The following is a 57,671-nucleotide window of genomic DNA, read 5'->3' as shown; positions in this document are numbered from 1 at the left end:
CCCCGTGCTCGTGGTCACCCTGTCGGGCAATGTGGAGGAACGGGTCCTGCTGCGCACGGCGCAGGAGCTGCGCGACGCGGTCGAGAGCATCCCCTCGGTGCTGGAGGCCAACCTGGCCGGCGAGCGCGAGGAGCTGGTCGAGGTGGTGATCGATCCGGTCCGCCTGGAGACCTACGGCCTGCAGGCGGCGGACGTGCTGGACATGGTGGCGCGCTCCAACAACCTGATCGCCGCCGGCTCGCTGGATACCGGCACCGGGCGGTTCCCGATCAAGGTCCCCGGCCTGTACGAGGACGTGCTCGACATCCTGGACCAGCCGCTGAAAAGCAACGGCGACGCCGTGGTGCGGATCCGCGACATCGGCACGGTCCAGCGCAGCTTCAAGGACCGCGAGACCTACGCCCGGCTCAACGGCCAGCCGGCCATCGCCCTGGAGGTCTCCAAGCGAGCCGGCGAGAACGTGATCGAGACGATCGAGTACGTCCGCGCCGTGGTCAACGAGGCCAAGTCCCAGCTGCCCGACGGCATCACGGTCACCTTCAGTCAGGACAAGTCGGACAACATCCGCCTGATGCTGAGCGACCTGCAGAACAACGTGATGAGCGCCATTCTGCTGGTGATGATCGTCATCGTCGGCGCCATGGGCATCCGCACCGCCGGTCTGGTCGGCATGGCGATCCCGGGCTCGTTCCTGCTGGGCATCCTGGTGCTGTCGTCGCTCGGCCTGACAATCAACATTGTCGTGCTGTTCAGCCTGATCCTGGCCGTCGGCATGATGGTCGACGGCGCCATCGTCGTGACCGAGTTCGCCGACCGCAAGATGGCCGAGGGCGTCGGCAAGCGGGACGCCTACCGCCAGGCCGGCCAGCGCATGGCCTGGCCGATCATCGCCTCCACCGCGACGACCCTGGCGGCGTTCTTCCCGCTGCTGTTCTGGCCCGGCGTGGTCGGCGAGTTCATGAAGTTCCTGCCGATCACCCTGCTGGCGACCCTGTCCGCCTCGCTGCTGATGGCGCTGATCTTCGTGCCGGCGCTGGGTGCGCAGATCGGCAAGGCCAGCGCGTCGAACGAGTCCGACCGCCGCCAGCTCGCCGCCGCCGAGACCGGCGACCTGAACGACCTCAAGGGGTTCACCGGCCTGTATCTGCGGGTGCTGAACGGCGCCCTGCGGATGCCCGGCGCCGTGCTCCTGCTGTCGATCGCCACCCTGATCGGCGTCCAGTACTATTACGCGACCCACGGCAACGGCATCGAGTTCTTTCCCGAGGTCGAGCCGGACCTCGCCCAGGTCTATGTCCACGCCCGGGGCAACCTGTCGGTGGAAGAGAAGCTCGACCTGGTTCTGCCGGTCGAGCGGGTGGTCATGGATGTCGGCGGCTTCAAGTCGCTCTATACCTATGTCGGCTCGGCCAAGCAGGGCGGCGGCGAGGAAGTGGCCGACGACGTGATCGGCAGCATCCAGATGGAGTTCGCCGACTGGCAGCAGCGTCCGCCGGCAAGCCAGATCCTGGCCGAGATCTCCGAACGCACCAAGGACATGGCCGGAATCATCGTCGAGCCGCGCGAGGAGGAAAGCGGCCCACCGACCGGCAAGCCGGTCCAGCTCCAGCTCCGCTCCCGCGACCGCGAGGCGCTGAACGAGGCGGCCGACACTACCCTGGCCAAGTTCCGCTCCATGGACGGGCTGAAGGACCTGGAGGACACCCGCGACGTCCCCGGCATCGAATGGGAGATCACGGTCGACCGGACCAAGGCGGCGCGCTACGCCGCCGACGTCTCCCTCGCCGGGCAGTACGTGCAGCTCGTCACAAAGGGCCTGAAGATCACCGACTACCGGCCGAACGACAGCGACGAGGAGATCGACATCGTCGTGCGCTATCCGGAGGCCTACCGCACACTGCAGCAGATCGACCGGATCCGCATCGAGACCGCCAAGGGGCTGGTGCCCATCACCAACTTCATGGAGCGCACGGCCGAGCCGAAGGTCGGCAAGATCCGCCGCGTCGACACCCGCGAGGCGATCACGGTGAGGGCCGATGTGCGCGACGGCATCCTGCCCAACAACAAGGTCATGGAACTGCGCGAGTGGCTCGACGGCGCTCCGCTGCCGGCCAACGTGGAGGCAACCTTCAAGGGCGAGGACGAGGAGCAGCAGGCCGCCCAGGCCTTCCTGGTGAAGGCGTTCGGGGTCGCCCTGTTCATCATGGCGATCATCCTGGTGACCCAGTTCAACAGCTTCTATTCGGCCTTCCTGATCCTGTCGGCGGTGATCATGTCGACCATCGGCGTGATCCTCGGGCTGATGATCACCGGCTCGCCGTTCGGCATCGTCATGACCGGCATCGGCGTCATCGCCCTGGCCGGCATCGTGGTGAACAACAACATCGTGCTGATCGACACCTTCGACACGATCCGCCCGAACTGCGTGGACACCCGCGACGCGATCCTGCGCACCGGCGCCCAGCGCCTGCGGCCGGTCATGCTGACCACGATCACCACGATCCTGGGCCTGATCCCGATGGTGATGCAGGTGAACATCGACTTCATCTCCCGCGCTGTGACGGTCGGCGCGCCGTCCACCCAGTGGTGGGTGGCGCTGGCCACCGCGATCGTCTACGGCCTCGCCTTCGCCACGGTGCTGACCCTCGTTGTCACCCCTTGCGCGCTGATGTTCCGCGACACCGCCGCGGCCGGCTGGCGTGGTTTCAAGGACCGGGTCGGCGGCCTGTTCAACCGCGGGCGCGGCTCCAAGTCGGAAGATGCCGGCGGCGGCAGCGGCGGCCCGGAACCCCAGGCGGCCGAGTAGCCGTCATCCCCCATCCCCGTCATCCCGGACGCGGCCGGACCTGATCCGGTCGCGTCCGGGATGACGAACATTAGCTATCGAAGGATTGGACGGCCTGACCGATACGACTGGCGGTGGTGAGCCAGCACATCGCGCCGAATATGCCGGCGATCCAGGGGAACCACGCGGGGAACAGGCAGATCGCCACGAAACACGCGATGGTCTCCGCCCCTTCCGTCAGGCCGCCGAGATAGAAGATCGACTTGCGCCCCCGCGCCTCGGTGGTCGACCTGCGCTTGGCGGCGATGATCGCGTAGGCGAGGAAGGACGCGCCGGTGCCGATGAAGCTGAAGATGAGGAAGGCGGCGAACACCGCCTCCTCCGGCCGTCCCAGAGCGACGCCGAAGACCACGGCGCTGTAGAAGATGAAATCCAGCACGATATCCAGGTAGCCGCCGAGATCGCTCGGTCCGGTCGCCCGGGCCACCGCCCCGTCCAGGCCGTCGGCGAGGCGGTTGGCGAGGATCAGCGCCAGGGCGATGTCGTAGCGCTGGAAGGCCAGCGCCGGAACGGCTGCGAGGCCGATCGCGAAGCCGGCGACGGTCACCGCATTGGCGGAGACCCCCGCCCCGGCGAGCCGCCGGCCGGCCGCGTTCAGCGGTGGATCGATGACCCGGCGCAGCGCCGCGTCGAACACGTCACTTCGCCGCCTTGGAGCGATCGGCGTCCGTCCCCGCCGAGGGCTCGGCGTCGCCCGGATTCTGGTGCGGCTGCTCGGACATCTCCTCGGCCGCCCGCAGCAGCTTGCGGTAGGTGTTCACCGACAGGGGGATGGTCGCGAGATAGACGATGAGCACGATGCCCAGCGAGAACCACGGCGCGCTGATCACCGCGGCGATCACCAGGCCGGCGCCGATGAGGGTCGGCAGCACCCAGCGCTGCGGCACCTTCATCTGCTTGAAGGAATAGGTCGGGATCTGGCTGACCATCAGCAGACCGATGGCGGTGATCCAGATCGCCACGAAGACCGGCGCGTCCTTCAGGCCGAGCTCGAACTGAAAGTCCAGGATCATCGGCAGCAGGGCGAGGCCCGCCCCGGCCGGCGCCGGAACGCCGGTGAAATAGTTATAGGCGAAAGCCGGCTTGTCGTCGTCCAGGCGCACATTGAACCGGGCAAGGCGCAGCACGCAGCAAGTGGCGTAGAACAGCACCGCCATCCAGCCGAAATTCTGCAGCTCGACCATCGACCACAGGAACACCACGAGGCCCGGCACCACGCCGAAGCAGAGGAAATCCGACAGGGAATCCAGCTCGGCGCCGAACTTGGACTGGGCGCGGAGCAGACGGGCCATGCGGCCGTCCAGCGCATCGAACACCGCCGCCAGCAGAATCATACCGACCGCGAACTCCCACCGCTCGGCCAAGGCGAAGCGCAGGCCCGACAGGCCGAAGCACAGGGCCATCACGGTGATGATGTTCGGCAGCAGCTTGTTGAAGGACAGGCCGCTGAAACGTTGACCTCTGCGCCGGCGCAGTCGGGTCATCGCACCGCCCCTTCCCGCGCCTTCTCGCCGCTGTCCAGGTCGGCGATCACCGTCTCGCCGGCAACACAGCGCTGGCCGAGCGCCACCAGCGGCGACACGTCCGGCGGCAGGTAGACGTCGACCCGGCTGCCGAAGCGGATCATGCCCATGCGCTCGCCCGCCAGCAGGGTCTGGCCCTCGCTGATCTTGCAGACGATGCGGCGGGCCACCAGCCCGGCGATCTGCACGAAGGCGGTGGGCCGGCCGTCCCGGGTTTCCATCGCCACGAGCTGGCGCTCGTTCTGCTCGCTCGCCTTGTCCAGCGAGGCATTCACGAAGGCACCGGGGACATAGGCGAGCTTGGTGATCCGGCCATCGACCGGGATGCGGTTCACGTGAACGTCGAAGACATTCATGAAGATGCAGACCCGCTGCACCTCGCCCTCGCCCATGGCCAGTTCCTTCGGCCAGGGGGCGGGGCCGACCGAGACGACGACCCCGTCGGCCGGGCTGATCACCAGCCCGTCGCGCACCGGCGTCACCCGGTTCGGGTCGCGGAAGAAGTACACGCACCACGCCGTCAGGATCAGGCCGGGGACCAGAAGCCAGTCGGCGATCAGCGCCAGGACGATCGTCGCCACGGCGAAAATCACGATGAACGGTCGCCCTTCCCGGGCGATCGGTACGAGGATTGAGTTCAGCACGGCTGTTTTCCGTCGATCAGTTCACCGTCGGCAGGCCAAAGACCTGCCCGGGAAAGATCAGATCCGGATCCTGGATCTGATCGCGATTGGCGTCATGGATCTGCACATAGCGCAGGCCCTCGCCGTACACACGGGTCGCAATGACCCAGAGATTGTTACCCGGCTGGATAACCACAAGCCTGTCGTTGGGCAAACCTTTCAGCGGGGCGGCCCGAACGAAGGGGAACGCGACCCGCGCCTGCACCTTGCCGCCGGGCTCGACCTTGTCGACCCGCAGGTTGTAGTTGCCCGGCGCCACCGGCTCCTTCGGCGTGAGCTGCCAGCGCCCATCGTCGTCGGCCTTGGCGCTGCCGGCGGACTTGTTGTCGATATAGACTTCCACATCGGCATTCGGCTCGGTCCGTCCGCCGAACACCACCTCGCCCTTGTCGTCGTACTCGATCACGTCGACCGACACGTCGCCGGCCTGGGCCACCTCGGCGGCCTCCGGCTGGTCGGCCGAAGACGGAGCCTTGGCCGGTTCCGGGAAGGCCTTGACCGTCGCCGACGGCGCCTGCGTGCCGCCGCTCTGTACGGTCGCCGCTGGCGGAGTCGCGGTCTCGGCCGCGGTCGGTGCGGTGTCGGTCTGAGCAGTCTCGGTCTGAACAGTCTCCGTCGCCGCCGTGTTGGTCCGGCTCGTCTCGGTCGCGGCCGTACGGGTTTCGGCCGGCTTGGTCTGATCCGGCGTCGTATCGGCGGTGCCGGACCCGGTCGACTTGGTGTCCGCCACGGCCGGCGGCGTCGTCTCCGGCGTCACCGGGCCCGCCGTCGGCGCCTGCAGCACCCGGGCGGCGCCGCCCTTGGCCTCGTCGCGCGGCATGACCATCGCCAGCGGCTGGCTCGGCTCGGTCGACGGCCGTCCCGCGATATCCTTGCCGCTCTCCGGCACCACCAGCACCACGGCCTCCTCGGACTCGGAATCCTGGGGCTCGCCGGACTGGCGCAGCGTCAGGGCGAACTGTCCCGGGCCGAGCTGGTGGTCGGGCAGGAAGACCCACTCTCCCCGCTCGTCGCTGGTGACCTTGCCGATCTCGCGGTCGCCGTCGAGGATGGTGACCTCGGCATTCGGCTTGGCCCGGCCGGCGATGACCGTGTTGCCGTCGGGGTCCACCCGCACGATGTCGAAGCTGGGCTTGCGCTTGGCCATGGCGGCCGCGGTCTCATCGGAGCGGTCGGCGCTGGCCGGCGGCTGCTTCGTCGCATCGCGCTTGGGCAGGACCGACCCGTAGTCGGCGGAACCGGTCGACGGCGCGGTCGAACTGCGCTGCTGGTTGCCCGTGGAGGGGGTTGCCGGCGCGCTGACGTTCGTCGCGGGCTCCTCCTCGTCGCCGGGAACCAGCCAAAAATTCAGGCCCAACGCCGTCAGGATCGCGACACCGCCCAGAACGCCCACTATTGCCGGCTTGGAAACCATTAGGCTGCAGCCCTTTTCGTTTCGCTCACATTAAACCTACCAGACGCGTCGTACAATCGCGGTACAGGAGATTGACCTTCCCGGCCGGCGGTGCGAAAGACGGCCCCATGAGCAAGTCATATCCCCAATCCATTTGCGTCTTCTGCGGATCATCTTCCAGGGTTGACGAGGTTTACAAGGCCGCCGCCACCGAAATCGGCGACCTCATCGGCGCCCGCGGCGACATGCTGATCTACGGCGGCGGACGGGTCGGCCTGATGGGTCTTGCCGCGGACGCCACCCTGGCGGCGGGCGGCAAGGTCGTCGGCGTGATCCCGAGCTTCCTGCAGCACCTGGAGATCGGCCACGCCGGTCTCAACGAGCTGGTCGTCACCGACAGCATGCACGAGCGCAAGCGCATCATGTACGAACGCGCCGACGCCTTCGTGATTCTGCCGGGCGGGCTCGGCACCCTGGACGAGACCATGGAGGTCCTGACCTGGTCCCAGCTCAAGCTTTCCGACAAGCCGGTGATCATCGTCGACGTCAACGGCTTCTGGCAGCCGCTGCTCGCCCTGATCGAGCACACGATCGGCGCCGGGTTCACCCGCGAGGAGAACCGCGGGCTCTATAAAGTCGTTGACAGTCCCGCGGGCGTCTTCGACGTCATCGGGAACTGGCATGCTCCGGAGGGCGACCTGAAGGCCAAGTGGCTGTAAAGGTGGCCTTGAACCGCGGCAAGCCGGTGATATTGTGCGGCCGACCTCACCGAAGTACCGACCCGTCAAACATGTGCAGGAGCGCCCAATGGCGAAGATCAAAGTAGCCAAGCCGATCGTCGAACTCGACGGCGATGAGATGACCCGGATCATCTGGCAGATGATCAAGGACAAGCTGATCTTCCCCTATCTCGACATCGACCTGAAGTACTACGACCTCGGCGTCGAAGCCCGTGACAAGACGGACGACCAGATCACCGTCGACTCCGCCAACGCCATCAAGGAATACGGCGTCGGCGTGAAGTGCGCGACCATCACCCCGGATGAGGGACGGGTCGAGGAGTTCGGCCTGAAGCAGATGTGGCGGTCGCCGAACGGTACGATCCGCAACATCCTGGGCGGTACCGTGTTCCGCCAGCCGATCATCTGCAAGAACGTCCCGCGCCTGGTGCCGGGCTGGACCCAGCCGATCGTCATCGGCCGTCACGCCTTCGGCGACCAGTACCGCGCCACCGACTTCCTGGTCGACGGCCCCGGCAAGCTGACCATCACCTTCCAGCCGGAGAACGGCGAGCCGATCACCCGCGAGGTCTACGACTTCCCGGGCAGCGGTGTGGCCATGGCCATGTACAACCTGGACGAGTCGATCCGCGGCTTCGCCCGGGCCTGCTTCAACTACGGCCTCGACCTCGGCTGGCCGGTCTACCTGTCGACCAAGAACACGATCCTCAAGGCCTATGACGGCCGCTTCAAGGACCTGTTCGAGGAGGTCTTCAACGCCGAGTTCAAGTCCAAGTTCGAGGCCAAGGGCATCGTCTACGAGCACCGTCTGATCGACGACATGGTCGCCTCGGCGCTGAAGTGGTCGGGCAACTTCGTGTGGGCCTGCAAGAACTACGACGGCGATGTGCAGTCCGACACCGTGGCCCAGGGCTTCGGTTCGCTCGGCCTGATGACCTCGGTGCTGATGACACCGGACGGCAAGACCGTCGAGGCCGAGGCCGCCCACGGCACGGTGACCCGTCACTACCGCCAGCACCAGCAGGGCAAGGAGACCTCGACCAACCCGATCGCGTCGATCTTCGCCTGGACCCGGGGCCTGTCCTTCCGCGCCAAGTTCGACGACACGCCGGAAGTGGCCGAGTTCGCCCAGAAGCTGGAGAAGGTCTGCATCGACACCGTGGAAAGCGGCGCGATGACCAAGGATCTGGCCCTGCTGATCAGCCCCGATCAGCCGTGGTTGACCACGCAGCAGTTCCTCGCCAAGCTGGACGAGAATTTGCAGAAGGCCATGAGCTGAGGACACAGATGTCGCCACGTTCACTGGTTGCTGCCGCCGCGGTCTTCGCGGCGGCACTCGTTTCTCTGAGCGCGGCGGCTACCGCGGAATGCGTACCCGGTGAATTCAAGGACGGGTGGCTCCTCGAGCAGGAAACCAAGGGGGGCCACACCGTCGACCGCCACGTCGCCAAGAGCGATGCCTGGCTGATCGACCGGCTCAACCGCGAACCGAAGATTTCCGCCGCCAGTTCCTTTCCAGACCGCGTCACCGCCCGCCAGGTGATCGGCCTCGCCCTGTCGCCGGACAAGACCGACCTCGACGACTGGGCGACCAAGGCCAAGGGCGGCGACGTCGCCGAGATCCGCATGGCCTTCGAGCAGCCGATCGGCCGGCTCGTGCAGCGGGGAACGGCGGCGGCGGTTCCGGCGCACGGTCTGCGGCTGTTCGTGATGGCCGACGGTACCGGGCGGTGCCACCTCCTCACAGCCTACCCGACCACGCACCAGTGATACCCGGCGGTTTCCGCCGGTGATCGAGCCGATGACCGGGCTGGCGCCGCTGCTGATCGCCGCCGTCGCCGGGGGCGCCCTGCTGGGCGGCCTCGCCAGCGGGCTCGCCGGCTTCGCCTTCGCCGCCACGACGCTCGGCATCTACACCCATATCGTCCCGGCGCCGCTGATCTCGCCCCTGATCGTCGCCTGCTCCCTGGCCGTACAGCTTCAGATCATGCCCATGCTCTGGCGCCGCCTGGACTGGCGCGCCGCCGTCCCCTTCGTCATCGGCGGGGTGATCGGCGTGCCGCTGGGCGTGTGGCTGCTGAGCCGGATGTCGCCGGATACCTTCCGCCTGTTCGCCGGCGTGGTGCTGATCGTCTACGCCACCAGCGCCCTGGCCAGCCGGCGGATGCCCTCCGTCAGGGTTGAGAACCGGGCGGTCGACGGTCTGATCGGCTGGGCCGGCGGCGTGCTCGGCGGGTTCGCCGGGCTTTCCGGCGTGGTGCCGACGATCTGGTGTTCCCTGCGGCGCTGGCCGAAGGACCGCCAGCGCAGCGTGTTCCAGCTCTTCAACACGGCCATGCATATCGCCACCCTGACCGGCTATGCGGCGGCGGGGCGGCTGACGCTCGAGGTCGGGCAACTCTTTCTCGTGGCCCTGCCCGCGGCCTGGCTCGGCGGCTGGCTCGGCTTCCGGGTCTATCGCCGCATCGACGACCAGGCATTCGCCCGTATCCTGTTGATTCTGCTCGGATTTTCGGGTATCACCATGGTCGTGCCGCATCTCGTTCGATGACCGCGACAATGGCGTCGGGAAATGTTAATTGCTGCACTGCAATATTAAAGAGTGAGCGCCGTATTGTCGGCTGCCGAGTGATAAAATTCATTGAACCGGATTTCAGCGATGACGCTCCCGACTTCGTCGAGCGAACGGATTGGCCGCCTGTTCCGTTACTGGACCGCGCTTCGCAGCAGTGGCGGCGTGCCCGGGATCGCGGCGTTCGACCCGCTCCAGGTGGCGGATCTGATGCCCAATCTCTGGATGGCCGGCTGGAAGGAAGACGTCGGCGACTTCGTCTACCGGGTCGCCGGAGACGCCATCCTGACAACCAACGGTCGGCCGATGCATCGACGCAGCCTGCACGAGATCTATCCCGAATGCCTCGCCGCCAACCTGCGCGACCGGTTCACGCGAATCTGCGCCGAGCCCTGCGCCTATCACTCCACCGGAACCGTCTATATCCGCATCGGCCGGTATGGTGTGGGGGAACGGCTGATCCTCCCGTTCCTGGACCGTGATGGCAGCGGCCCCGTCGTCCTCGGCTGCACCGACTACCGGGTGATTTCGAGTGCGGACCGGAGCGGCACCGTCCCCGGGGAAGACGATGTGGAAATCCGGCGATTTCTCACGCTGGACGGAGACCCGATAGCCAGCGAAGTGGCGAAGGTCACCTCCGGTTCCTTCTGAAACCTTCCTGATATTATACGTTAATTCAATTATTTAAGAGTATTTCTTAAGAGAGCAATTCATATGTTTGACAGTTTAAGACTCTTTTAAGCACATTTTATCGACATATAATGAAAGTTTTTAATTTGTTGGGATCCGAGATCGGCAGCACCCTTGGTTCCGTGATCCGAGGCAAACCGCCCAGTGGATGAGGGAAGCGCGATGTCGTTCCCGTTGTGCCGAGACCGCCGTATCGCTCAGTTCTTCGATTATTGGACCGGCCTGAGGGTCTCCGGCGGTATTCCCGACAATGCTGCGTTCGATCCGACCGAGATCGGCCCCCTGCTGCCCAGCATCTGGAAGCTGCACTGGGAGGACGAGACCCGCGATTTCGTCTACCGGCTGGCCGGTGAGGAGATCCTGGCGATGTTCACCACGCCGACGCGCCACAGGACCCTCGGCGAGGTGCACGATCGCGCGCTGTCGGAGACCTTGCGGAACCGCTACCAGGCGGTCTGCCGAACGCCCGTGGCGTTCTATTCGCGGGGACGGATCTACCGCCATCTCGACCGGTACGGCACCGGAGAACGGCTGGTCCTGCCGTTGATGGACGCCAAGGGTCGACCGCGGATCGTCATCGGCTGCACGGTCTATGCGGCCTCGCGCTGGCCCAACCCGTCCGCCCGCCCGCCCGCGCCGGAGGCGGATCTGGACGTGTTCACCTCGCTGGACGGCGCGCCGCTGGAGCGGATCAGAGAAGCAGGTTGAGATAGCTGCCCGGCGGTGCGTCCGGGTCGATGTTGTCGTTGGCGATCAGCACCATCAGCCGCTGGATCTGACGCTCGATCTCCGCCTCGGTCGTCGCCGTCTTCAGACGATACGCCCGGGTCGGGGCGGCACGTTCGGCCGGTATCGGGGCAGCCGGGGCCGGCGGGGTGTTGACCCTCGCGGGGCCGAGCGCCCGGCCGCCCGTGCGGGCCGGGATGCGGGAGTCGTCGGGACCTGTCGGACGCATCGCCATGGAAATCCCTCCGCATCAGCCTCGGATCAGCCTTGGAGCAGGATAGCCGAGTTTCCGGCCGCCGTCAGTCCCCGCGGCCCTGATCGGCGCCCTTGCCCAGGATCGGCTCGAGTCGGTCCAGCCCCTTCTTCAAGGTCTCGGGGCTGGCGGCGAAGCACAGGCGCAGATACCCCTCGCCCGCCGGCCCGAAGGCGCTGCCCGGGGCCAGACCGACATTGGCCTCGTCGATGATCCGCTTGGCCATCTCCAGACTGTCGCTCATGCCCTCGACGGCGAAGAAGGCGTAGAACGCCGCCTTCGGCCGGGCGGCTCGCACCATCGGCCAGGCTTCCAGCCGGTCGAACACGATGTCGCGGCCGGCCTGGCACTGGGCCCGCAGGTCCCGGATGACCTGGTCGCCCTCGCGCAGGGCGGCGATCGCGCCGCGCTGCAGGAACTGCGGCACGCCCGACGTGGTGATCTGCACCAGCTTGGCGATCACCGGCGCCAGCTCCGCCGGATGGGTCAGCCAGCCAAGGCGCCATCCGGTCATCATCCAGGACTTGGAGAACGAGTTCACCACGATCAGCCGGTCGTCCGGGCGCGCCACCTGCAGAAAGGACGGGGCCACGTCGCGGTCGAAGACGAGCTGGTGATAGACCTCGTCGGCCACCACCCAGACCCCCTTCTCCCGGGCGAACTCCATCACCGCCTTCTGCTGATCCTGTTCCATCAACCAGCCGGTCGGGTTGCCCGGGGAATTGATGAAGATCGCCTTGGTCTTGTCGGTGACGGCGGCGAACAGGGCCTCCAGATCCAGCTCCCAGCCATCCTCCTCCAGGGTGATCGACACGTCCCGCACCGTGCCGCCATGCACGGTGACCGTGGAATAGATGTTGGGCCAGACCGGCCCGACGACCACGACCTCGTCGCCCTGCTCGATCAGCATGTCCATGACCAGATACAGGCCCGACATGCCGGCGGTGACAAGGCTGACCTGGCTGTCGCCGACGCCCACGCCGAAGGTGCGCGCGGTGTAGGCCACCAGTTCGTCGCGCAGCTCCTTGATGCCGCGCTGGTCGGTATAGAAGGTCTCGCCGCGCAGGAGCGCGTCGGAGGCCGCCTTTGCAATGAAATCCGGGGTCGACCGGTCGCCCTCGCCGAACCAGAACGGCACAAGGTCCTTCTTGCCCCAGCCATGCACGGACACCCGCACGATGTCGGTCTCGGCGAGTTCGGCGACATCGTGGCGCAGGTCGGCCAGAAGCGGACGGGACGTGGTTTCGGCGGTCATTCCGGGCTCCCTGATTGAACGCGCCCCCGATACCCCATCGAACCGACAGGCGATAGGGCTTTTTCCGGCGCGCGGGTTGGGCTAATCGAAGCGCATGGACAGCACCATCTACCTCATCCGGCACGGCGAGACCGTGTGGAACCGCACCGGCCGCCTGCAGGGCCATCTCGATGCCCCCCTGACCCATGCCGGCCTCGCCCAGGCCCATGCCATCGGCCGAGACCTGAAGCAGGTGCTGGACGGCGCCGCGCCGGCGATGACCGCCAGCCCGCTCGGCCGCACCCGCCAGACCGCCGCCATCATCGCCGAGCATCTGGATATCGATTTCGAGGCGATCACCCTCGACGAACGGCTCAAGGAGATCACCCTGGGCGACCATGACGGTTATGGCGGCTGGGACAAGATCGACCGGGACCACCCGGAACTGGCCGAACTGCGCCGGCGCGATCCCTGGAACTTCCAGCATCCCAACGGTGAGTCCACCCAGATGGTGCAGGACCGGCTGCGCCCGGTGCTGGAGCATCTGAAGGCGACGCCCGGCATTCATGTGGTGATCGCCCACGGGGTGGTGAACAAGGTGTTCCGCGGGCTGTATCTCGGCCTGTCGAAGGAGGAGACCTTCGCGCTGGACCGCCCGCAGAACGCCTATTTCCGTCTCACCGGCGGCACCGAGGCGCGGCTGGACGTGGATGTGGAGGCGACGGTTTCCGCGGGGATCTGAACCACCTCAGGAACACTCCCCGGATTTAGTCCGGGGCCCACGCTGGCCCCCTCCCAAACCTCACCCGATCAGGCACGCTGACGGGTGGACCCCGGACTAAATCCGGGGAATGAGAAAGGGGTTGGGATGAAAAAGCCGTCTCCCCGGCCCCGCGCCGGGGCCCAGGAATGGGGTTGCCGGAGTGCCTGAGGGTCAAGTCAGGCACCCCAACAGCAGTTGCTCTCGCTCCCGGCTCAGGGCCGGGACAGGATTCGCCGCGGAGCGGCTAACCCTGCTTCTCGCAGTGATCCCGCACCAGCCGGTCGAGCGCGCGCACGCCGAAACCGGACGCGCCCTTGGGCGTGGTCGGCCGGTCCTTGCGGGACCAGGTGACGCCGGCGATGTCCATGTGGATCCACGGCACCTTGTTCACGAAGCGCTCGAGGAAACAGGCCGCCGTGATCGCCCCGGCCCAGCGCGCGCCGGCGTTCTTCATGTCGGCGACGTCGCTGTCCATCATCTTGTTGTAGGCGTCGCCCAGCGGCATCCGCCACACCGCCTCGCCGACCGCGTCGGCGGCGGCCTGAAGCTCGCCCGCCAGCGTGTCGTCGTTGGCGAAATAGCCGCAGGTCTCCTCGCCGAGCGCCACCATCATGGCGCCGGTCAGGGTGGCGAGGTCGATCATGAACTCGGGCTTGTACTTGTCCTGGGTGTACCAGAGCGCGTCGGCCAGAACGAGCCGGCCCTCGGCATCGGTGTTGATGATCTCGATGGTCTGGCCGGACATGGATTTGACGATGTCGGACGGCCGCTGGGCGTTGCCGTCGGGCATGTTCTCCACCAGGCCGATGACGCCGATGACGTTGGCCTTGGCCTTGCGCTTGGCCAGCCCGCACATCAGGCCGGAGACCACGCCGGCGCCGCCCATGTCGAACTTCATGTCCTCCATGCCGCCGGCCGGCTTCAGCGAGATGCCGCCGGTGTCGAAGCATACGCCCTTGCCGATGAAGGCGACCGGTTTCTGGTTCTTCGGCCCGCCTTCCCAGCGCATCACGACCATGCGCGATTCGCGCTCGCTGCCCTGGCCGACGCCGAGCAGCGCGCCCATGCCGAGCTTGGCCATCTGCTTCTCGTCCAGGATTTCGATCTTCAGCCCGAGATCCTTCATCGCGGCGACCCGGTTGGCGAATTCGACCGGGAACAGAACGTTCGGCGGCTCGGACACCAGATCGCGGGTGAAGGCCACGCCCTCGGCCACCGCGGCCTCGACGTCATAGACCTTCTTCGCTTCCGTATGGCCGTCGACCGACACCGTGACCTTCGCCAGGGTCGGCTTGTCGTCCTTGGTCAGCTTGGTCTTGTAGATGTCGAAGCTGTAGGACCGCAGGGTGACGCCCAGGGCCAGATGGGCGGCGACCTCGGCACGCTTGTCCTCCGACGCCTCGATCATCACCGTGGCTTCCTTCTCGCCGCTGTTGGCGAGGGCCGCGTAGATGGTGCCGCCGGCGGTCTCGGCGAATTTTGCGTCGATCTTCTCCGGATCGCCGACGCCGAGCAGTAGCACCCGTCCGGCGGGCGTGAAGACGGTCAGCGTCTGGTTCGCCTTGCCGGAAAACCGGGAGCCGGCGATCGCTGTTCCGATCAGCCCTTTTGTCTCGCGATCGATCTCTCGGGCGGTGGGCGACAGTTTGCCGCCCTCCATGACGGCGCAGACCACCGCACCCTTTTTCGGGCGGCCGGGCTTGGTGAAGGCGATCTTCATCGAATGCTCCCATGGTTGCGGGCAGGCTGACTTTGGGGTAGCCGTCTGGCTTGTGCGGTGTCAACGCCGCTCCTTGCGGCTATCATGCGCCGCCACAACGAATTTGGCGATACAGGCGAGACTGGCGATCCGGCGCGCGAATGCGGTTGAACCTCTACCTGGTACGACAGATCGTCACCGCGATGGTGTTCATCGTAGTGTCGCTGACCTGTGTGATCTGGCTGTCCCAATCGCTGAGGTTCGTCGATCTGATCGTCAACCGGGGCCTGCCGATCCACACCTTCGTCTATCTCACCGTCATGCTGATGCCGACCTGGCTGTCGATCGTGCTGCCGATCGCCAGCTTCGCCAGCGTGCTGTTCGTCTACAACAAGATGACGGCCGACCGGGAGATGGTAGTGATGGCGGCGGCCGGGCTCAGCCCGCTGCGGCTGGCGCAGCCCGCCCTGATCGTCGCCGTCGGCACCACCGCGCTCTGCTTCCTGATGACCGCCTATCTGATGCCGATGAGCTATCGCGGCTTCAAGGAGCTGCAGTGGCAGATCCGGCATAACTTCGAGAACCTGATCCTGCGCGAGGGCGAGTTCCGCACCCTGGGCGACGATCTGACGGTCTATGTCCGCACCCGCGAGGACGAGGGCACCCTGCTCGGCATCGTCGTGCACGATCAGCGCAACAAGGCGAAGCCGGTCACCCTGGTGGCCGAGCGCGGCGCCCTGGTCAGCACGCCGAAGGGGCCGCGGGTGGTCATGGCCAACGGCAGCCGGCAGGAGCGCGACGTCGAGACCGGGCGCGTGAACATCCTCTATTTCGACCGCTATACGATCGATCTCGGCGGCGCCGACGAGCAGGAACAGCGCAACTACCGCGATGCCAACGAGCTGTTCATCCACGAACTCCTCAATCCGTCGGAGGCGGTGACCACCGGCGGCAATGTCAGCGAGCTGATCGCCGAGGGGCACCAGCGGCTGACCAGCCCGCTGCTGGCCCTGACCCTCACCGCGATCGGACTGGCGGTCCTGCTCTCGGGCGAGTTCTCCAGACGCGGACAGGCGATGCGGATCATCGTGGCGGTGCTGCTCGCCGGCGTGGCCGAGGCGGCCGGGCTCGGCACCAAATATCTGGCGGCCAAGTCGCCGCCGATGATCGCCGCCATGTGGCTGGCGGTCCTGCTGCCGATCATCATCTCGCTTCTGGTGCTGTCGCGCACGCGGTTGCGCAACCGCGCCGCAGCGTCCTCCGCCCCGTCCTCCGCCGCGGCCGGCTGACGCCATGCGGTTTTCCTGGACCCTCTCGGGCTATATCGGCCGCCAGTTCGCCGTCTGGGTGCTGGGGTCCTTCGCGGCGATCATGGCGATCGTGTTCCTGCTCGACTTCATCGAGCTGCTGCGCCGCGGGGCCGGCAAAGAAAACGCGTATTTCCTCATTCTGCTGCAAATGGCGCTGCTGAAGCTGCCCAACATGGCGCGGCAGATCCTGCCGTTCGCCGTGCTGTTCGGCTCGATGCTCGCGTTCTCCCGGCTCACCCGGACCAACGAGCTGGTGGTCGCCCGCGCGGCGGGCGTGTCGGTCTGGCAGTTCATGATGCCGGCGATCATGGTCGCCCTGACCCTCGGCGCGATCAAGGTGGCCGTCCTCAATCCGATCTCCTCGGTGATGATCGAGCGGTTCCATGCGCTGGAGGATTCCGTCCTGCGCAACCGGGCCGACAGTTTCCTGTCCGTGGGAGCCGGCGGACTGTGGCTGCGCGAGCGGAGCGACGACCGTCAGGTCGTGCTGAACGCCCGCAGCGCCCATGAGCAGGAAGCCCGCCTGGGCGACGTCATGGTGCTGATCTTCGACGGCGAGGATCGGTTCCAGCGCCGGATCGACGCCCGCGAGGCGATCCTGGCCGACGGCAGTTGGACGCTGCACGACGTGGTCGTCACCACCGCCCAGAACCGGCCGGAACGGCTCGACGAGATATCCCTGCCGACCAACCTGACCGTCGACAACATCCAGGACAGCTTCGCCTCGCCCGAGACCATGTCGTTCTGGGAGTTGCCCGGCTTCATCGAGGTGCTGGAGAACGCGGGCTTCTCCGCCATCAAGCACCGGCTCTACTGGCATGCGGAGCTCGCCTCGCCCCTGCTGATGACGGCGATGGTGCTGATCGCGGCCACCTTCTCCCTGCGCCTGACCCGGCGCGGTAACGCCTTGTCCTGGGCCTCCAGCGGGCTGTTCTTCGGATTCCTGCTGTATTTCCTGTCCGACATCGTCTTCGCGCTTGGCCTTTCCGCCAGGATTCCGGAAGTTCTGGCGGCATGGACGCCGGCTACCGTTACAATGCTGCTCGGCATGACCAGCCTTTTGCACCTCGAGGACGGATGACCCGCACACAGCTCCTTGCCGCCATCCTGGTTCTCGTATCGGCCCTCGCCTCGACCGCCCGGGTCGCGGCACAGGACGTGAACGTGGAGGAGACCCCGGTCCTCCTGGTGGCGGACGAGGTGGTCTACGACGAATCTCTCGGCATCGTGACCGCGCGCGGCAATGTGGAGCTCAGCCAGGGTCCCCGGGTCCTGCTCGCCGACATCGTGAGCTACAACCGCAAGGCCGATACGGTCATCGCCTCGGGCAACGTGTCGCTGATGGAGCCCTCCGGCGAGGTGCTGTTCAGCGACTATGTCGAGCTGAACGACAAGCTGAAGACCGGAACGATCAACAATTTCCGCGGCCTGCTGGTCGACGGCTCCCGCCTCGCCGCGGTCCAGGGCCGGCGCACGGGCGGTCAGCGCAAGGAACTGGACAAGGCGGTGTTCTCGCCCTGCGACCTCTGCAAGGAGGATCCGACCAAGGCGCCGCTTTGGCAGATCAAGGCGGTCAAGGTGATCCATGACGAGGTCGCCAAGGACATCATCTACGAGGACGCGACCCTGGAATTCTACGGCTTCCCGGTCGCCTACACCCCGTTTCTGCGCCACCCGGACCCCACCGTCGACCGCCGCTCGGGGCTGCTGGCGCCGACCATGGGGATCTCCGAGGAACTCGGGGTGATCTACGGCCAGCCGTACTACTACGTGATCGACGAGACCAGCGACCTGGTGGTCGAGCCCCGGATGCACTCCACGGCGGGCGGCATCCTGCTGACCGATTACCGCAAGCGGTTCTCGCGCGGCGAGCTCGACATGAAAACCTCCCTCGCCTACGTCGAACAGAGCACCGACGAGCGCGAGTCCGACGAGTTCGATTTCGAGGGCCACGCCGACTGGGAGGGCAAGTTCAGCCTGAACCCGACCTGGCGGGCCGGCTTCGATTTCGAGCAGGCCAGCCAGCGCACCTATCTGCGGCGCTATAACATCGGCGGTCCGGACGTGCTGACCAGCCGGCTGTACGCCGAAGGCTTCCGGGGGCGCAACTACACTTCCGTGGCGGCCTACAAGTTCCAGGACCTGCGCGGCAGCAGCGATCCGGACGACACGCCGATCGTCCTGCCGCTGGCCGAATACAGCCACATCGGCCAGCCCGGCCGTTTCGGCGGGCGCACCAGCCTGGATGCCAGCCTGCTGGCGCTGACCCGCGACAGCGGCGGCGACACCCGCCGGGCCTCGGCGGTGACCGGCTGGGAGCTGCCCTTCACGTCCGATGCCGGCGAGATCTACACCCTGAACGCCCGCCTGCAGACGGATGCCTACTACGCGACCGACGCCAGCGCGCTGTCGAACGGCGATACCGAGACCACCGGTCGGGCGTTTCCCCAGCTCGGTCTCAAGTGGCAGTACCCGCTGGGCCGGCGCAGCGGCACCACCACCCAGGTCATCGAGCCGATCGCCGGCTTGGTGCTCGGTCCGCGGGGCGGCAATCCGGACGAGATCCCGAACGAGGACAGCCGCTCGTTCGAGTTCGACGAAACCAACCTGTTCCGCCTGAACCGCTATGAGGGCGTCGATCGGGTGACCAGCGGCAGCCACGTGAACTACGGCCTGCGCGCCGGAGTCTACGGCGATGGCGGCGGATCGACCGAGATCCTGGTCGGCCAGAGCTACCGGTTCTACGGCGACGGATCGTTCGAGGAAGGCTCGGGGCTGGAGGAGGATCTCTCCGACGTGGTCGGCGCCCTGTCGGTGCGGCCGACCGGCGGGCCGCTGACCTTCACCTACCGCTTCCGGCTCGATCCCGAGGACGCGACGCTGAACCGCAACGAGGTCGGCTTCAACTTCTCGCAGCCGCGGTTCTATTTCGGCGGCAACTACGTCACCCTGGCCGACAACGCCAGCAGCGACCTGACCGGGGACCGGGAGCAGCTCGACCTGTATGGCGGCGTCACCCTGACCGATCACTGGCGGATCGCCGGCAACCTGACCCACGACCTTTCCCAGGGGCGCAGCCGGTTGCTGCGCGGCCGGTTCGGCTTTACCTATGTCGATGAATGCACGCTGTTCGGGATCGACTTCGAGCGCTCGAACATCAGCGACGAGGATATCGAGCCCGATGACCGGGTCATGTTCCGGCTCATCCTGACCCACCTGGGCGGTCTGGAGAGCAAATAACGCGAAAGGTGTCCCCAACGCGTTGGTGGACATCCGACAACACTGATATTGTTCGCCGCCATTCCGCCCGCACGAGTATGCTGATCCGATGCCTCGACGCCTTGCCCCGCTGTTCCTTGCCGCCCTGGTCTCCGTAAGCGCAGGTGCCATGACCGTGGCGTCGCCGCCGGTGGCGCACGCGCAGCAGATGCAGCGGATCGCCGCCGTGGTGAACGACGAGATCATCTCGGTCCGCGACCTGCGCGACCGCATCGAGATGGTGATCATCACCTCGCAGCTGCCGCGCAACTCGGAGACCGCGCAGCGGCTCGCGCCTCAAGTCCTGCGCAACCTGATCGACGAACAGCTGCAGATGCAGGAGGCCGACCGCCTCAGCGTGAGCATCAGCGAGAGCGAGATGGACCGGGCCCGCAGCGATCTGGAAGCGCGCAACGGACTGCGCCCCGGGCAGTTCAACGATTTCATCACCCAGCTCGGCGTCGATCCGGGCACGGTCGAACGCCAGCTCCGCGCCAACCTGCTCTGGTCCAAACTGGTTCAGCGCCGCTTCGCCAGCCAGGTCGAGATCAGCGCCGAGGAGGTCGACGAGACCCGCGCCCGTCTCGCCGCCGATGTGGGCAAGGAGCAGAAGCGGGTATCGGAGATCCTGCTGACCATTGAGGATCCCACGAAGGAGAACGAGGTCGTGCAGCTCGCGAACCGTCTGGTGGAGCAGATCCGCGGCGGCGCCTCCTTCGGGTCCGTGGCACGGCAGTTCTCCCAGGCGGCGAACGCCAATGTGGGCGGCGATATCGGCTGGGTGCTGTCCGACCAGCTCGCCCCGGAGCTTGCCGAGGTGGTCGAGACACTGTCCGTCGGCGACGTCTCCGACCCGATCAGCACCATCGTCGGCTATCACATCCTGCAGGTTTCCGACACGCGGGTGCTGGCCAAGCCCGACCCGGGTCAGGCGGCGATCCGATTGAGCCAGGTGTTCCTGCCGGTCCGCCCCAGCGACGACGCCGAGCAGCGCCGGACCCAGACGGAGGCCGTGCGGGCCGTCACCGCCCAGGCGACGAGCTGCGACCAGCTGGCGACGCTGGCCAAGGAGGCCGGCTCCCCGGTGGCCCCGGATCTCGGGACGTCGCGCGTGGCCGAGCTGCCCGCGAACCTGCGCACGCAAGTGGCCGATCTTCAGGTCGGCGAGACGTCGGCGCCGATCGACCTGCCGAACGGCGTCATGGCCGTCATGGTCTGCGAGCGCACCGCCCCCGAAAGCAACCTGCCGGATCCGGCGCAGATCCGCCGGCAGCTCGAGAACCAGCGCTTCGAGGTGCTCGCCCAGCGCTATCTGCGCGACCTGCGCCAGGCCGCCTTCATCGAAACCCGTGTCTGACGCCCCTCTCGCCGTCACCCCCGGGGAGCCCGCCGGCGTCGGCGTCGATCTTGCGCTCGGCCTGTGGGCGGTCCGTACGGCGGAGACGCCGGCCTTCTTCCTGATCGACGACCCGGAGCGCGTGGCGGCCCGGGCGCGGCTGCTCGGCATCGCCGCCGCGCTGACGCCGATCGACGATCCGCGCGAAGCGGTCACGGCGTTTCCGAACGCCCTGCCGGTCCTGCGCCATGCCTTCCCCGCACAGAGCGTTCCCGGCCGGCCCGACCCGGCGAACGGGCCGGCCACGGTCGACGCCATCACCCGCGCGGTCGCCCTGGTGCGGGCCGGGGATGCGGCGGCCGTGGTCACCAATCCGATTCAGAAGGAAACCCTCTATCAGGCCGGGTTCGCCCATCCGGGCCACACCGAATACCTCGCGGCCCTCTCCGGCCCGGATGTGGTTCCGGTGATGCTGCTGGCGTCGCCCGAGCTGAAGGTGGTGCCGGTCACCATCCATATTCCCCTCGCCGAGGTGCCGCGTCAGCTCACCACCGGGAAGATCGTCACGACCGCCAGGATCACCGCCGTTGCCCTGCAGCGCGATTTCGGCATCGCGCAGCCGCGTCTGGCGCTTGCCGGCCTCAACCCCCATGCCGGCGAAGGCGGGGCCCTGGGCCGCGAGGACGGTGACATCATCGCCCCCGCCGTGGCCGCCCTGCGCGCCGAAGGAATCGACGCCCGCGGTCCCCTGCCCGCGGACACGCTGTTCCACGAGGAGGCGCGTGCGACCTACGACGTGGTCCTGGGCATGTATCACGACCAGGTCCTGGTCCCGATCAAGACCCTGGATTTCTGGGGCGGGGTCAATGTCACTCTGGGCCTGCCGTTCGTGCGCACCTCCCCCGACCACGGCACGGCCCTGACCCTTGCCGGCACCGGCAAGGCGCGGATCGACAGCCTGCGAGCCGCCGTCGAGTTGGCCCGCGCCATGTCGCGCCGCCGCGCCACCGCGCAATGACCCAGCCCTCCGACGACGACGCCCAGGTTGCCGCGCAGGTGGCTGCTCAGGTCGCTGCCCTGCCGCCCCTGCGCGAGGCGATCGCCGCCGCCGGCATGTCCGCCCGGAAGTCGCTGGGCCAGAACTTCCTGCTCGACCTCAACCTCACCCGTCGGATCGCCCGGTCGGCCGGGGATCTGTCCATCGGCACCACGATCGAGGTCGGGCCCGGACCCGGCGGCCTGACACGCGGCCTGCTGCTGGAGGGAGCCGGCCATGTGGTGGCGATCGAGCGCGACGCCCGCGCCGCCGAGGTCCTCGCGCCGCTGATCGAGGCCTCCGCCGGCAGGCTGACCCTGATCGAGGACGATGCCCTGAAGGTCGATCTCGCCGCACTCGGCCCGGCGCCGAGGCGGATCGTCGCCAACCTCCCCTACAATGTCGGCACCCGCCTGCTGCTGATCTGGCTGCGCACGCCCCAGGCCTTCGAGTCCCTCACGCTGATGTTCCAGCGCGAGGTTGCCGACCGGCTGACCGCCGCCCCGGGAAGCGAGGCCTATGGCCGGCTCACCGTGCTGGTCACCTGGCTGTGCGAGGCCCGCAAGGCCATGGACGTGCCGCCCACCGCCTTCACTCCAGCGCCGAAGATCTGGTCCAGCGTCGTGCGCCTGGTGCCGCGGGCCGCGCCGCTTGCGCCCGCCGACCGCACCGCCCTGGAGACGATCACCGAGGCCGCCTTCTCCCAGCGCCGCAAGATGCTGCGGCAGAGCCTGAAGCGGCTCGGCGGCGATGCGCTGATCAGGGCGGCCGATCTCGACCCGACCCTGCGTCCGGAACGGCTGACGGTCGAGGAATTCTGCCGCCTGGCCAACGCCTATACCGCACTCACCCCACCGGATGGAAACGCCTGATGCAGTCCGACACGATCCTGGCCGAGACCCGCCACTACGACAACGACGTGACGATCCGTCCGGCCGGAGAGGACGACCTGCGCGCCATCATCGCGTTGCTGATCGACGATCCCCTAGGCAAGACCCGCGAACGCCTGGAGGATCCGTTGCCCCGGAGCTATGTCGACGCCCACCGGGCCATGACCGCCCAGGGCGGCAACGTCTATCTCGTCGCCGAACGGGCCGGAACGGTGATCGGCTGCCTTCAGGTCACGTTCATCGCCGGGATCAGCCGAGAAGGCATGACACGCGCCAATATCGAAGGGGTCCGCGTCGCCTCCTCCGCCCGGGGCCTTGGGCTCGGCAAGACGATGATGCGCGACGCCATCGACCGGTCGCGGGAGGCGGGGTGCGGCCTGGTTCAGCTCACCACCGACGCCCGCCGAACCGATGCGCAGAAGTTTTATTCGGCGCTCGGCTTCCACGCCTCTCACGTCGGCATGAAGCTCGATCTCAAGTGATGGATTCAGTCGAAAACCGCCAGCTACATGCTTAACGATTGATTAAATTACCACTTTAAAACATCCGGGCATTCGGGTTTTTCCTTTCTTAGCCGCAGACTCTAAGCGTTATTTTCAGTAACGCTCACTGATCGCTCCATAATGAAATATTAACAGATAAACACTTAATACTCTTTGTCTGGAACACGACAGCCTTTCCTTAAATGGGCCAGTCTTCAGCATACAAGGAGTATTATCGGTGAACTTGTTTAAAAATGTGCGCATCTCAATGCTGCTGATGTGCCTCTACGGAGCGCTCCTGCTTATCGTGGCGGCGTTCGGGGTGCGCACGATGACTGTGGCCGTTGTCGACGCGCACAGGTCCGGCAAGGTCGTACAGTCGGCAGAGGCGCTCAAGGAGACGTTCGTCGCCCTGCAGAATACCCGGCGCGAGCGTGGTCCGGTCGTCAACATGCTCAAGGCCACCGACGCCGCGAGCGCCGACTTCCTCAAATCCGTGAACGATGTCCGCACCGCGTCGCTGCCCGCCACGAAGACCCTGATCGATCTCTGCGCCGAGATTACCTGTGCCCAGGCGGTGACCGACCAGACGTTGGCAAGCGACCTGGCAAAGATCGAGACGCTGCGCCAGAAGGTCGACGCCGCCCTGAAGCAGCCGCTCTCGGCGCGCCCGCAGGGCCTGGCCGATGAATGGCGCAAGGCGTCCACCAGCATCATCAACCAGTTCGAGACGATCTCGAGCGAGCTGGGCGCGCAGATGCGGATGGTCGATCCGGTCATCGCCGAGCTGGTGTCCATCAAGGACGCCGCCTATCTGACCCGCGACGCGGTCGGTCTGGAGGCGACGGCGATCCAGGCCGCGATCGGCGAGGGCGCGTTCACCGACGCCTCGCGGGCGAAGATCAATCAGCTCCGCGGCAAGGGTCAGGCCGGTTGGCAGCAGCTCAGCGAGCTGATGGCCCGCCCCGGCATGCAGCCGGCGCTGAAGACCGACATGGCCAAGGCGACCGACAGCGTCACCAAGGAGTTCCCGCAGAAGCGCGAGGCGGTCGAGACCGCCATCACCGAGGGCAAGGCCGACACGGTCGACCGGGACGCCTGGGAGGCGCTCAACGGCCGCGTGCTGAACGACCTTGTGGCGATCTGCATGACCGCCCTGGACCTCACCATCTCATATGCGGGCGACGAGGCCGCGGCGAACTGGATGGTGGTCTATTTGGTCGGCGCCCTGCTGGTCGGCCTGGTCATCCTCGGCATCGTCAGCCTGCAGGTGATCCGTCGCCGCGTGACCGGCCCGATCCAGAACATGACCCGGACCATGCGGGACATTTCCGGTGGCGATCTGGATGCCGACGTCCCCTATCTCGACCGCAAGGACGAGATCGGCGGCATGGCCGGGACCCTGGAGACCTTCAAACTGGCCCTGCTGCGCCAGCGCGAGAGCGACGAGGCGGCCAAGGCGGAAGCCGAGGCCAAGCTGAAGCGCGCCCAGGCCATGCAGGAGATCATCGCCGGCTTCCAGAAGGTGGTCGCGGATCTGATCCAGCGCCTGTCGTCCTCCGCCACCGAGATGCAGGCATCGGCGCAATCGATGACCGAGACCGCCGAGCGCACCGAATCCCAGTCCTCGACCGTCGTGCGGGCATCGTCGATGGCGTCGAGCAACGTGGAAAGCGCCGCCGCCGCCGCGGAGGAGCTGACCAGCTCGATCGCGGAGATCGGTCGCGAACTCGAGCAGGCGACCCAGATCGCCGGCCGGGCCGTGGATGCGGCCTCGAAGACCAACGAGACGGTTCAGGGGCTCGAGGTGTCCAGTCAGGCGATCGGCGACGTCGTCCGCCTCATTCAGGACATCGCCGAGCAGACCAACCTGCTGGCCCTGAACGCCACGATCGAGGCAGCCCGTGCCGGCGAGGCCGGCCGGGGCTTCGCGGTCGTGGCGTCCGAGGTGAAGGCTCTGGCGACCCAGACCGCCAGCGCCACCCAGGAGATCAGCGGCCGCATCGAGGAGATGCAGACCGCGACCCGGAGCTCCGTCACCTCGATCCAGGAGATCGTGAAGGTCATCGGCGAGATCAACCAGATCGCCACCGTGATCGCCGCGGCCGTGGAAGAGCAGACGGCCGCCACCCAGGAGATCGCCCGCAACGTCACCGAGGCGTCCCGCGGGACCACCGAGGTGTCGAGCAATATCTCCGGTGTCTCGGATGCCGCCCGCCATACCGGCGAAGCCGCCTCCCAGGTGCTGTCGGCCGCCGGCGATCTGAACAAGCAGTCGTCGACCCTGGAGACCGAGGTCGGCCAGTTCATCCGCTCGGTGCAGGCTCTCTAAAAACTCCGGGCCGGATCACGAACGACAACAGCCCCGGACCGCAATCCGGGGCTGTTCGCCTTTTCGCTACCTGTTCAGGGGCGGATCAGGCGATCCACTCCGAGACCGGGGCCGCCGCCTCGTGCAGCGGCTGGGAGATGACGTCGACCAGGGTCGGGCCGTCATGCTCCAGCGCCTGCTTCATCACCGAGGCGAAGTCGGCCGGATCCTCCACGGTCCAGGACTTCACGCCGAACGCGCTGGCCACGGCCGCGTGGTCGGTGCGGTTGAAGTCGACATTGTAGTACCGCTGGCCGAAGCCGGACTCCTGGCCGGCCTTGATCCAGCCATAGACCGCGTTGGAGAACACCACCGACTTGATCGGCAGCTTGTTGCGCACGATCGTCTCGTACTCGCCGCAGCAGAAGCCGAAGGAGCCGTCGCCCATGACCGCCAGGACCTGGGAGTTCGGCCGGCCGACCTGCGCCCCCATGGCGGCGGCCAGGGCGTAGCCGAGCGCGCCGTGGGCCCGGTTGGTGATGAAGTGCCGACCCGGAATGCGCCAGCGGTAATGGGCGGAGAAATACGGGCATGGCGTGCCCGGATCGGCGACGATCACCGCGTCGTCGTCCAGGATGTCCATCAGCCCCTGGATCACCACTTCCGGCTTGATCGGCCGGTCCCGGCTCGCCGCCAGCGGGCCATAGGCGTCCAGCTTGCCCTGCCAGGCGGCGGCGGCGCGCTCGGCCCCGTTCTGCTGGGCGAGGCCCGACAGGCCCTCCAGCTCTGCCACCAGCGCGTCCAGCGCCAGACGGGCATCGGCGCAGATCGCCACGGCGGTGGAGTAGTTGGCGCCGATCACCATCGGGTCGCTGTCGATATGGATGATGGTCTTGTCGGTCGACGGCCAGCGCCAGCGCTCCGTCGTCACCGAGCCGGCCCGGCAGCCGATGAACAGCACCACATCGGCCGCCTCCACCACATCGCGGGTCGACTGCACGCCGCCATTGGTGCCGACCACGCCGACGGCGCGGGGATCGGTCTCGGCGATGGCGCCCTGCCCCGACACGGTGGTGGCGATCGGCAGGTCGAGCAGGTCCGCCAGCCGGGCCAGCGGCGCCTCGGCCCCGGCGATCACCGGGCCGCCGCCGCAGATGGCGACGGCGGACTTGGCCTTGGCCAGGATCGCTGCGGCCTCGCGGATCGCGTCCGGATCGGCGCCGGCGCGCTCGGCCGGATAGGTCTGGTGGCGCGGATCGGCCCAGAGCTCGCCCGCGTCCACGTAACCCTTCTGGGTGTCGAAGGGCAGCGCCAGATGGACGGCACCCGGCCGGCCGGTGGTCATCGCCCGGAAGGCGGTGCGCATCATCGCCGGCAGGCGGCTGGAATCGTCCAGGCTGGTGTTCCACTTGGTCAGCGGCCGCATCATCGACACCTGATCCAGCTCGGTCAGCGGATAGCGGCCGCGCGCGGTGGTCGACACGTCGGTGGTGATGGCGAGGATCGGCACGGAGCTCTCGTTCGCCTCCACCAGGCCCGGCAGGATGTAGGTGGCACCGCCGCCGGACGGGCCCTCGCAGACGCCGGGCTTGCCGGTGACGCGGGCATAGCCGTCGGCCATGTAGGCGGCGTGGCGCTCGTCGCGGGTCAGGATGTGGTGGATGTTGTGGTCGAGCCGGGCCAGGGCGTCGTAGAACGGCAGCGTCGTGTCGCCGCACAGCCCGAACATATGGGTTACGCCATGGGCTTCCAGCATGCGCACCATGGCCTCCGCACCGGTCGGCCGATTGTCGCCGTCACTCGCCATTCTCAGATCCTTCCGTTGATGAAGGCGCGACAATAGCCGAGGGTCCGGCAGAAGGACCAGACATGCATGGCGCCGGATGCGCCGCCTCGGGCACGGCTGCGTTTCCCGGACGGGGCGACTGGAAGCGAGATGATCGGTGCTGTGCTCCCCGTCTCTCCCCCTCCCACGCACTCCCCGGCCCTGTGCCGGGGCATGCGATCGGGCCCGAACCGAACCTCTCCCGCTTCGCATCGACGGACGGGTTCGCCCCGGCCAAAGGCCGGGGAGTGCTCGTACTGAAAGAACGATCCGAGGGGCGTCAACCCTCGGCGTCGGGGTGTTTGACCCCTGTGGCCCAGGCGAAGCCGACGACCAGCCCCTTCATATAGGGCAGCGCGAGCACGCAGCAGGCGAGCGTCAGCGGCAACCAGATCGACGCCATCACCCAGATCGGCGGCGCCATGTCGCGCGACATCATGACGATGAACGGCATCAGCAGGTGTCCGACCAGGAATATCGCCAGATAGGGCGGGGCGTCGTCACAGGGATAGACGGTGTTGTCCGCCCCGCAGAACTCGCAATGGTCCGAGACCTTGAGGAACTTGCGGAACAGCCGCCCCTCGCCGCATTCCGGGCATTTCAGGCGCAGCCCCCTGCGTATCCCCAAACCGATCGGCCGTTCACTCATCGCGTCCTCCGCTATCCGGATGCCCGGAAGGAACCGCAAAGTGCCGGGCCGCGCAATGCGGCCGACTGACGCCGGGTGTCCGCATCCCGTCGCCCGGTCCGTTGAACTCGGTAAATCCGCGACGGAAGACGACGGGTGCCGCGTTCAACGTGCAGGCCGGTCGAACGCTGCCGCCGCAGACCGCAACGCTTAGCGGACTCCGGGGCTCGCGCGTCATCGAGTTCCGGTCCGTCGGGACCGTCCCCCCAGTCCCGACCGCACGGCCCCGGATCCCCTCCCCCCTTGGATCCGGGGCCACTGCGCGGGCCGGCGTCAGGCGCTGCGGTACAGCTTGGTGAGCACGAACTCCACATGGCCCAGGGCCTCGGCTGCCGTGTGCCGTCCGTTGGCAGTGCGCACGATCATCTCGATCAGGCTGTCGCCCGCCTCGTCGATGGTCTGGGAGCCCTTCAGAACACCCGACACATCCACGTCCACGTGCTCGCTCATGGTCCGAACCGTGCGCGGGTTACCGGTGATCTTGATGACCGGGACGATCGGGTTGCCGATGACGTTGCCCTGGCCCGTCGGGAAGGTGTGGATCACGTAGCCGGCCGCCGCCATCAGGGTGACGCATTCGGCCGCCGCCGAAGAGGTGTCCATGAAATACAGCCCGTTGCCCTTGGCCGGCGCCTCCGCCGGCTCCAGCGCGTCGATATATGTCGAGGTGCGGCCGATCTTCTCCAGGTTGCCGAGCGCCTTCTCCTCGATCGTCGTCAGTCCGCCCAGAATGTTGCCCTTGGTCGGCTGGCTGTCGGACAGGTCGGAGGTCTTGTGCGGCTCGATCACCTCGTCCTGGTAGGCCTGGAACATCTTCATGAACTTGTCGCGCGCCTCGTTGTTGGCCGCCCGGTCGGCGCAGATATGCTCGCCGCCGGTGATCTCCGAGGTCTCGCCGAAACAGCCGTAGAGCCCGTGCGGCAGCAGCTTGTCGTACATGTTGCCGACGGTCGGGCAGCTCGACAGGCCGGTCGTCGTGTCGCTCTCGCCGCATTTGGTGGAGACCCAGAGCTCGCTCAGCCCGCACTCCTCTTTCTGCTGCTCGGTGGCCCAGTGGACGAACTCCTTGGCCTTCCAGCTCGCCTGACGGATGGTCTCGAAATCGCCCTTCTGCTCGATGGAGAAGCCCTCCACCGGCTTGCCGGTCTTGGCGATGCCGTCGACGATCACCTGGGTCCATTCCGGCTCGATGCCGATCACCACCACGGCGGCGACGTTCGGGTTGGCCCCGGTGCCGATGATGGTGCGGAAATGCAGGTCCAGGTCCTCGCCGAACTGCAGCCGGCCGTAGGAATGCGGGATCGCCATCGTGCCCTTCACGTTGTTGGCGACGGCCTCGCAGGCGGCGTTGGAGATGTCGTCCACCGGCAGGATGACGACGTGGTTGCGCACTGCCACCCGGCCGTTCTCCCGGCGCCAGGCGGTCACGCTCTGATTGGCATAGTCGATCGCGGTTGCCATGGGTCGTTCCTCCTACCAGCGCTTGGTTTTGAGATTGTGCACGTGGACGTGCTTGCCCTTGGCGGCGCTGCCGACCATGCGGCCGATATCCTCGCCGTACTTGATCGCGGTATCGCCTTCGGAGAGGTCGACCAGGGCCACCTTGTGGCCGATCGGCACGTCGTCGAGCACCTTCAGGTGGAACGTCGAGTTGTCTTCGGTGACCCGGCACAGCATGTCGGTACCGGCGGCCAGGTTCTCCACCACGACCACGCCGACATTGTCCCTGCGGTCGTGGACCAGGAGATGCGGTTCATTACTCATGGGTTTCCTCTCTCAGACCTTATTTGCTCCGGGTCTCGTTGACGGGCGCGGTCGAGCCGCGCCCTGAAGGTGCCCGGTCACAGGCAGACTATCGTCTAGGAGGAGAGAACGCCAAGAGACCCAGACCGGCCCGGCGGATCGGTACCGTCAGGCCAGCCGGCGGCCGATCCGTCCGAGCTTGTCCGGATTGCGCATCACGTAGATCGCGGCGATGCGGCCGGCACTGAACTCCAGCACCGTCGCCTGCACCGTGTCGCCGATGCGCGAGATCACGGCGGGCTGGCCGTCGACCGTGACGACATCGAGCAGCTCGGCGCGATGGCCGCCGAATTTCTGCGCGAGCCCGCAATACAGCCGCACCGCCTTGTCGACGCCCGTGATGGTGTTGGGAAAGGCAATGACCTTGCCGCCGCCGTCCGACCGCACGGTCACATCCTGCGCCAGCAAGGCGGTCAGTGCCGCCGCATCACCCAGGCGGGCGGCCTCGAAGAACGCCTTCGCCAGGCGCTTGCCCTCCTCCGGATCAACCGGATAGCGCGGCCGCTCGCCGCGCACATGCCGGCGGGCCCGCACCGCAAGCTGGCGCACCGAGGCCGGCGCCCGACCCAGGGTCGCCGCGATCTCCTCCAGCGGCGTGTCGAACACGTCGTGCAGCAGGAACGCGGCCCGCTCCAGCGGCGACAGGCGCTCCAGCGCCAGCATCAGGGAATAGGTAAGGTTGTCGGCCAGCAGCGCCGGATCCGGCGCATCCACCACCGGCTCCGGCAGCCAGTTCCCGACATAGGTCTCGCGCCGGGCCCGGGCCGACTTGAGCTGGTCCAGGCACAGCCGCGTCACCACCCGCCGCAGCCAGCCCGCCGGATTGTCGATGACCTCGCGGTCGGCCTCGCTCCAGCGCAGCCAGCTTTCCTGCACCACGTCCTCGGCTTCCGCCATGGAGCCGAGCATGCGATAGGCGAGACGCAGCAGCGCCGGCCGCTGCGTCTCGAAGTCGTCGGTCGGGTCCTCAGGCCGCATTCTCGGCTCCGGTCGGTGTCTCCACCGGGTGACCGTAGCGGAAGCCGACAGCCACGCGGTTCCACACATTGATCGCCCCGACGGCAAGCGACAACCAGGCCCGCTCGGTCTCGTCGAACTGGTCGCAGACCAGGTCCCAGTCGGCATCCGGCGCCCCGGTTTCCGGCAGCCGGGTAAGGGCCTCGGTCCAGGCCAGGGCCGCGCGTTCCCGCGGCGAGTAGAGCGAGGACTCTCGCCAGGCGCTGGTCATGTAGAGCCGCATTTCGCTTTCGCCCTCGCGCCGGGCTTCGGTGGTGTGCATGTGGATGCAGTAGGCGCATCCGTTGATCTGCGAGGCGCGCAGCTTGATCAGGTGAACTAGCGGCTTCTCGATCGGACCGGCCGACATCGCCTTCTCCAGGGCGACCATCGCGGCGAAGCCGTCCTTGGCGAGCGGATAGGGATTGGCGAGGCGGGGTGTCATGGGGAACTCCATCGTTTGGGATCAACGTGTCGACGGTATCGACACGGTCATGACGATGGAGCGGCCCCCGGTGTGACATGGACGGATGGAAAAAGGCGAAGAGGCGCTGCCTAAAACGAAACGGGCGGCCCGTTCTGGACCGCCCGCGCGTCTTCGATTGCTGCCGGGTCAGGCGGCGCGGACGTCCCGCAGGAACGCCTGAACCCGGTTCTTCAGCCCCTCCGCCTGCTCGGACAGGCTCCGGGCGGTGGTGAGCACCCGACCGGACGACTCACCGGTCTCGCTCGCCGCCTCGCGCACGCCGGAGATGTTCACGTTCACCTCGTTCGCGGCGGTCGCGACCTCCTCGACGTTTCGCGAGATCTCCTTGGTCGCGGAGTCCTGCTCTTCCACGGCGGCGGCAACGGCCGCGGCCACTTCCTGCACTTCGTTCACCCGGGTGACGATCTTGGCGATCGCGCTCACGGCGGTCTTGGTGCGGTCCTGCACGGCCTGGATCTGCGAGGCGATCTCCTCGGTCGCCTTGCCGGTCTGCCCGGCCAGGCTCTTGACCTCGGAGGCCACCACCGCGAAGCCCTTGCCGGCATCGCCTGCGCGGGCGGACTCGATGGTGGCGTTCAGGGCCAGCAGGTTCGTCTGCTCGGCGATCTCCTGGATCAGGGTCACCACCGTGCCGATCCGCTGCACCGCCTCGTCCAGCGCCCGGACCTCAGACTCCGTCGACTGCGCGTCGCTCCGGGCCGCACTGGCCAGGCTGTTGGCGTTGGCGACCTGATGGGAGATCTCGCTGATCGAGGCCGAGAGCTCGGTGCTCGCGGTGGCGACGGTCTGGACGTTGGCGGAGGTCTCCTCCGACGCCGAGGCCACCACGGTCGCCCGCTGGGTGGACTGGTCGGCGATGGTGTTCAGCGACTGGGCGGTGCCCTCCAGTTCCGTCGCCGCCGCCGCCACCGCCGCGGTCATCGACTGAGCCTCGGACTCGAACTTCTGGGTGATGTCCCGCAGCGCCTGCGCACGGTCGAGCTCCGCCTTCTGCTTGGCGGCCGCCTCGGCCTGCAGGCGCTCGTTCTCCACCATGTTGCGGCGGAACACCTCGACGGCCTCGGCCATCTGGCCGACCTCGTCGCCGCGTCCCGCACCCGGGACGGTGACGTTGTGGTTGCCGGTGGCCATTTCGCCCATGACACCGGTCATCGCCCGGATCGGCGCGGCGATACCCCGGGTCAGCGCCAGGTAGGCCAGGACGGCGACGAGAACGCCCAGGGCGGCAGAGCCGGCGGCGAACCACTCGACAACCTGAAACACGGTATCCTGGCGTTCTTTGGCTTCGTGGGTGACCTGCGTCCCCATCGCGTTGAGAACGTCGAACTTCTCCGTCAACGCCGCCAGGTACTTCTGCCCGGCGCCGTTGGCCTCGAGCTGGCGCGCCTCGTCGACGGTGAACGGCTGCCGCATCAGGGCGATCTGCCGCTCCGCAGTCTCACGCCAGGTGTGATTGATCGCCACGAACTCCTCGGCAATCTTCCGGGATTCAGCACTCTGCGACAAAGCGGCCAGAAGCTTGTTCGCCTCCTGGTCGAACGCTTCGCCCTGCTGGCGGTACCGGTCGATCGCGTCCCGGTTACCGGTCAGCAGCAGCTCCTTGATGGAGCCGGACTGATCCACGGCCATACCCTGCATCGTGTTGAGCGTCATCAGCAGGCCGGTGACCCGCTCGACCTCGTTCGCCGCATCCGACGCGCGGTTGAGCTGATAAAAGGTCAGGGCTCCGGAAGCCACCATGATGGCGACCAGAATGCCGAATGCCGCGGCGAATTTACGCCCGAACTTCAGATCATTGAGAAACGACATGTGTGCCTCCTCAGGCCCCGAGGCCGGCCAGCTTGCGGCGCTCGAGCTCGGTCAGGTTGACTTCCACGGTGATCGCACCGATGGACTGACCCTGGGCGTTTTCGATGGTCAGGTTGATCTGGGCGCGCCAGGTCGCGGTCTCGTCGTTGAGCTCCGGTTCGTCGACGAAGACGCTGCCGGGACCGACACCGACGGTCTTCTGGAACTTGGCCTCGTCGCCCTGCCAGTAGTCGGAGGTCACCGAGCTCTGGCCGACGTTCAGGCCATTGCGGTCCATGACGAAGACCTCGGTGAAGAGGCCGACCGAGCGTGCCTGGACACGGTAGAGATAGGACGACAGAGGGTTCGCCAACACTGAGGTGATCAGGGGCTGGTCTTCCTTCTCGGTCTCCTCGCGCCACTTGGCGTCGAGCGCATCGATCTCGCTCTGCGCGAGCTGGCCGGCACCTTCGTTGCGGCTGCGCAGCGCCTCGGCGACGACCGGGACGTTCACCCACTCGCGGATGTCGGCGATGAGGTCGTCGGTCACGAGTTCTTCAACGGAGAGCGTCAGGGCCTTGGGTTCCGCCTTGACCGGCACGGACGACAGGCAGATCGCAAGCACCGACGCGGCCAGGGTGGCGATGCATGTCCTCCGTGTGGATCGGACACCATCGGCAAGCCACATTTCCATAATTCCCTCCAGATCTTCGCATTAATCTCCCTCTAATCTAATCGGCAAAAATATAAATATTGGTTAAGAAGACCGGCTTCTTTACCAAGAAACTCCAGGGCTATTAAAACAACAAAAAGTTACCACCGCATGTTTACTTAAACGCATACTCCTTCAATCAGACGGATAAACCGACAAAAGATCGAAAAACCATCATATCATTCTAAGAACGAGCGTGCCCGTTATTGGAACGGCTCTAAAGACGGTCGACAACGAAGGAGCGGTCCATCGGCCCACGGTCGCCGCCTGCGCTTCAGCCGGCCCGTCGGGCGACTTTTTCCGGTCCATCGTGAGAATCAACACAGCGGTGCCGTGACCGGTGTGGTCGCATGATCCGGCCTGCAGGTGCAGGCTGAACTCTCGGCGCTCGTCATCTTTGGGGGCAGACCAAGACAGACATAAGAGCGCCTCGCCGGGTCGCCGCCGCATACTCCCGACGGCGGCGGCCCGGCACCCCCGAACTGGAAACGACAGCGGAACCGACCTCTGAAGAATGGATGACGCAGACCCAATCGCCGCCGCCTTTGAACACCTGACTTCAGGGGACGGCGCCACCGTGAGTTGGGCCCGGGACGAAACCGTGGCGGGCTTCGGGATCGGTCTGCGGCAGTCGGACGGTCGCCACATCGACGAGCGGTGTCTCAAGGTCTTCGTCGACGGGAAACGCCCCAGGCATCGCCTCGCTGACCCCGTTCCAGCCTTCATCCTCCATAGAAAGTCCGGCACGGCGGTTCCGATCGACGTCGAGGAGATCGCCCCCCTGCGCAGCCAGGGGGCGGCCCCCGCCGACGGTACGTTGGGAGCCGACCGGAACGCCGTCCGGGCGGATCGTCAGCGCGCCACCTGGGGGTCCTACGGCTATCTGTTGCGACACCGTTTCGACGGACGGACCTACCTGCTGGGCGCGGGCCACGTTCTCGCCGGCGGCCCTGCGCCTCAGGTCGGCGACCGGGTGATGCTCTCCGACGGCACGCCGCACGGTCAGCCCGCGGCACGTCTGGTCGCCTGGACGGCCCCGGTCCCGAGCGAGGCGGGCTATCCGAACCGGGTGGACGCCGCCATCGCCGAAATCGATCGACCGGAGACCGTCGCCCGGCTGAGCGGCACCCTGCCCAACGGCATCAGCGGCGACATCCGGTCCGGCATGCGGCTCCATCTGTCGGGTGCGGTCAGCGGGCGCCAGCGCGCCACCGTCGTCTGCGAACGCGCCACCCTCGCCTTCGAGGCCGAGATCCCCGGCATCGGCCGGCGGCGCGTCGGATTTCGCGACCAGGTCTTCTGCCGGGCCGCGACGCAGCCGGGCGACAGCGGCGCCAGCCTGGTCAACGACCGGGGACGCGCGGTCGGCCTGCATGCCTGGGGCGGCGAAGGCCGCGCCGACGAGGGACGCGGGGAGATCAGCGTGTTCACCCCCATCACCACCGTTCTGGACGCCTTCACCAAGACTAGGGAACTCGACCTGGTAACAGACACGGACGTTATCGCCATGCCGCTCGACCGTCCTCCCGTCGACGACCTTGACGACGCCATCGACCTGGTCGCCCGGACTCTCTACGGAGAGGCCCGCCGCGAGCCCCCGGAAACCCGCTTCGCCATTGCCGAGGTGGTCTACAACCGCGCGATAAAGCGCTCGCCGCGGTTCGGCATGAGCGTCGAGGCGGTCTGCCGCCAGCCGGACCAGTTCAGCTGCTGGAACGCGGGCGACCCGAACCGCAACCGCACCCTCTCCATCTCTCTCGCCGACCCCGAGATCGCCGACTGCGTGACGATCGCGCGCGATCTGATCGCCGGCAGGGTCGGCGGGATCACCCTCGGCGCCGACCACTACCACCACCGCCGGGTCTCCCCCTATTACTCCCGCGAACATGCGCCCTGCGCTCAGATCGGCAACTACGTCTTCTTCAACGATATCCCTTAGCTCTTGAAGCTCCCGCCAGGAGACCGGCATGCCCGTTTCCGGATCGCTGATCGACGTGGTTGTCAGCCTTGTCCTCGTCTACATCCTGACCGCCCTGATCTGCTCCGCCGTTCGAGAGTTCTTCGCATCCGCCTTCCAACTTCGGCAGAAGGCCCTGGCCCGGACCATCCGCGACCTGTGCGGCGAGAACGAGGATCCCTGCGTCACCAACAATCTGGCGGGGCGGATCCTGGACCACCCGGCGATCCGCAAGCTCCGCATGCCCGGCAGGATCGGCCCGTCCTACCTGTCCGCGCGGCTGTTCGCCGGCGCCCTGCTGGACGAGCTGACCGTTCTGGCCCAGGCATCGGGCACGGCCCGCCCCAGGGTCGCCGACCTGCTGGCGGCCGCACCGAACAACGATTTGCGGCGAAGCCTCGGCCTGTTCGCCCAGGAAGCCGGGATGGACCGCCAGGCCTTTCGCCAGCGGATCGAGGACTGGTACGACGACGCCATGGACCGCGCCACCGGCTGGTATCGGCGCCGCAGCCGAAGCTGGATCCTGATCTTCGCCGCCGCGGTGGCCGTGGCGCTCAACATCGACACGCTGGAGATCGCACGGATCGTGTGGACCGGCACCGCGGCGTTCGGCGCCGGCGTTCCGGCGGCGGGCTCCCCCCAAGACGCAATTCTCACCGCGGGTCCGGGCATGCCCATCGGCTGGATCTTCGCGGAGGAGAGCCGGCCCTGGACGGCGGGCCTCGCGGCGGTGTCGGTCGTCGCCTCCCATCCGTCGAAGCTGCTGGGCTTCCTGATCACCGCCGTCGCCGTGTCGCTCACCGCCGATCTCTGGTTCTCCCTGTTGCGGCGGCGCGGCGGGCTGCGGGCCACCGGCGCCCTGCCCGAACGGCGTATGGCCGGGGTCCACCCGGCCCCCTATCCCGCTATCCAGATGTCCGCCGTCGGTCTGGTGCCAGAGCGGGCGGAAAGCGATCTGGAGGCATCCGGACTGACCCGGGACGATATCGAGGACATCCAGCGGGCCCTCGGCATGACCGGACGCTTCCTGACCGGACATCTCGATCCGGCGACCCGGTCGATGATCGAGGAATACCAGCTCTCTGTCGGCCGACGTCCGACCGGGGTTCTGACGCCGTATCTGGTGGAACGGCTGCTAAACCCATCTGAACGGTAGAAATTTAAATCCTTAATTTCTATTCAAGATCGATGTTCTAAATTGCTGGGCCGATCTACATCTAATTCGCGCGGAGGATCACATCGGTATACGCGGGCGGCGAGAATGTTAAAGTCGCCGACGGTAAACCGATGAGCTGAATATTTCTTGCTTCATACGCCTTACACTTGGGGGAAGAGGCGTTGTCAGACGAAGATCGGCGTCCGGTCAAAGAAAGACGCCATCTGACGGTCATGTTCGTCGACCTGGTGGGCTCCACCGGGTTGGTCGACGAGCTCGATCCGGAAGATGCCCAGAACGTCTTCGACGCGTTCTCGGGGAAGTGCGCCCAGTTGATCAAGCAGTTCGGCGGCTACATCGCCCGCATCGAGGGCGACGGTATTCTCGCCTATTTCGGCTTTCCCTCGGCCCGCGAGGATGCCAGCGAGCAGGCCGTGCGCGCGGGTCTGGCGGTCGCAGAGGCCGTCGCCAGGATCCGCACGCCGATGGGCACCAGCCTCGCCTGCCGCACCGGCATCGCGTCCGGCTCCGTGCTTGTCGGCGAGGCCTATACCAGCAGCGGCTCGATCTTCTACGAGGTCATCGGACGCGCGCCCCATGTGGCCCGGCGCCTGCAGGAGCAGGTCGAACCCGGCGAAGTGGCGATCTCCGACGCTGCCTATCGCAAGGCCGGCGGTTTCTTCGTCTGCGCGCCGAACCCGCCGATCCGGCTGAAGGGCTTCCGCAACCCGGAGATGTTCTGGCGGGTGCGCGGCCATCGCGAGCTGCCGCTGCGGTTCCTGGCCCGCGACGCGCTGCAGCGCTGCGCCTTCGTCGGCCGGACCGAGGAGCTGACCGTCCTGCACCGGCTGTGGGACGGGGCGCGGCTCGGCCAGGGGGCCGCGGTCGGCGTGGTCGGCCCGGCCGGCATCGGCAAGTCGCGGGTGATCTACGAGTTCGTCCATTCGGTGGCGGAGGACTCGCCGCACCTGGTGCTGATGCAGGGCAACACCCACCACCGCAACAGTCCGTGGCAGCCGCTGCGCGACGAACTTATCCGCCACCTGGATACCGCCACGCCGCCGGGCGGATCGCGGCTGGAGACCCTGACGCGCGAACTGGCCTCGTCGGCCAGCGCGCAGGAGTTCGAGGACGCCCAGGCGATCCTGCGCATCCTGGAGGACGGGCAGTCCGGTGTCGCCATGTCGCGTCCCGGCGAGGAGCGCGCCCGCGTCGTCGCTGCCCTGGTGCGGCGGCTGGAGGCGCTCGCCGGCCGGGCGCCGGTGATCGTGGTCATCGAGGACGTCCAGTGGCTCGACGACTCCTCCGCCGAGTGGCTGGAGGCGCTGTGCCGGGTGGTGGAGCGGCACCCGATCCAGGTGGTGCTGACCAGCCGGGAGACCCTGTCCGCCCGCCTCAAGCTCGACGTCACCGAGATCCAGCTCTCCGGCCTGACCCAGGAAGACGCGCGGGCGATGGTGGATCTGCTGATCTCGGAGAAGCCGTTCGCCCATCTCGACGCCCAGGCGGTGCTGGCGAAGGTCGGCGGCATTCCGCTGTTCATCGAGGAATACGTCACCCACCAGCTCGACCGGGTCGCCGCCCGCAAAGGCAACGGCGACGGCCGGGAGGTCGATCCGGACGACGCGCCGACCACGCTGATGGACCTGCTGAACGAGCGGATCGACGAGCTCGGCCCCGGCAAGGCCTTCATCCAGACCTGTGCGGTCTGCGGCGACGTGTTCGACCTGCGGCTGGTGGCACGGACGGTCGGGGTCGATGTCGATCACGCCATCGCCGTGATCTCCGATCTGGAATCCCGGGGCATCCTGACCGGCAGTGCCGCGGTCGGCGACGAGTTCCGGTTCCGCCACGCCCTGCTGCGCGACGCCGGCTACTCCAGCCTGCTGAAGGCGGATCGGGCGGCGCTGCACGGCCGGATCGCCCAGGCGATGGAGACCTATGCGGCGGAGGACGGGTTCGCCGCCTCGCCGGAAGTGCTCGCCTGGCATTTCTCCGAGGCCGACGATGTGGAGAAATGCCTGACCTACCGTCTGGCGGCGGCGGAGAAGTTCAAGGGCCAGTACGCCGCGACGGAATCGATCCACCAGCTCGAACTCGCCGCCGCCGAGGCCGACGCCATGGAGGAAGGCGGCCGCCGCCGGGAATGGCTGGTGCGGATCTACAACCTGATCGGAGCGACCCGGAACATTTTTTACGGCTGGGGCGATCAGGTCGGCCAGGAGATGTTCGAGAAGGCCCTCTCCCTCACGGTCTCCAGCGACGACGGACGCTCGACCTTCGACGCGGTGCGCGGACTCTGGAATGCCAACATGATCCAGGGGAACTATCCGCTGGTCGAGGTTCTTACCCGCCAGCTCAGCGCCATCGCAGCACGGTCCAGGGACCCGATGATGCGGGTCGATGCGGCGAACGCCAACGGCGCCTATCGACTGTGGTCCGGCGGCTTCAAGGAAGCCCACGCGAGCTTTCAGGAGGCCCTGCGACTCTACGGTTCTGCGGGCATCAATCGAGCGATCGGGGCGCAAGGCACAGACCCCGGTGTTGTCGCTCTTTGTCTCAGCGCCTGGAATTTCTGGTTCTTAGGAGATCGAGAAGCCGCTTTCGAGACAATCAAGGCCGCCAAGCAGCGGTCTGAAAGGATGCAGCACGTCTTCGGTCTCGCGTACTCGCACAGTATCTGCGCATCGATGTGGCAGTGCGAGAGAAACCCTGAGCAGGCACTGGCGGAAGCGAACCAGTCAACACTCATCGCGAGCGAAAACAAGTCGGGCATGCGCTACTGGATTGACCGTGGCGGATTTCTCTCTGGTTGGGCGATTTCATTTTCTGGTGACAGGCAAGCTGGAATCACCCGGATTCGCAACTCGATCGACTCCTATAAGAGCAGCGGCGGCGGACAGCTCCTGCCCTATGCCCGAACGTTGTTGGCGGAATGTCTGCTGGCTTCCGACCTTCTTGCGGAGGCCGAAGCCGAACTCACCCAGGCAGGAGCGGACCTCCCGTCAGAGCACCCGTACTATTATGATTCGGAGCGCCTGCGTCTGCACGGTGAGGTGCTGATCCGACGCGGCTATGAGACCGAGGGTGCCGAGGCCCTAGCCTCCGCCTTGTCATCGGCCGAGGCCTTCGACTCTCCGCCCCTTCGAAAGGCGGTCGTCGAAACGCGGGCCCGCCTTCAACGACGTTGACTGGCTTCAAGCGACACGCGGCCACGCCTGGCGTTCCGCCCAGGCGACGAAGGCCCGCCAGGCCGATGTGTCATTGAAGGTGTAGCGCACGGTCTTCGGTTCCAAGAATTCGGCGGCCCGGTCCCGCATCATCGTCAGCAGGGTCTCCGCGTCCTCCGCTTTCACGTCGACGAGCTTTTCGGATACCTGCGCGGCCAGGGTATCGATATCCGCGCGATGACCGCCCCGCTCCAAAGCCCGCGCCGAAATCCGGGACACCGTCCGCTCGCGATATCCCAGGGCCTTTGCCGCGTCCCGATAGAGCGCCAGACTGGTCGGCTCCTCCAGTTGGTCCGCGGGAAAGGCCGCGAGCGTCGCCCGGATGCTGACCATGGCCAGGGTCAGCGGCCGATGGCCGAGTTCCAGCGGCCCATGGGTCACGGCCACCTCGTCGTCATCCTCCAGCGCGCCGTCGCGAAACGCCTCGTAGACGCTGCCGACGCCTTCCATGCCGAAGCTTTCGAGCTCGGCCGCGCGCAGGGCGCCGATGCTGGAGGCACCGAGGATATGAACGCCCTGGGCCATGGCCCAGAGCACTTCCTTGTGCCAGACGGAGGGCACGGCATCGAAGAACCCGTCGATGATACCGATTGCCTTGGGGGACTCGCGCAGGGCGAGATACACGTCGCCCTGCCGCGCGGGACCGCGGAGAGACAGTTCCGGGAAGCGCTCCCGCGCGCCGGGCGCCAACGAGGGTCCGCCGAAGACGATCAGGGTCATGACGCCGCTCCCTGCTGCGGATCGATTCCGGCAGCGAGCAGCGCGCGTCGGCCGGGCCGATACAGGCGGGCGTTCGGATTGCCCTCCAGACCGGGCACGATCACCCGCGCCACCGGAATGTTGAACTCGGAGCGGGTGAGATCGACCACGATGACCTGATCCAGACCGATCGCCGAGAGCCGCTCGACCATCCGCTCGATCAGCGCCCGGGAACTGCGCGCCTGAAGGCTGGGAATGTCACCATAGGCCACCGGCGGCGGGGCCGACCGGGTTGCGGTCGCCGGCTCGACGACCGGCACCTCGTCCGGACGCTCGTCGTAATAGGTCGGGTCGATATCGTCGCGCACGCCCGCGATCATGGTGAGCCGACCCTGGGCCGCTTCCGAAAGGGCGCGGGACAGGGCGATATGGGCGAAGGGATGACATCCATGGCCGTCGAATCCGGTGACGGAGATGGGCATCCCGGTGGGCGGCGTCGGGATCCAGACGTTGAAGACCGGCACCCCGATCTCGGAGGTGAGGTTCCAGGCCCGAACCGGCACCTCGGCGGCGGCATAGCGGTCGAGCAGCGCCCGGCAATGGGGATCCGTCACCGTGGACAGATCCAGCTCGCACCGGTCACGGTCCTCGTCGGATTTCAGCCGCCAGAGCGCCAGGCAGTCGCGCTCGATCACCTCGCTGAGGCCGTGGCAGATCGCCTCCTCGATGGTGTTTCCGGAGGCCAGCCCGTTGGAGGTACAGAGAAAATAGCCGCTGCCCTCGGGGAAGGGCGTGCGGAAATCCGTATGGACCGCCTCATAGGGTACCCAGACCGGATCGCCGGAGGTCAGGTCGTAGCCCTGGGTCCACAGCAGCCGAGCCGTCGCCGTCAGATCCTTGCGGGTCGACAGGGCCATCGCCGTGACGTCCGCGACCGTCTCGCGGAACCGCAGCTCGTTGTAGGAGCCTAGAAGCAGCGGCGCCAGGATATGCTCGGCATGATGGATCTCGATCGCCTCCATCAGGCCCGAAGCCTTGGCGGCATCCAGGGAGGCGCCCTTGCCCTGAGACACCGAGACGGAGCGGGCGTTCGGGCGGGTGACCATCACCACCGGGATGCCGATGGTGTCGAGGCCGGTCACGTTGGCAACGCGCGTGATGCCGAAGACAGGCAGCAACGGCATCACGCGATCGATCGTTTCGCGCGGTGAACAGGCACGCGTGGTGCCCTCGATTTCGGCGAATGCTATCGGGGCAGCGTCGTTCACCGCTCCCTCCCATCCTCAAAATATGAGGAAGTTGTCCCGTGTTAAGGAACCGATCGGGCTCAGGCCCCGTCGATACCTTCCATGCAGTTGAAGCTGTCGCTGCGGTCGGCGGTGCCGTCGCTGCGCAGCACGAAGGCCTTGTTCGGGAACTGCGCGCCCGCCTTGTTCAGGACCTTCTCGAAATTCGGGTTGCTGTCCAGCCGGTCGAGCAACCGGGCCTTCTTGATCTCGTACCAGTCGCCGTTATCGGCCTGGTAGAAGACACCCACATTCCACACATCGTCGGCCATCGCCCCACTCCTTGAAAATTGCGCATATTGCGGGCCGAAGACTAACACCAACCGGCCCATAGGCTTCACCCATTAGCTGTGTGAGAATTCACACTGACGCCAAGCATGCGCAAGAAAAAGCTGTCAGAGTTCACCAGTAAACTGGCCGGGGGGTTGGGAGCGTGGAAGTCTCGTCGATTGTGGCGCCGAATGCCGATGTGTTCGCGGGCGCCACGCTTAGTCCAACGGCGGTTCCCTGCCCCTGGCCGGCGGCCTCTTCCCCGGCGCCCCCCTCCCCGGCGGCCGGCATGGCCCTGTCGCCGGAGATCGCCGCCGGGTCGTGGTATCTGCTGGCCCTGGCCGAGGACGGATCGCCCGCCCATCAGGGCACGCTGCGGATTTCGCTGGAGGACGGCCGGCTCTGCGTCTCCGGCGACCTGTACCGGGCCCCGCCCGGGATCTCCGCCGCCGACCTGCCCCACCACGGCGAGCGGCTGACGGTCGACGACAGCTGGTTCTGCCAGCCGAACCGCAGCGACTATGCCTGCCACTTCCGCGCCATGGGCGGCGGGCTCGCGGGAAACACCCTGACCGTGCAGACCCGGGTCTTCGCCTGGCAGCCGGCGGTCGGCAGCGCCGCCAGCAACCGGGTCGGCGATTTCGGAAGTTTCGCCGATTGCGTGATGACGCTCGGCCTCCAGCCGTCCCACCATCATCACGCGGCCGCCGCCGCCGCCCCGGTTCTGGCCGGATCGATCCTCTGTGACGGCCGGCCCCACGCGCTGTGGGCGGTCAAGGCCTCGGCCTATCCGCGCGGCATGCGGCTGGTGGTGCATGAGATGGAGGGCCGGCCCTGGCCGGAGGATGAGACCCACAACGCCCGAACCCTGGTGGACATCTACCGCAAGGCCGGCATCGACCTGCACGTGATCCGCCCCCCCGAGAAGCTCCCGGCGGACGACAGCCTGATCCGCAGCGAGCTCGACACGATGCTGGCCGACCAGGTCAATCGTTATGCCGCCGGGCCGCTCTGGATCCAGCACGTGTTCCTGGTGTCCTCGCTGAACTGGTCGGGCCTGGACGGCACCGGCCAGTTCGGCAACATCGCCGGGCTGATGTTCGACAATATCGACCGCCATCGCCAGGGGGCCGCGGTGTTCCTCGATGCCGACCTGGCCAGTTCGGTGGACGAGCTGAACACCCGGATCGACCAGAGCGTCCGCGGCCTGCCGATCGGCCGCTCGGCCCAGGTGACCCTGCGCACCATGGCGCACGAGATGGGACACACGCTGGGGCTGCGCCATTCGCCGGTCGACCGGGCGCAGAATTGCGGGATCATGAACCAGATCCAGGAGCTGCTGCGGATCGTCGACCCGGCGACCGGACCGCTGTTCCCGGCGATCTCCCGGCTGGAGTTCGACGCGGTCGACAGCCGCAACCTGAGCCACCGGCCGGACCCGGAGGTCTGCCCCGGCTGGGGCAACTGGAGCGTGCCGCCCAAGGGGATCGAGATCGGCCTGCAGCCGGATACCGGTCGCACGCCCGGCTTCAAGACCGACCCGGTGCTCGACATCCGGGTATCGGTGCGCCCGGCCAACGAGCTGGCCGCCGAGGACGCGCCCGCCTCGATCAAGCGCAGCTTCGACCTGGGCGAGCCGGTCTTCCTGGAGATGACCCTGCGCAACATCACCGACGCGCCGATCACGGTGCCGGCGTCGGTCACCCTCACCGACGGGCTGACCGAGGTGGCCGTGATGGACCCGGGGGCGGAACGGCGGCGGCTGATCGGTGCGGCCCAGACCCTGTGCGACGGCACCGAAATGGTCAGCCTCGCCCCGGGTGCGCGGCACCGGCATATCCTGCAGTTGCACAGCAGCGGCGACGATCCGGTCTTCACCAAGGTGGGCGACCATGTGGTGGAACTGGCGGTGAACACCCGCGAGCGCGGCTGGATCGAGGGTCCCTCGGTCACGGTGACCGTAAGGGCCGATCCGCCGCTCAGCCGCAGTACCTCGCGCATCACCGCCCGCCGCCCGTTCTGCGACGCCATGGCCCTGGGCTATCTGGCGAGCTATCGCGGGATCGAGGATACCGACATTCTGCTGCGGCAGCCGGCCTATCCGCTGGGTGCGCGGCTCGCCGCCGGCCTGCTGCAGATCGCGACCTTCGCCGCGTCACCGGCCACCGGCAAGACCCGCATGTCGCCGATGCAGCCGAACGCCAAGCGGGTGCAGTCGGCGATCACGGCCCTGAAGCAGACCGGCGTCACCCGGGAGGCGGTGATCGCCATCGCCGACGCGATCAACCCCCTGACGGACAGCCGCTCCGCCATTGCCAAGGCGATTGTGGAGAACTGGTAGCGCCGGTCAGATGTTGGTGATCATCGCCCGCAGCCGCTCGATATCCAGAATCTCGAGAACCTGACGGGATTTCTTGATCAGTCCCTCGCTCTCCAGATAGGCGAGCTCGCGCGAGACCGCCTCGCGGTGGGTGCTGATCCGGTTGGCTATTTCCAGATGGGTCGGCGGGCTCTTGATCCGGCGAACGCCGCCCGCCTCCTCCGGCGCGTCGCCCGCCATGCGCACCAGTTCGGCGTGGATGCGGTTGTTCACCGCCAGGGTACTGAACTCGAACACCCGGTCGCTCAGGCTGCGGACCTGCTGCACCAGTTCCTTGATGAAGCGCATGGCGACGGCCGGATGCTCCTGGATCAGTGTCAGGAATTCCGACTGGCCGAGGACCGCCGTCTCGCAATCGGTGAGCGCCACGACGGTCGCCGAGCGTGGCCGGGCGTCGATCGCCGAGTACTCGCCGAACGTGGCCCCCTCGTCGAGGTCACGGTACGAGACTTCCTTGCCGCTGGTCGAGAAGCGCTTGGCCCGCACCTTACCGGCGGTGAGGATGTAGACCACGTTGGTCATATCCTGCTCGCCGACGATCTGGCGGCCCTTCTGGTATCGGCGCCAGTCGCACAGATCGGCGATCCGATCGAGCACGACATCGTCGAGATCGCTGAACAGATAGGCTTTCTTCAGCTTGACGGCGCGCGCGTTCATAGCCCCCACCAGCTCCCCATTGCGTCGGCACTAGCACCAGATGGCGGTCCCGAGAAACCCCAGGCCGCCGAGATGCATACAAAGTTAACTCATCCCGCGGTATCGAAACACCGTTTGAGTGCATCCGGCAACGGGGCCCGTCAGACGCCGATACAGAGGGATCGACCGACGGATACGGGGATCCGCCGACTGAGCGCGCGGACGGCCGTCTCTAGCGCACGGAAAAAGCAGAGAAATCAGGGTATCGAGACGGGAGCGCGACTGGAGGCGAACCAAATGCGCGCCAAGGCTCTGCCTCCCGGAGCGGCTCTTCGGACAGTGTCGCGACGGACCTCAGAGCGGGGCCGCGGCGGCTTTCGCAGTGGCGGCTGCGCCATCGCCATGCACCCGGACCTGGTTCTTTCCGTCCCGCTTCGCCCGATACAGGGCCTTGTCCGCCAGCGTGATCACCTGGGACAGACCCGCCCCATCGCGCGGATAGAAGCCGATACCGACGCTGGCGCCGATCCGCAGGGCCAGCGGTTTGCGGCCGTCGCTCCTGGACACCTGGAACGGCTCCGATATCTGGTCAACGATCCGCGCGGCGACCCGGCGGATCGGGCTGTCGATCGAGGACTCCGCCATGACCAGGAAGGCCAGGAATTCGTCACCCCCGCTGCGGACGAGAAAATCGCCCGCCCGCATGCACCCGCGCAGGCGACCGGCGACCTCCTGCAGGACGACATCGCCGGCATCGTGGCCGTGATTGTCGTTCACCTGCTTGAACCCATCGAGATCGATCGCCAGGACGGCATAGGCCCCCTCGGAGTGCTGCCGCGAGGCAATGAATTTTTCCAGGGACGCCCGGTTTCCGAGATCCGTCAGCGGGTCGTTGAAGGCCTGGTCGGTCACGGCGTCCAGGTCCGTCTGCTTGGCGATCAGGGACCTGACCAGATCCGCGAACGCTTCGGAGAGCACTTCGATCTCGCGGGGGCCGCGGATCTTCGGAAAGGCCGCCGTCTGATCCTGCCGCAGGGCGTGCGCGGCCCGGGAAAGGGCCTTTACCGGACCGGCGATGCGGCTGGAGATGACCCAGCCCAGGGCGGCGGCGAGGGCGGCGAAGACCAGCCCGATCGCCGCGATCCGCGTGGCCAGATCGGTGATCGGCTGAAAGGCGACGGCCACCGGGCTGCGGGCCAGCACCACCCAGCCGAACCCTTCGAACCGCCCATGACCCCGTACTTCCGTGAACCCGGTCAGGTAGTCCTCGCCATCGGCCCAGGTCTCGATCGCCCAGCCGGTCCGTCCGGCCATCGCTTCGGTGATCGCCGGAAACGCCAGGGGCTGACCGAGAAGACTCAGATCGGGACCGAGGAGAACGGTCCCATCCGCGGATACCACGAACAGGTCCACGTCACGGCGGCTGGCCGCCCCACTGAGCAGTGCCTGCTCGACCGATCTCACCCAGCTCCAGCTCAGGTGGGTGGCGAGGACACCGGCCGTTTCGCCGTCCGGGCCATAGATCGGCATGGCGATGTCGACGAACTTCATCGGCTCGCCGGTCGGATTTTCGATCAGCGACGCCAGCAGTACGGCGTCGTGGACGTCGCCGACGAACCGCTCCTTGATGCCTTCGATGAAGACCGGTCTGTGGCTGATATTGACGCCTTCCAGGACCCGGTCGGTCGCGGCTACCACCGTGCCGCCGGTGTCGAGTACACCGATCCAGGAGAACTCGGGGACCGATGTCTGCAGATGCTCGATCACCGACCGCGTCTGCGTCACGTCCTGAACGTCTCCGAGCGCCGGCAGACCTGCCAATACGTTGACTTCGGCAATTCGCACGGCCATTTCTCGGCTCAGGCGATCGGCCATCTCGGTGGAAAGGTCGCTCAGGCTGACGCCGATACGTTCCCGGATCTGGTCTGTCACGAGATCGCCGACCACAAGCGCAAGGGCCGCGCCGACGGCGATCGCCAGACCGAGGGTGGCGCCTATGATCTGGCCCTTGAGGGTCATCGGGTCGTCGGTCTCCTGGTCTGCCGATTGCGCTGGCGTGCGGCGGAGGCGACATATGGAAGCTGCCGCCTGGCACATACTTTGATATAAACCCTAAAACACCGTAAACTTTCATGCTCACTCGACGTCAAATGATAGCCTCTCTCGCTCTCGGGGCCCTTAGCGCCCGGGGAAAACAGGCGTTTGCGCGCTCTCGAAGCGATGAGAACCCCTATCAATGGACTGTCTTTTACGCAGAGGAGGCAGCGTTCGAAACGCTGCTCCCGTACGACCTGCTGATCTTCGATCGCACGGCGCATCCGCCGCTCGAGCCGCTCATCGATGCCGGCAAGACGGTGTTCGGATACATCAGCCTGGGTGAGATGAACCGGCAGCGCGACGTGTTCGCCCGGCTGCAGGACTGGGGAATTCTCGGCGAGGAGAACCCGAACTGGGAAGGCAGCTATTTCATCGATGTGCGCGATACCCGCTGGGTCGCTCTGGTGATCGAGGAGATGGTGCCGGCAATTCTGCGGCGCGGATTCCAGGGTCTTTTCCTCGATACGCTGGACAATCCGATCGAGCTTGAACGGCGCGATCCGGTGGCGAATGCCGGCATGACAAAGGCCTCTGCACGGCTGATCAAGGCCCTGAAGCTGCACTGGCCCGAGGTGCCGATCATCCTGAACCGGGGCTATGAATTGCTCGACCAGGTGGCGTTCGATATCGACCATGTCCTGGGCGAGTCGGTGTATGCCGACTATGATTTTTCTACCAAAACCTATCAGAAAGTTCCCGACCCACTCTATCGAGAGCAGGTCGAAATCCTGCAGCAGGCGCAGCGAAAGAATCCCGATCTCAGCGTCCTGAGCCTCGACTACTGGGACCCGGCCGACACCCGAACCATCGCCGAGATCTACCGCGTCCAGCGCGAAAACGGCTTCTCGCCCTATGTCGCGACGATCGATCTCGACCGCATCGTGCCGGAACCGACCGGCTGATGGTGCACCGCTTCGGCCTGGTCATCGCCCTGGTCTGCGGGTGGTTGCTGCCAGCCCCGATCCACGCGCAGACAGACGCCCAGCCCGCGCCGCAGGCCGAGCATGTCCCGGTCCCCCGTACCGTCATCGCCCTGGTCGAGGGCGGTTCCGACTTCCGCCTGCGCGATACCCGCAGCCACGTCATGGCGACCATGCCGCTGGAGCAGCTCGGCCTGGTCGTGGAGTACTATCGCGCCGACCGGCCCCTGCCCGATCTGACCGGTCGTCCTGACGTGCGGGGCGTCTTCACCTGGCTGGCGGCAACCTCCCGGCCCGGTGCCGAACGCCTGCTGACCTGGTACGAGCGGGCCGTCGACCTGGGCAAGAAGCTGGTGGTTTTCGGCGAGCTGGGCGTGTCCGCCGACCCGGAGACCGGTCCCCTGCCGAGGCGGCGCATCAACCGGCTGATGGAACATCTGGGCGTGCATATGGGCGAGGGCTACGCGTCCTATACCGCCGGCACCGCCTACCGGGTCCGGGACCGGAACATCTGGGGCTTCGAGCACACCCCGCCGCTGCCGCCACCGTTCTCGGAATACACCATCGTCGACCCGCGGGTCACATCGCACCTGACCCTGGAATCGACCGGTCCCGAGCCGGTCCATGGCGACCTGATCGTCACCGGCCCCAATGGCGGCTTCGTCGCCCCGTTCTTCGCCGCCGAGATGGACCCGCCATCCAATATCCGCCGGTGGCTGATCGATCCCTTCGCGTTCTTTCGGCTGGCCTTCGCCACGGACGACCTGCCGAAGCCGGATACCACCACCCTCGCCGGCCGCCGGATTTACTACAGTCACGTCGATGGCGACGGCTGGCGCAGCATCTCCGAGGTGAAGATCGACGACGAGCCCGCCAGTGCCGCCCGCGTGCTGCTGGAACGGGTGGTCGAACGCTTCCCCGACCTGCCCGTCACGATCGCGCCGATCGCCGCCGAGCTCGATCCGGACTGGGTCGACGATGCCGAGGCCCGACGCGTCGCCCGGGCGTTCTTCGAGCAGCCGCATGTGGAGGCCGGCTCCCACACCTACAGCCACCCGTTCCGCTGGGCCTTCTTCGAGCACTACGATCGGGCGGTCGAGCAGGAGATCGTGCGGCGGAACGGCACCGATCACGATATCCACGCGGGCTATGCCCGGCTTGCGGACGAGCAGGACGCCGCCGGCGTCGACGAGACCAAGCTGGATATCGGCAAGTACAGCCTGCCCCGGGCATTCTTCGCCGAACCGTTCGACCTGCAGCTGGAGATCGACGGGTCGCTCGACCGTATCGCCGAGGTCGGCGGCCAGAGTGTGAAGGTGGTGCAGTGGTCGGGGGACACCTCGCCCTTCGAGGCGGCCCTGGCGGCGACCCGCGAGGCCGGCGTGCCGAACATCAACGGCGGCGACACGCGGTTCGACAGCGACTACCGCTCCTACGGTTTCGTCGCGCCGATCGGCATCCCCGTCGGCGCCGAGCGGCAGATCTACGCCTCGATGAGCAACGAGAACACCTATACCGATCTCTGGACCGGCCGGTTCTTCGCCTATCGCCATGTGCTGCAGACGATCCGGAACACCGGACTGCCGATCCGGGTCAAGCCGATCAACCTGTACTATCACAGCTACGCGGCGGAGAAGCTGGCCTCGACCAATGCCCTGCTGCAGGTGCATGAGTCGATGCGCGGCCGGGAGATCGCCCCGGTCACCACCTCCCACTTCGCCCGGATCGCCGGCGGTTTCTATACCACCCGGCTGATCCCCCTGGGCCCGCGGCGCTGGCGGGTGGAGGAACGCGGCGCGCTGCAGACCTTGCGCTTCGACCGCGCGACCCGCACGGCGGTCGACTTCGCCGCCTCCTCCGGCGTGCTCGGCGCCCGTCCGGCACATGGCAGCCTGTACGTGGCGCTCGATCCGGAGGTCGCCGCGCCGGTGGTGGCCCTCACCGACCGCGGCCACCCGCTCGACCCGGATCCGGCGCCGCATCCCTATCTGTTCGACAGCCGCTGGCCGGCCTATGCGCTGACGGCCGACGCCGACGCGGCGACCGTCTCGGCCCGGGGATTCGGTGCCCTGTCGATGACGTGGATCGTGCCCCGGACCGGCACCTGGCGGGTCCGCATCAGCCAGGACGGCGACACGGTCTGGAGCGAGACCGTCGAGATCGACGGGGACCGGCGGCTGTCGATCGCGCCGGGTGACGCCGCCGAGGCGACGGCCGAAGCCAGGATCCGGATCGAGCGGATCGGCGACTGATGCGCCAGTTCGCGATCATCACCGCCTTCGTCGTGGTCGTGGCGTTGGCGCTGAGCTTCCTGCTGCTGCCGAGCCAGAAGGAACTCGGCACCATGCTGCTGCGCGACCGCGAGTACGAGGAATCGCGCAGATACTTCGAGGAACAGATCGCCGCCGGCGATCGCTCGCCCCAGGTGGTGACCGGGCTGCTGGAGATCTACATCCGCAACGGCGATGTCGATCGGGCGATCGCTCTCGTCGGCAGCTACGAGGAGGCGATCGGCACCGGGCCGGATATCCTGCGGCGCCTGGCCGAGCTGTACCGCCAGGACCGCCGTTTCGGTCTGTACCTGCAAACCCTCGAGCGTCTGACGGCCATCGAGCCGACGGCGGAGCGGATCGGCGACCTGGCCGACGCCTATTACAAGGCCGGCAGGACCGAGAAGCAGGTCTCGGCGCTCAAATGGCTGCGCTCGACCGGTTCCGCCCCGGTGGATCGCCAGGTGGAGCTGGCCGAGCTGCAGATCGCCACCGGGGCCTATGAGGCCGCGGCCGACAGCCTGACCCGGCTCCTCGACGCCTCCCCGGACGCGCTCAGCGCCTCCTACAAGCTGCAGCTCTTCGACCTCGCCCTGCACCTCGGCGACCGGGACCGCGCCGTCCATGTCGCGGACCGGACGCTCACGCCGGACGCCCCGGGCAGCCTGGCCGTCTCCTTCGCCGACACCGCACTCTACCGCCACGCGCCGGAGCTCGGTCTGCGGCTGCTGCACGCGCACCGGGAACTGGAAGCCAGCGATCCGGACTGGCGCCGGCTGCATGCCAACGGATTGCGGGCGGTCGGCCGGGACGACGAAGCCTGGGCGGAACTGAAGGGCTGGTGGCAGGAGGACATGCTGCCGCCGGCCAGCGCCGGCAGCCTGGTCGAACTCGCCATCCGGCGCGCCGAGCTGACCCTCGCCCTCGACGCTTTCTCCCATTTCGGCCTGGAACAGGTCGGCTCCGAGATCGCCCTGTCGCTGGTCGGCGAGCTGCACCGCGCGGGCCGAGCCGACGCCGTGGACGCGATGCTCGCCACCCTGGGGCCGGATGCCCTCGACGCCGATCCGATCCTGGGGGCGGAGATCATGATGGGGCGCGGCGACATGGCCGCTGCCGGGCGCTTCGCCGACCTCGCCCTGGCGCGGAGCACGGCCACGATGGGCGAGCGGCTGGCGCTGGCCAGCGTCCTGGCCCGGCTGGAGCGCGCCGACGAGGCCTTCGACCTGCTGCACCCCTACATCGCCGAACCGGCCCTGCCGGTCGAGGGCGCGCTGCTTCTGGCCGAGCTCTACGTCCGCCTGGACCGGGCGGAGGACGGGTTCTGGGATGTGGCGGCCCTGCTCGCCCAGCGCAGCTCGCCGCGTCTGCGGGCGATTTGGGCGCAGCTCGCGCTGGCGACCGGACGAACCACCCTGGTGGCCGAATGGCTGGAGCGCGAGCCGACCCTGGATCCGAGGACGGCGATCGACATCTACTTCCTGGCCGAAGGACGCCAGGCCTGGGACGCGGCGGTCCCCGCGGCGCGCCGGCTCACCGCCCTGGAACCCGGAAACGAGTCCGCCCAACGCCTGGCCTATGCCCTGTTCCAGAACGGCGAGGCCGAGGCCGCGCTCGACGCCCTGCGGCCCCTGATCCCCGACAATCCGGATGCCGAGCCTCTGTATGCCGACATTCTCGGCGCCCTCGGCCGTACCGACGAGTTGGTCGACCTCTGGACCCGACAGATGGGCCGGCCCGGCCTGAGCGACGAGGACCGGGAGGGCCTGGTCTACAACCTGCTGCAGGTCGGTGCCGATGCCGCCGCCTGGGATCAGCTTCTGGCACTGGTGGAGAGCCAAGGTGGCGGCTGGTGGTATACGGCAGCCGCCGCAGCCAAGCGTCTTGGGCGGGTCGAGGCCTTTGCCGAGGTCGCCCGCAGCAGCCTTCAGGACGTCGACCCGGCGTCCGAGGAGGCGACGGCCATCGTCTATGCCGTGGCCGATGCCGACCGGGACGCCTCGGTCCCGCTGTTCCGCAGCCTGGCCGAGCGCGCGCCGGCGCAATGGGACCCGGCCTATATGGGCGTGCTGCGCGACCTCGGGCGCCGCCAGGAGCTGATCGCCTGGACCACCGACCGGCTGGCGCAGACGCGGGATCCCGAGACCGCCCTGTCGCTCGCCTATGGCCTCGCCGAGATGGATCCGGCCGCCGCTGCCAAGGCGGTGGCACCGCGGGCGGAGAGCAGCCGCGCCTTCGCCGATCTCTATGCCGACCTGCTGCGCCGCGCGGGCCAGCGGGACAAGGCGCTCGCCTTCGAGCTGGCCCTGGCACAGAGCGGCCGCTTCGGCGCGGACTACACCCGCGAGGCCGCCTTCCGGGCGCTGGAGTCCGGCGACCGGGCGACCGCCGAACGCCTGTTCCGCCGGGTCGCCGCCGATGCGCCGCCGGACAGCGACAGCGTGCGCCAGCTGTTCTATCTCTGGGGCCCGCGACCCCGCCCCGAGGCGCTCGACTGGATCGAGGACCGGGCGCGCCGGGCCACCGGAGAGGACCGCGACGCCTGGCTCGACACGCTGATCGAGATGCGCGCCGGCAAGCGGGTCGCCGCCATCATCGGCGGCCTCGACGGCGCCACGACCGACCGCGAGCTGCTGCATCTCGTCAACGCCTATGCCCAGATCGACGACAGGCAGGGGGAGAGCCGCCAGAAACTGCGCGACGCCATGCTCCAGGCGATCGCCCGGATCGAGCAGCCGGAACGGCTGCGCGGCCTCGCCCGGATCGCCGAGAACACCCGCGACCGCGCCCTGATCACCGCCGCCTGGCGGGCGGTGCTGGCGGCGGCACCGGCAGATCCGGAGGCGCAGCGCACCCTCGGCCTCATCGCCTATGACGAGGGGCGGCTGATCGATGCCGAGCGTCTGCTGGGCGCCTACCTGGCCAATGGCGAGGGGGACTACGAGGCCAATTACTACTATGCCGACACCCTGGCGCGCACCGACCGCACCGCCCAGGCGATGCCGTTCTACCGCCGCGCCCATGCCCAGCTTACGCAGATCGAACCCCGCGATTTCACACAGGAGGTCGCACGGGCTAATCTGCTGCGCCGGCTGGGCCGCACCGCCGAGGCAGTGGCGTTGATGGACAAACTGGTGCGGCAGCGACCGGAGGATGAAGGATTGCGTGCCGACTTCGCCGACCTGCTGATCGAGTCCGGGGACCTCCGGCGCGCCCGCTCGATTCTGAAGCTGAAGTGAGCGGCGTATGCGCCTTCTCCTCGCCCTGACCGCCTCGGCCCTGGTCTGGAGCCTGCTCCAGGCGCCGGCCGCGCACGCACAGGTGCCGGTGACGCTGCAGGCCAATCCGGGCAACGGGACCGCGCTCGACCTGGTGATCCGCGGGGCCGCGCCCCAGGACACCGAGCTGGACGGCCGGGAGGTGGTGCTGCGCTTCGCCGGACCCATCGATCCGCGCGAGGTCGAGGCGGCCGCCCAGGACGGTGCCGCCTGGATCGAGACCATCGAGTACGGCTACGATTCCCTGCTGATTCGCTTCGCCGAGGGGGTCGAGGTGCTGGTCGAGCCGGCGGCCGACGGGGTCACCCTGTTCGCCAGCCGGCCCGCCATCGAGGCAGCCCCCGCCGCCGAGACGCAGACCGATCCCCAACGCATCCGCCTCGACTACTATCGCGCGCTGGCGCAGATCGAGTCAGGCGCGGTGGCGGACGGGCGGGCGATCCTGGTCAGTCTGTTGCGCGCCGATCCGCGCAACATCGAGGTCATGCTGCTGCTGGCCCGGGCGGAGGAGCAGCTCGGACGGCCGCGCCATGCGGTGGCGCTGTACGACCGGGCGCTGGCGCTCGACCCGAACCTTCCCGGCGCGATCCGCGACCGCCAGCGCCTGGCCCGCGACCTGGCCGACACCGCCCGCATCGCCACCCGCTACCAGGACGTGGAGAACGGCGAGACCCAGATCATCACCGCGGTCGACGGACAGGTCTCCAGCGGCGAAGGGCTCAGCCTGGCGTACCGGCTGGAGAATCGGCACATGGTAGCGGGACAGGTCACCCGGCGCGACGGCAGCGTCGAGCGCTTCGAGGGCGACCGCCAGCGCGCCTCCCTCACCCTCACCCCGCCGCGCACCGGCAACCTGCAGGTCGCCGGCAACCTCTACGCCTCCAACTACGTCGCCGGCGCCGGGGTTGCGCTCGACCTGGACGCGGGCACCAGCCGGATGGGGCTGGAGGCGCGCTGGTCGGAGCCGGACTTCAACTTCGTGGAAGGCATCGTCTCCGGCGGCGCCCGCGACCGGGTCGCGGTCGACTGGCAGTGGCAGGCGGCCGAGGTCTACGAATTCACCGCCGGCACCGCGCTGAACCGCTACAGCCTGGAGGGCGACCATGCCGGCACCGGCGCCGAGTTCGTGCTGGAAGCCCGCCGTCGGCTGCCGGAGCACTGGCCGCTGTCGACGGTCGGCTACCGCTTCGACGCCGAATACATCCTCAATTCCCAGACCAATCCGGCCAGCGGCGCCGACCTGCTGCCGCTCAGTTCGCGCGAGGGTCACACGGTGGATGCCACGGCCGAGCGCGACCTGGGTCCGTATATCCGCGCCCAGGGCCTCGCCGGCTACACCTACGACCGGCTGAACGGCGGCGGTCCGCTGGCCGAGGTCAACCTGATCTACGAGCCGCTGGTCGATCTGGAGATAAGTACTACCCTCGGGACAAGTCTCAACGAATCCCGGGGCACCGAGAACCAGCTCTTCTACGGAGGGCTGTCCCTGAGAACCCGGTTCTGACCGCGTCCGGCGCGGCACAGAGGAGGAACTATGACGACGATCGCAACCCCGCTGGCGACGGCCGCCCGAAGCCTGGCGGTCCTGGCCCTCTGCCTGGTTCTGGCGAGCTGCGCCTCGACCGACCGCCAGGCGCGCGACTATGTCGATCCGACGGCGGATTTCGCCGCGATGAAGGTGGCCGTGCTGCCGTTCGAGAACCTGACCAACTACCCCAATGCCGGCCGGATTGCGACCGAGCTGCTGGCCACCGAGCTGTACCAGCGCGGCGTGTTCCAGCTGCAGGAGGATACCGAGACCCGCCGAACGCTCGCCCAGCTCAAGATCGACCCGGAGAACCTGACCTCCGTCGCCGCCGCCCAGCAGGCGGCCGGCCTGCTCGAGGTCGACGCCATCATCGTCGGCAGCGTGTCCGAGTTCGGCTATCAGCAGGGCCTGCGCGAGGAGCCGGTGGTCGGGTTGAACGCCCGGCTGATCGAGGCCGGCACCGGCAACGTGCTGTGGGCGTCGAGCCACTCGGTGATGGGCGGCGGCTACCTGGAGCGCGGCTCGCTCAACGCCACGGCCCAGCGGGTGGTCAGCTCGATGGTCGCGCCGCTGGTCGACCGCTGACCGGCCGGTAACGCCCCGCCTCCCCCGGACGCCCGATGACCGACCATCCCACCGCCGAGCCGCCGGCCGCGCCGCCCGCCCCGCGGACGGTCCTGGGCGTGCGTGCCGTCGCCTGGCTGGAGATCCTCCTGTTCTTCGCCGCGGCGCTGGCCATCGACTTCTTCCTGCTGGAAGGCGACCGGTTCTGGGACGTGCGCCCGCACCCGTTCTGGCTGATCGTCATCCTGCTGGCGGTGCAGTACGGCGCCAATGCAAGCCTTGTGGCCGCGCTGGCCGCGACCCTGGCGCTCACCGTGGGGAACCTGCCGCCGCAGGAGCTGGGGGCGGACGTGTTCGAGTACTGGGCGGGCATCGGCCTGCGCCCCGCGCTCTGGGTCGGCGTCGGCCAGATCCTGGGACAGATGCGCGACCGGGAACTGGCGGAACGCGTGCAACTGCGGTCGCGGATCTCGATGCTGGAGCACCAGAACCAGCTGATCGCCCAGGGCTTCGAGGAACTTAAGCGCACGAAGTCGGCGCTGGAGGCCCGGATCGCCCGGCAGTTCCGCACGGTGATCACCACCTACCGGGCCGCCCAGTCCATGGACGTGACCGACGAGGCGCGGCTGTCCCGGGGGCTCGACCAGCTCATCCAGTCGGTCCTGTCGCCGCAGAAATACTCCCTGTGGACGCTCGGCCCCGACGGCTTCGAGCTGGAGCGCAGCGTCGGCTGGCAGGAAGCCGATACCTTCGAGCGCCGGCTCGAGCTGTCCCATCCCATGGTGCAGCACCTGCTGGCTCGCGAGGCCGCCCTGTGCGCCGCCCGCCCGAGCGACGAGCGCAAACTGATGGGTCAGGGCCTGCTGGCCGGGGCGATGACCGACCTGGACAGCGGTGAGATCGTCGGCATGCTGAAGATCGAGGAGACCGCCTTCCTCGACTTCAACCTCTACACCCTGGAGAACTTCAACGTGATCTGCTCCTGGATCGCGGCGGCGCGGATCCGCGCGCGGCGGTGGCGGACCCTCCAGGCCGACCGGGTGACCGGTGCCAACGACCTGCTGATGACGGCGGAGGTCTCCGAGCGGATCTACGCGCTGCTGGGCCAGCTCGGCCGGCGCAAGGGCTTCTCCTCCAGCCAGCTCGTCGTGTGCGCCCATGACCCCGACGCACTGGCGCCCGAACAGCATTCGATCCTGGCGCTGGCGCTGGGCGAGGCGGCGCGCACCACATTCCGGGCCACCGACCTGGCCTTCGAGCGCGCGACCGAGGATGCCGAATACGCCATCCTGCTGCCCGGTACCCCGCTCCACGATGCCGAGCTTCTGGCGGGCAAGCTGCGCGACGCCATCGGCCT

46 protein-coding genes (2 of these 46 cut by a window edge) are annotated in these 57,671 nt (G+C 67.4%); 26 read left to right on the top strand and 20 right to left on the bottom strand.

The genetic code is table 11. From position 1 onward, the window contains the following. Positions 1-2,806, top strand: the 3' portion of a protein-coding gene (locus G578_RS0103245; protein ID WP_028793028.1) for an efflux RND transporter permease subunit. The gene continues 410 nt to the left of window position 1, outside the view; 2,806 of the gene's 3,216 nt are visible here — the last part of the coding sequence; its start codon lies off the left edge, out of view; its stop codon occupies positions 2,804-2,806. A 70-nt stretch (positions 2,807-2,876) separates the two neighbouring features. On the opposite strand, the gene G578_RS0103240 is transcribed toward G578_RS0103245, so the two are convergent. The 4 genes from G578_RS0103240 to G578_RS0103225 are packed head-to-tail and all read right to left on the bottom strand — an operon-like array spanning position 2,877 to position 6,465. After that, complete coding sequence (locus G578_RS0103240) at positions 2,877-3,482, bottom strand: CDP-alcohol phosphatidyltransferase family protein (RefSeq protein ID WP_028793027.1); 606 nt, start codon at positions 3,480-3,482, stop codon at positions 2,877-2,879. Between the two features lies 1 nt (position 3,483). Beyond that, entirely contained in the window at positions 3,484-4,329 is an 846-nt protein-coding gene (locus G578_RS24495; protein ID WP_038013403.1) for a CDP-alcohol phosphatidyltransferase family protein, read from the bottom strand. Beyond that, positions 4,326-5,012, bottom strand: a complete 687-nt coding sequence (locus tag G578_RS0103230; protein ID WP_028793026.1) for a phosphatidylserine decarboxylase — start codon at positions 5,010-5,012, stop codon at positions 4,326-4,328. Before G578_RS0103230 ends, G578_RS24495 begins: the two co-directional genes overlap by 4 nt. A gap of 16 nt (positions 5,013-5,028) precedes the next feature. Continuing rightward, positions 5,029-6,465, bottom strand: a complete 1,437-nt coding sequence (locus G578_RS0103225) for a LysM peptidoglycan-binding domain-containing protein (protein ID WP_156907188.1) — start codon at positions 6,463-6,465, stop codon at positions 5,029-5,031. A 107-nt stretch (positions 6,466-6,572) separates the two neighbouring features. Here G578_RS0103225 and G578_RS0103220 point away from each other — a divergent pair, with 107 nt between their 5' ends. The 6 genes from G578_RS0103220 to G578_RS0103195 all read left to right on the top strand — a co-directional run bounded on the left by G578_RS0103220 (position 6,573) and on the right by G578_RS0103195 (position 11,154). Next, positions 6,573-7,163 (top strand): LOG family protein, encoded by a 591-nt coding sequence (locus G578_RS0103220; RefSeq protein WP_028793024.1) that lies wholly within the window; start codon positions 6,573-6,575, stop codon positions 7,161-7,163. Between the two features lie 88 nt (positions 7,164-7,251). Continuing rightward, positions 7,252-8,463, top strand: coding sequence for an NADP-dependent isocitrate dehydrogenase (locus G578_RS0103215; RefSeq protein WP_028793023.1), 1,212 nt, complete (start codon positions 7,252-7,254; stop codon positions 8,461-8,463). 8 nt (positions 8,464-8,471) lie between these two features. Beyond that, positions 8,472-8,954, top strand: a complete 483-nt coding sequence (locus G578_RS0103210; RefSeq protein WP_028793022.1) for an RNase A-like domain-containing protein — start codon at positions 8,472-8,474, stop codon at positions 8,952-8,954. A gap of 19 nt (positions 8,955-8,973) precedes the next feature. Continuing rightward, complete coding sequence (locus G578_RS0103205) at positions 8,974-9,735, top strand: sulfite exporter TauE/SafE family protein (RefSeq protein WP_051243796.1); 762 nt, start codon at positions 8,974-8,976, stop codon at positions 9,733-9,735. Positions 9,736-9,825: 90 nt separating this feature from the next. Then, a complete protein-coding gene (locus tag G578_RS0103200) occupies positions 9,826-10,407 on the top strand; it encodes a PAS domain-containing protein (RefSeq protein WP_156907187.1) in 582 nt (193 codons plus the stop codon). A 201-nt stretch (positions 10,408-10,608) separates the two neighbouring features. Further along, positions 10,609-11,154, top strand: coding sequence for a PAS domain-containing protein (locus tag G578_RS0103195; protein WP_028793019.1), 546 nt, complete (start codon positions 10,609-10,611; stop codon positions 11,152-11,154). On the opposite strand, the gene G578_RS0103190 is transcribed toward G578_RS0103195, so the two are convergent. After that, positions 11,138-11,407, bottom strand: coding sequence for a hypothetical protein (locus G578_RS0103190; RefSeq protein ID WP_028793018.1), 270 nt, complete (start codon positions 11,405-11,407; stop codon positions 11,138-11,140). The two genes, G578_RS0103195 and G578_RS0103190, sit on opposite strands and share 17 nt — an antisense overlap. A gap of 64 nt (positions 11,408-11,471) precedes the next feature. Further along, positions 11,472-12,680: a pyridoxal phosphate-dependent aminotransferase gene (locus G578_RS0103185; RefSeq protein WP_038013399.1), complete on the bottom strand. Its 1,209-nt coding sequence runs from the start codon at positions 12,678-12,680 to the stop codon at positions 11,472-11,474. Between the two features lie 94 nt (positions 12,681-12,774). Here G578_RS0103185 and G578_RS0103180 point away from each other — a divergent pair, with 94 nt between their 5' ends. Beyond that, on the top strand, positions 12,775-13,401 hold the full coding sequence (locus tag G578_RS0103180; RefSeq protein WP_028793016.1) for a histidine phosphatase family protein: 627 nt from the start codon (positions 12,775-12,777) through the stop codon (positions 13,399-13,401). Between the two features lie 265 nt (positions 13,402-13,666). Here G578_RS0103180 and G578_RS0103175 read toward each other — a convergent pair whose 3' ends face one another. Next, on the bottom strand, positions 13,667-15,142 hold the full coding sequence (locus G578_RS0103175) for a leucyl aminopeptidase (RefSeq protein ID WP_028793015.1): 1,476 nt from the start codon (positions 15,140-15,142) through the stop codon (positions 13,667-13,669). 140 nt (positions 15,143-15,282) lie between these two features. Here G578_RS0103175 and lptF point away from each other — a divergent pair, with 140 nt between their 5' ends. From lptF to G578_RS24485, 8 genes are all read left to right on the top strand, one after another. Further along, the gene (lptF, locus tag G578_RS0103170; RefSeq protein ID WP_038013396.1) at positions 15,283-16,410 is read left to right on the top strand and encodes an LPS export ABC transporter permease LptF; all 1,128 of its coding nucleotides are present in this window, start codon (positions 15,283-15,285) and stop codon (positions 16,408-16,410) included. 4 nt (positions 16,411-16,414) lie between these two features. Then, positions 16,415-17,512 carry an LPS export ABC transporter permease LptG gene (gene lptG, locus G578_RS0103165; protein ID WP_028793013.1) on the top strand — a complete coding sequence of 366 codons (1,098 nt, stop codon included), beginning with the start codon at positions 16,415-16,417 and terminating at the stop codon, positions 17,510-17,512. Further along, positions 17,509-19,671, top strand: a complete 2,163-nt coding sequence (locus tag G578_RS24490) for an LPS-assembly protein LptD (RefSeq protein WP_051243793.1) — start codon at positions 17,509-17,511, stop codon at positions 19,669-19,671. Before lptG ends, G578_RS24490 begins: the two co-directional genes overlap by 4 nt. An 88-nt stretch (positions 19,672-19,759) precedes the next feature. Further along, a complete protein-coding gene (locus G578_RS0103155) occupies positions 19,760-21,046 on the top strand; it encodes a peptidylprolyl isomerase (protein ID WP_084618656.1) in 1,287 nt (428 codons plus the stop codon). Beyond that, the gene (gene pdxA / locus G578_RS0103150; protein ID WP_028793011.1) at positions 21,039-22,043 is read left to right on the top strand and encodes a 4-hydroxythreonine-4-phosphate dehydrogenase PdxA; all 1,005 of its coding nucleotides are present in this window, start codon (positions 21,039-21,041) and stop codon (positions 22,041-22,043) included. Before G578_RS0103155 ends, pdxA begins: the two co-directional genes overlap by 8 nt. After that, positions 22,040-22,933, top strand: coding sequence for a 16S rRNA (adenine(1518)-N(6)/adenine(1519)-N(6))-dimethyltransferase RsmA (rsmA, locus tag G578_RS0103145; RefSeq protein ID WP_084618655.1), 894 nt, complete (start codon positions 22,040-22,042; stop codon positions 22,931-22,933). Before pdxA ends, rsmA begins: the two co-directional genes overlap by 4 nt. Further along, complete coding sequence (locus G578_RS0103140; RefSeq protein WP_051243790.1) at positions 22,933-23,433, top strand: GNAT family N-acetyltransferase; 501 nt, start codon at positions 22,933-22,935, stop codon at positions 23,431-23,433. Before rsmA ends, G578_RS0103140 begins: the two co-directional genes overlap by 1 nt. 238 nt (positions 23,434-23,671) lie before the next feature. Beyond that, the gene (locus G578_RS24485) at positions 23,672-25,765 is read left to right on the top strand and encodes a methyl-accepting chemotaxis protein (RefSeq protein WP_156907186.1); all 2,094 of its coding nucleotides are present in this window, start codon (positions 23,672-23,674) and stop codon (positions 25,763-25,765) included. Between the two features lie 85 nt (positions 25,766-25,850). Here the strand turns inward: G578_RS24485 and G578_RS0103130 are convergent, their stop codons facing one another. The 8 genes from G578_RS0103130 to G578_RS0103095 all read right to left on the bottom strand — a co-directional run bounded on the left by G578_RS0103130 (position 25,851) and on the right by G578_RS0103095 (position 34,025). Continuing rightward, positions 25,851-27,551 (bottom strand): thiamine pyrophosphate-binding protein, encoded by a 1,701-nt coding sequence (locus tag G578_RS0103130; protein WP_028793008.1) that lies wholly within the window; start codon positions 27,549-27,551, stop codon positions 25,851-25,853. Between the two features lie 298 nt (positions 27,552-27,849). Continuing rightward, positions 27,850-28,218: a DUF983 domain-containing protein gene (locus G578_RS24480; RefSeq protein WP_051243783.1), complete on the bottom strand. Its 369-nt coding sequence runs from the start codon at positions 28,216-28,218 to the stop codon at positions 27,850-27,852. A gap of 312 nt (positions 28,219-28,530) precedes the next feature. After that, a complete protein-coding gene (locus G578_RS0103120) occupies positions 28,531-29,718 on the bottom strand; it encodes a UxaA family hydrolase (protein ID WP_028793007.1) in 1,188 nt (395 codons plus the stop codon). Positions 29,719-29,730: 12 nt separating this feature from the next. Next, on the bottom strand, positions 29,731-30,021 hold the full coding sequence (locus G578_RS0103115; protein ID WP_028793006.1) for a UxaA family hydrolase: 291 nt from the start codon (positions 30,019-30,021) through the stop codon (positions 29,731-29,733). A gap of 147 nt (positions 30,022-30,168) precedes the next feature. Continuing rightward, on the bottom strand, positions 30,169-31,038 hold the full coding sequence (locus G578_RS0103110; RefSeq protein ID WP_028793005.1) for a sigma-70 family RNA polymerase sigma factor: 870 nt from the start codon (positions 31,036-31,038) through the stop codon (positions 30,169-30,171). Next, positions 31,028-31,501: a carboxymuconolactone decarboxylase family protein gene (locus tag G578_RS0103105; RefSeq protein ID WP_028793004.1), complete on the bottom strand. Its 474-nt coding sequence runs from the start codon at positions 31,499-31,501 to the stop codon at positions 31,028-31,030. Before G578_RS0103105 ends, G578_RS0103110 begins: the two co-directional genes overlap by 11 nt. Before the next feature lie 168 nt (positions 31,502-31,669). Then, positions 31,670-33,352, bottom strand: coding sequence for a methyl-accepting chemotaxis protein (locus tag G578_RS0103100; protein WP_028793003.1), 1,683 nt, complete (start codon positions 33,350-33,352; stop codon positions 31,670-31,672). Between the two features lie 10 nt (positions 33,353-33,362). Next, entirely contained in the window at positions 33,363-34,025 is a 663-nt protein-coding gene (locus G578_RS0103095) for a hypothetical protein (protein ID WP_211228850.1), read from the bottom strand. A 595-nt stretch (positions 34,026-34,620) separates the two neighbouring features. Between G578_RS0103095 and G578_RS28115 the strand changes: the two genes are divergently transcribed. From G578_RS28115 to G578_RS0103080, 3 genes are all read left to right on the top strand, one after another. Further along, on the top strand, positions 34,621-35,982 hold the full coding sequence (locus G578_RS28115) for a cell wall hydrolase (protein WP_156907185.1): 1,362 nt from the start codon (positions 34,621-34,623) through the stop codon (positions 35,980-35,982). A gap of 28 nt (positions 35,983-36,010) precedes the next feature. Beyond that, a complete protein-coding gene (locus tag G578_RS0103085) occupies positions 36,011-37,156 on the top strand; it encodes a peptidoglycan-binding domain-containing protein (protein ID WP_028793001.1) in 1,146 nt (381 codons plus the stop codon). A gap of 167 nt (positions 37,157-37,323) precedes the next feature. Beyond that, positions 37,324-40,347, top strand: a complete 3,024-nt coding sequence (locus tag G578_RS0103080) for an ATP-binding protein (RefSeq protein WP_342664889.1) — start codon at positions 37,324-37,326, stop codon at positions 40,345-40,347. Positions 40,348-40,353: 6 nt separating this feature from the next. Here the strand turns inward: G578_RS0103080 and G578_RS24470 are convergent, their stop codons facing one another. From G578_RS24470 to G578_RS0103065, 3 genes are read right to left on the bottom strand one after another with little or no spacing between them, the layout of a single operon-like run. Further along, positions 40,354-41,106, bottom strand: a complete 753-nt coding sequence (locus G578_RS24470) for a TfuA-like protein (RefSeq protein ID WP_051243777.1) — start codon at positions 41,104-41,106, stop codon at positions 40,354-40,356. Beyond that, entirely contained in the window at positions 41,103-42,353 is a 1,251-nt protein-coding gene (locus G578_RS24465) for a YcaO-like family protein (protein WP_211228848.1), read from the bottom strand. Before G578_RS24465 ends, G578_RS24470 begins: the two co-directional genes overlap by 4 nt. A gap of 59 nt (positions 42,354-42,412) precedes the next feature. Then, positions 42,413-42,643 carry a hypothetical protein gene (locus G578_RS0103065; RefSeq protein ID WP_028792999.1) on the bottom strand — a complete coding sequence of 77 codons (231 nt, stop codon included), beginning with the start codon at positions 42,641-42,643 and terminating at the stop codon, positions 42,413-42,415. A gap of 287 nt (positions 42,644-42,930) precedes the next feature. Between G578_RS0103065 and G578_RS0103060 the strand changes: the two genes are divergently transcribed. Beyond that, a complete protein-coding gene (locus tag G578_RS0103060; RefSeq protein WP_028792998.1) occupies positions 42,931-44,982 on the top strand; it encodes a hypothetical protein in 2,052 nt (683 codons plus the stop codon). Between the two features lie 6 nt (positions 44,983-44,988). Here G578_RS0103060 and G578_RS0103055 read toward each other — a convergent pair whose 3' ends face one another. Both G578_RS0103055 and G578_RS24460 read right to left on the bottom strand, forming a co-directional pair. Next, positions 44,989-45,678, bottom strand: a complete 690-nt coding sequence (locus G578_RS0103055; RefSeq protein WP_051243774.1) for a Crp/Fnr family transcriptional regulator — start codon at positions 45,676-45,678, stop codon at positions 44,989-44,991. A gap of 333 nt (positions 45,679-46,011) precedes the next feature. Then, positions 46,012-47,676, bottom strand: a complete 1,665-nt coding sequence (locus tag G578_RS24460; RefSeq protein ID WP_038013391.1) for a sensor domain-containing diguanylate cyclase — start codon at positions 47,674-47,676, stop codon at positions 46,012-46,014. Between the two features lie 131 nt (positions 47,677-47,807). On the opposite strand from G578_RS24460, the gene G578_RS0103045 reads away from it, so the two are divergent. The 6 genes in view from G578_RS0103045 to G578_RS0103020 are tightly spaced (at most 35 nt apart) and all read left to right on the top strand, a layout consistent with a single transcriptional unit that may run on beyond the window. Further along, entirely contained in the window at positions 47,808-48,656 is an 849-nt protein-coding gene (locus G578_RS0103045) for a glycoside hydrolase family 191 protein (RefSeq protein WP_051243769.1), read from the top strand. Continuing rightward, a complete protein-coding gene (locus tag G578_RS28110) occupies positions 48,656-50,926 on the top strand; it encodes a polysaccharide deacetylase family protein (RefSeq protein ID WP_051243766.1) in 2,271 nt (756 codons plus the stop codon). The genes G578_RS0103045 and G578_RS28110 overlap by 1 nt, the downstream gene beginning before the upstream one ends. Beyond that, positions 50,926-54,183 (top strand): tetratricopeptide repeat protein, encoded by a 3,258-nt coding sequence (locus G578_RS24450; protein ID WP_038013389.1) that lies wholly within the window; start codon positions 50,926-50,928, stop codon positions 54,181-54,183. The genes G578_RS28110 and G578_RS24450 overlap by 1 nt, the downstream gene beginning before the upstream one ends. A gap of 7 nt (positions 54,184-54,190) precedes the next feature. Further along, positions 54,191-55,726 (top strand): tetratricopeptide repeat protein, encoded by a 1,536-nt coding sequence (locus G578_RS0103030; protein ID WP_028792995.1) that lies wholly within the window; start codon positions 54,191-54,193, stop codon positions 55,724-55,726. A gap of 30 nt (positions 55,727-55,756) precedes the next feature. After that, positions 55,757-56,335 (top strand): CsgG/HfaB family protein, encoded by a 579-nt coding sequence (locus G578_RS0103025; RefSeq protein ID WP_051243763.1) that lies wholly within the window; start codon positions 55,757-55,759, stop codon positions 56,333-56,335. A gap of 35 nt (positions 56,336-56,370) precedes the next feature. Next, positions 56,371-57,671, top strand: the 5' portion of a protein-coding gene (locus G578_RS0103020) for a hypothetical protein (RefSeq protein WP_028792993.1). Its footprint extends 97 nt past the window's final position; the window shows 1,301 of its 1,398 coding nt (coding positions 1-1,301); it begins with the start codon at positions 56,371-56,373; its stop codon lies off the right edge, out of view.

The organism is Thalassobaculum salexigens DSM 19539 (assembly GCF_000423805.1).
Lineage (GTDB): Bacteria > Pseudomonadota > Alphaproteobacteria > Thalassobaculales > Thalassobaculaceae > Thalassobaculum > Thalassobaculum litoreum.
The sequence above is the reverse complement of the archived record's forward strand: the minus strand, read 5'-3'. Positions and strand labels throughout refer to the sequence as shown.

Coding starts and splice junctions, on each gene's coding strand:
- G578_RS24470 (WP_051243777.1), bottom strand. CDS start 41,106: ATGACCCTGATCGTCTTCGGCGGACCCTCGTTGGCGCCCGGCGCGCGG.
- G578_RS0103190 (WP_028793018.1), bottom strand. CDS start 11,407: ATGGCGATGCGTCCGACAGGTCCCGACGACTCCCGCATCCCGGCCCGC.
- G578_RS0103215 (WP_028793023.1), top strand. CDS start 7,252: ATGGCGAAGATCAAAGTAGCCAAGCCGATCGTCGAACTCGACGGCGAT.
- G578_RS0103115 (WP_028793006.1), bottom strand. CDS start 30,021: ATGAGTAATGAACCGCATCTCCTGGTCCACGACCGCAGGGACAATGTC.
- G578_RS24495 (WP_038013403.1), bottom strand. CDS start 4,329: ATGACCCGACTGCGCCGGCGCAGAGGTCAACGTTTCAGCGGCCTGTCC.
- G578_RS0103185 (WP_038013399.1), bottom strand. CDS start 12,680: ATGACCGCCGAAACCACGTCCCGTCCGCTTCTGGCCGACCTGCGCCAC.
- G578_RS0103065 (WP_028792999.1), bottom strand. CDS start 42,643: ATGGCCGACGATGTGTGGAATGTGGGTGTCTTCTACCAGGCCGATAAC.
- G578_RS0103060 (WP_028792998.1), top strand. CDS start 42,931: ATGGCCCTGTCGCCGGAGATCGCCGCCGGGTCGTGGTATCTGCTGGCC.
- G578_RS0103055 (WP_051243774.1), bottom strand. CDS start 45,678: ATGAACGCGCGCGCCGTCAAGCTGAAGAAAGCCTATCTGTTCAGCGAT.
- G578_RS0103120 (WP_028793007.1), bottom strand. CDS start 29,718: ATGGCAACCGCGATCGACTATGCCAATCAGAGCGTGACCGCCTGGCGC.
- G578_RS0103025 (WP_051243763.1), top strand. CDS start 55,757: ATGACGACGATCGCAACCCCGCTGGCGACGGCCGCCCGAAGCCTGGCG.
- G578_RS0103105 (WP_028793004.1), bottom strand. CDS start 31,501: ATGACACCCCGCCTCGCCAATCCCTATCCGCTCGCCAAGGACGGCTTC.
- G578_RS0103085 (WP_028793001.1), top strand. CDS start 36,011: ATGCCCGTTTCCGGATCGCTGATCGACGTGGTTGTCAGCCTTGTCCTC.
- G578_RS0103140 (WP_051243790.1), top strand. CDS start 22,933: ATGCAGTCCGACACGATCCTGGCCGAGACCCGCCACTACGACAACGAC.
- G578_RS0103095 (WP_211228850.1), bottom strand. CDS start 34,025: ATGGAAATGTGGCTTGCCGATGGTGTCCGATCCACACGGAGGACATGC.
- G578_RS24450 (WP_038013389.1), top strand. CDS start 50,926: ATGCGCCAGTTCGCGATCATCACCGCCTTCGTCGTGGTCGTGGCGTTG.
- G578_RS28110 (WP_051243766.1), top strand. CDS start 48,656: ATGGTGCACCGCTTCGGCCTGGTCATCGCCCTGGTCTGCGGGTGGTTG.
- G578_RS0103110 (WP_028793005.1), bottom strand. CDS start 31,038: ATGCGGCCTGAGGACCCGACCGACGACTTCGAGACGCAGCGGCCGGCG.
- G578_RS0103100 (WP_028793003.1), bottom strand. CDS start 33,352: ATGTCGTTTCTCAATGATCTGAAGTTCGGGCGTAAATTCGCCGCGGCA.
- G578_RS0103130 (WP_028793008.1), bottom strand. CDS start 27,551: ATGGCGAGTGACGGCGACAATCGGCCGACCGGTGCGGAGGCCATGGTG.
- G578_RS0103030 (WP_028792995.1), top strand. CDS start 54,191: ATGCGCCTTCTCCTCGCCCTGACCGCCTCGGCCCTGGTCTGGAGCCTG.
- G578_RS24460 (WP_038013391.1), bottom strand. CDS start 47,676: ATGACCCTCAAGGGCCAGATCATAGGCGCCACCCTCGGTCTGGCGATC.
- G578_RS0103045 (WP_051243769.1), top strand. CDS start 47,808: ATGATAGCCTCTCTCGCTCTCGGGGCCCTTAGCGCCCGGGGAAAACAG.
- rsmA (WP_084618655.1), top strand. CDS start 22,040: ATGACCCAGCCCTCCGACGACGACGCCCAGGTTGCCGCGCAGGTGGCT.
- G578_RS0103225 (WP_156907188.1), bottom strand. CDS start 6,465: ATGGTTTCCAAGCCGGCAATAGTGGGCGTTCTGGGCGGTGTCGCGATC.
- lptG (WP_028793013.1), top strand. CDS start 16,415: ATGCGGTTTTCCTGGACCCTCTCGGGCTATATCGGCCGCCAGTTCGCC.
- G578_RS0103195 (WP_028793019.1), top strand. CDS start 10,609: ATGTCGTTCCCGTTGTGCCGAGACCGCCGTATCGCTCAGTTCTTCGAT.
- G578_RS0103175 (WP_028793015.1), bottom strand. CDS start 15,142: ATGAAGATCGCCTTCACCAAGCCCGGCCGCCCGAAAAAGGGTGCGGTG.
- G578_RS0103180 (WP_028793016.1), top strand. CDS start 12,775: ATGGACAGCACCATCTACCTCATCCGGCACGGCGAGACCGTGTGGAAC.
- G578_RS0103220 (WP_028793024.1), top strand. CDS start 6,573: ATGAGCAAGTCATATCCCCAATCCATTTGCGTCTTCTGCGGATCATCT.
- G578_RS24490 (WP_051243793.1), top strand. CDS start 17,509: ATGACCCGCACACAGCTCCTTGCCGCCATCCTGGTTCTCGTATCGGCC.
- lptF (WP_038013396.1), top strand. CDS start 15,283: ATGCGGTTGAACCTCTACCTGGTACGACAGATCGTCACCGCGATGGTG.
- G578_RS0103210 (WP_028793022.1), top strand. CDS start 8,472: ATGTCGCCACGTTCACTGGTTGCTGCCGCCGCGGTCTTCGCGGCGGCA.
- G578_RS24480 (WP_051243783.1), bottom strand. CDS start 28,218: ATGAGTGAACGGCCGATCGGTTTGGGGATACGCAGGGGGCTGCGCCTG.
- G578_RS0103155 (WP_084618656.1), top strand. CDS start 19,760: ATGCCTCGACGCCTTGCCCCGCTGTTCCTTGCCGCCCTGGTCTCCGTA.